Here is a 54725-nt window from a genome sequence, read left to right on the forward strand (position 1 = left end):
AAAAGCAGATCAAGATCAAGAGCGACTCGCTTCGCATCGTGGTTACGGTTGAGCGCTACAGAGTTGTGTAAATACCTATGCCCCGATGAGGAAGAGTCAGTGAGTGCATCCGTAACTGACACACCGCCATCGGGGGCAAGTCGAATCGTCGCACCGCCCCTCCCACATTTGGATCGCGATCGGCACAGAATACCGGTCGGCTCTAAGGCCGCCGCGCTAACGCCCCCGCAACACCCGATCAGGCATCGCAATAGCCGCCGCCAACCCCAACACCGACACCCCCGCACTCACCATCAGCAAATGCCGAAACGTCATCGCCAACTCCCCCCGCAACGCATCCCGTGCCTCACCCGGCGCAGCATTGAGCCCATCGAGCAGCACATTACCGGAGCTGCTCTCGGTCAGCAGCGCGCCACTGGCCAAGTGGGCAAAACTGGCATCGCGCAACAACGCCAACAACAATGCCGACATGCACGCCACCCCCACCGCCCCGCCGAGGGAACGGAACAGGTTGGTGGTGCTGGTCGCCACACCAATATCGCGCTGCTCCACCGAGTTCTGCGTGCCCACCAACGAGGTCGGGAACTGCATGCCCGCCGCGATCCCGCACAACAGCATGAACAGCGAGGTCAGCCCGACGGCCTGGGGCGCGCTGAAGGCCATGCCGAGAATCGCCAGCGGGCTCAACACGGCGCCACTGAGGATCATCGGTTTATATCGGCCGGTCACTGAGGTCATGCGTCCGGCGAAATAAGCGCCCATCGGCAAGCCCATCGCCAGGGGCAGCAGGTGCAAGGCCGCGCTGTCGGCGCCGGCACCGGTCACGGTCTGGTAACGCAGGGGCATCAGCACGGTCAGGGAAATCGCCTGGAAGCTGGTGATGAAAATCGTGCACCAGCACAACACCGCGCTGCGGTTGACGAACAGGTGCATGGGCAACAACGGCTCGCGCGCGCGGCGTTCATGCCAGACGAACACGCTCAACGCCAACAACGCACAGACCAGCAGCCCAAGCACTTGATCGTCACGCCACGCACGACCCTGGCCGATTTGTGTGATGCCGAGCAACAAGGCGCTCAGGCCGATGATCATCAGCACGGTGCCGAGGTAATCGATAACCGGCTTGCGCTGCGGCACCGGCAACCCCACCAGGGTGCGATGGGCCACATACCAGGCGAGCGCGCCCAACGGCAGGTTGATCAAAAATACCCAGCGCCAGGACAGGTACTCGGTCATGTAGCCGCCCAGCACTGGCCCGGCGACGCTGGCCACCGCGTACATGCTGCTGAAGTAGCCCTGGTAACGCCCGCGTTCACGGGGCGCGATGATGTCGCCGATGATCGCCTGGCTCACCGAAATCATGCCGCCGGCACCGATGCCCTGGATAATCCGCGCCAGCACCAGTTGCTCCATGTTCTGCGCCAGGCCGCAGAACAGCGAGGCGACAGTGAACACGCCCATGCCGATCAGCATCATGGGGCGTCGCCCATACAGGTCACCGAGCTTGCCGTAGATCGGCACCGCCACCGTCATCGCCACCATGTAGCCGGAGATCACCCAGGCCAGCAGGTTGACGTCATGGAACTGCGCGGAAATGGCCGGCATCGACACGGCGACAATGGTCTGGTCCAAGGCGCCAAGAAAGATCGCCAGCATCAGCGCGGCAAGAATACTGCGCACGGCGGGAACAGCGGGAGCGGACTGATTGAGAGGGGTCACGGCACAACCTTCGAGCAAGGCACGCAGGCAACGGCAGCCTGCGCAAATGCTGAATACGATAGCAGGCTATTCGATAGCCTCGTAAGGAAGCCCGACGTAATTTTCCGCGATGGTTGTGCGCCCGGCCTCGGAATTCATGAAGTAGTCCAGCTCACTCTCGGCAATGCGTCGGGTGAAGTCATCCGCCTGGGGAAACTGATGCAGCATCGACGTCATCCACCAGGAAAACCGTTCGGCCTTCCACACCCGCCGCAGGCAGATGGCGGAGTAGCGCTCAAGCAATTCCACACGCCCCTCGCCATACACCTTGAGCAGGATGCGAAACAATGTGCTCACATCACTGGCCGCCAGGTTCAAGCCCTTGGCCCCGGTAGGCGGCACGATATGCGCAGCATCGCCGAGCAGGAACAGGCGCCCGTACTGCATCGGCTCCACCACGAAACTGCGCAGCGGCGCGATGCTTTTTTCAATCGACGGGCCGGTGACCAGTTGTTCAGCCAGGTCGACCGGCAGACGGGTTTTGAGCTCGGCCCAGAAGCGCTCGTCCGACCAGTCGGCCAACGGCTCCTGTGCCGGAACCTGCAAGTAGTAACGGCTGCGGGTCTGCGAACGCATGCTGCACAGCGCAAAGCCACGCGGGTGCGTGGCGTACACCAGTTCCGGGTGCACCGGCGGCGTATCGGCAAGCATGCCCAGCCAGCCGAAGGGGTAGACGCGCTCGAACACCTGCAACGCCTCGGGCGGAATCGACTGACGGGCCACACCGTGAAAGCCGTCACAGCCCGCGACGTAATCACACTCCAGGCGAAAGGCCTGGCCCTGATGCTCGAAGGTCAGCCAGGGCTGATCACTTTTGAGGTCATGGGGCTGTACGTTCGAGGCTTCATAGAAGGTCGTAGCGCCGACAGCCGCACGGGCCGCCATCAGGTCGCGTGTGACTTCGGTCTGGCCGTAGATCATCACCGACTGGCCACCGGTCAGGGTCTTGAGGTCGATGTGGGTGAGTCGGCCATCGCGCGCCAGGGCGAAACCGTCATGCACCAGGCCCTCAGTATCCATGCGTCGGCTGACGCCCGCCTCGCGCAGCAGGTCGACCATGCCTGGCTCCAGCACCCCGGCGCGGATGCGGCCCTGCACGTGGTCGGCGGTCTGGCGCTCCAGGACGAGGGTCTGAATGCCAGCGTTGTGCAGCAATTGTCCGAGCAGCAATCCGGAGGGACCGGCGCCAATAATGGCGACTTGGGTTTTCAGCGTTTTCATTATTTTTATGGCCTGCTGGCTTCACCCGAACCGAACGAGTGAAAGAGTTGTCATTGGACGTGTAGCTGACATTTTTCACCTGAGCGAGCAGCATAAGAAGGTGAAAACTGCTTTAAAGCCTGCGCTTTTTGCCAATCGGGGCGATTACCGCACCACTATCCTGAGTATCGGATTGAAAACATGACCAACACCGCGATTCCGGTCTTCAAGCTTTACGGGGAAAGCCAACAGTGGCCGACGCCCGATTTGTTGCACTGTGAAACCATTTCCCGGCGCAGCCGGGAATACCAGTGGGAGATCCAGCCCCACCGGCACGCGGACCTGTGCCAGCTGCTCTACGTGCATAAAGGCCAGGCACACCTGGAAATCGAAGGCCAGCGCACCACGCTCGACGAAGCCAGCCTGCAAGTGCTGCCGCCGCTGTGTGTGCACGGTTTTCGCTTTTGCGAAGATGTCGAAGGTTATGTGGTGACCCTGTCAGCGCCCCTGGTCAGCCATTTACAAGCGCAACTGGGCAGCACGATCGATGGCCTGCACACCCTCGGCAGTTACCCCGCGGGCAAGGACAGCGACTACCTCAATAGCCTGTTCGTGCGTTTGCAGGACGAATACGCCGGCGAACAACCGGCACGGGACATGATGATGCACGCCCTGGTCAGCGTGCTGCTGGTGTGGGTCAGCCGCCAGGCGATCCAGCGCCGCCACCCCAGGACACCGCGCAACCGTGAGTATTTCCGACGTTTCACCCAACTGGTCGAACAGCATTACCGCGAGCACCCCAAGATTGAAGACCTGGCCCACAAACTGGGCATCTCGGTCTCCCATCTCAATGGCACATGTCGGGAGTTGGGCGGGCAGCCGGCCCTGCAGATCATGCATGACCGCCAGTTGCTGGAAGCCAAGCGTTTGCTGACCTACACCAGCATGACCATCAATGAAATGTCCGAGGTGCTGGGGTTTTCCGACCCCACCAACTTCTCACGGCTGTTTCGCCGCCGGGTGGGATTTTCGCCCAAGGCTTTTCGCGAGCAGTTGAAGCAGAGCTGAATGTGCGAGGGGGCAAGCCCTAATACTGTAGGAGCGAGCTTGCTCGCGAAAAACTCACAGGCACCGCGTTCATTCAGGAAGCACGCGTTATCGTTGACGTTTTTCGCGAGCAAGCTCGCTCCTACAGACTGGCATTGGGGCACGCCCACTCCCATAGTGATTTGCAGTGCTTTGAGAATCAACGCAGGGCGCTGAAACTGCCGGTGTGCGGGACGCATTGGTTTTGGTGGCAACTGATGGCGAACGCCGACGGCTGCATTCGCGTCTGCTCTACGCGATAGGCGGCTGTGCCATACAGCGCAGTAGCCAAGGCGCACAGGCTGAAAATCGTCAGGTACTTTCTGGTTTTAATGCTCATGGCACAGACCTCTGCACGGATCTACAAGGTGCTGTTTAGAGCATAGGTCAGTTAGGGCAAGTTGCCATGATTGCAGGCCATTCAGCGCGCTTATGCCGCTTCAGAGACCGACATCCCACTCAGGCTCTTCGGGAAACCGCTGCACCAGGAAATCCAACAGGCTGCGCAACGCCAAGGGCATGTGTTTGCGCGAGGCGTATACCGCGTAGATATTCATCTGCCGTGGCTGCGCATCCGGCAGCAGGCGCACCAGTTTGCCGCTGCGAATCAGCTCACCGGCCTCATAGCTGGGAAGCATCGCCACCCCGGCGCCGGCCAGGGTGATGCGCAATAACGTGCCGGCCTCGTTGGCGGTGATATTGCCGTGCACCGCCACCGACACATGCTCGCCGCGCTCTTCGAAATGCCACAGGCTCTTGCCGAAGTAGGAGTGGGTCAGGCAGTTGTGCCGGGCCAGGTCTTCGACTTTCTGCGGTGCCGCATGCTCGCGCAAATAGGCTGGCGTGGCGCACACCACCGAGCGGCATACGGTCAGGCGTCGGGCGATCAGGTTCGGGTCCAGGTCGTTACTGGTGCGGATCGCCAGGTCGATGCGCTCGTCCACCAGGTTCACCGTGCGGTCGAGCATTTGCAGGTCGACTGTCACCAGCGGGTAGCGTCTGACGTACTCGGCAATCGCAGCGCCCAACTGCGCCTGGCCGAACGAGGTGCTGACACTCAGGCGCAACAGCCCACGCGGGGCATCATCGGGCTCGCTGACGGCGGCCTGCATATCACCACAGAGTTCCAGCAATTGCCGGCAACGCGGCAGGGTTTCACTGCCGGCAGCGGTGAGGCTGAGCTTGCGCGTGGTGCGGTGCAGCAGGCGTGCGCCAACCCAATCCTCCAGCTCGGCCAGGTAACGCGAGACCACTGGACGCGACAGGTCCAGGTGGTCGGCGGCGGCGGATTGGCTGCCCAGGTCCACCACGGTGACAAACACGCGCATTGCTTGAAGACGATCCATGATTTGCCCGATTTCAGAAACAAACTATGTTCCAGCATCGCATTTTTTGTGGTGTTTTATGCAACTAAGCTCTGTTCACCCCTTACCGAAGGCAGGAGCTGCCCCGATGTTCTCGACGTTCAAACGCTTGACCCTAGCGACTGCCGCCCTGGCTTTCACTGCTCATGCCATGGCGGCAGACTTGAAACTTGAGGTGTACAACCCGGGCGAAGCCGCCATCTTCCCGGTCAGCTCGGTACTGGTCAGCGGCGCCCGGGACGCGATCCTGGTGGACGCGCAATTCGGCAAGGGCCAGGCCGAGCAACTGGTGCAGAAAATCCGCGCCAGCGGCAAGCACCTGACCACCATCTACATCAGCCACGGCGACCCGGACTACTACTTCGGCCTCGACACCCTGACCGCCGCCTTTCCCGACGCGAAGGTGCTGGCGCCACAACCGGTGGTCGACCATATCAACGCCACCGTCGCCGGCAAGCTGGCGTTCTGGGGCCCGAAAATGGGCGCCGACAAACCGGCCAGGACCCTCATACCGCAAGTGCTCAAGGGCCACAGCCTGACGCTGGAAGGGCAGCAACTGGACGTCATCGGCCTGGACGGCCCGCAGCCGGACCGCAGTTTTGTGTGGATTCCGTCGATCAAGGCCGTGATTGGTGGCGTGGTGGTCGCGCAAAACATCCACGTCTGGATGGCCGATACCCAGACTGCACAGTCCCACAAGGATTGGCTGGCCACCCTGCAACGCATTGAAGACTTGAAGCCGACCACCGTGATTCCGGGCCACTACCTGGGCACTCCATCGCCCGCTTCGGTCGCGTTCACCGCCGACTACATCAAGGCCTTCGACACCGAAACCGCCCAGGCCAAGGATTCCGCCGCCCTGATCGCGGGCATGAAAAAGCGTTACCCCAACCTCGCCGACGAGAGCTCGCTGGAATTGAGCGCCAAAGTCGCCAAGGGCGAAATGAAGTGGTGACTGGTTTTAAACCCTGACCTTTACTGGAGAACGTCATGAGCAAGATCGCAATCATTGGTGCCACCGGCCGTGCCGGTAGCCAACTGCTGGAAGAAGCGCTGCGCCGTGGGCATACCGTCACCGCCATCGCACGCAATACCGACAAACTGGCCGCACGCCCAGGTGTCACGGTCAAACAAGTGGATGCCCTGGAGGCCGATGCCCTGCAACAGGCCGTGAGCGGCAGCGACGTGGTGATCAGTGCCGCACACTTTGCCACCTTGCCCGCCAGCGCCGTGCTCGGTCCGGTCAAGAAGGCCGGAGTCAAACGCCTGTTGGTGGTGGGTGGCGCCGGTTCGTTGCTGTTGCCGGACGGCAGCCGCGTGATCGACAGCCCGGGCTTCCCGGCGGAATACAAAGCTGAAGCCAGTGCGGGAGCAGCGTTTCTAGACATGCTGCGTCAAGAGCAGGAACTGGATTGGACCTTCCTGTCGCCGTCGGCCCTGTTCGATGGCACCGAGCGCACCGGTCAATTCCGTCTGGGCCAGGATCATTTGCTGGTGAGCGACGACGGTCAAAGCTCGATCAGTTTCGCCGACTTCGCCATCGCCATGATCGATGAAGTGGAAACGCCGAAGCACTCGCGTCAGCGCTTCACGGTGGGCTACTGATACAACCGGGTCTGCAATGTGGGAGCGTACACCGCCGTCTGTAGGAGCGAGCTTGCTCGCGAAAAACTCACAGGCACCGCGTTCATTCAGAAAGTACGCGTTATCGTTGACGTTTTTCGCGAGCAAGCTCGCTCCTACAGAAAGCCTTAAGGCAAGCCCCCTCCTACATTTGAACGGTGGCGTATCCGGCGCCTGCAATTTTTCAATAGGGCTAATGACTTTCTCATTTGCCCAGCCTCCCCCGCCCGTGGCCTGATTCGCCCTTGTTCATCCAAGGCAGGCCCATGCAAAACGTTCAGGCAAAACCCACCACCGCCGTGTGGCTGATGATCAGTGTGGTGCTGGTCGCCCTTAACCTGCGCCCGTCGATGGCGGCCGTGGGGCCCTTGCTGTCGTCGATCCGCGCTGATGTGCCGCTCAATTTCAGCAGCGCCGCATTGCTGACCATGTTGCCCGTGATGAGCATGGGCCTGGCGATGTTCTTTGGCATGGGCCTGGCCCGGCGCTTTGGCGAATACCGCAGTATCGTGGTGTCGCTGCTGGTGATTGGCGCAGCCACCCTGTCGCGGTTGTGGCTGGATTCGGCGTTCGAGCTGATTGTCAGTGCCATGGCGGCAGGCGTCGGGATTGCGCTGATCCAGGCGTTGATGCCGGCGCTGATCAAGTCGCGCCCGGGCGACAACGTTTCAGTGTTCATGGGCCTGTATGTCACCGCGATCATGGGCGGCGCCGCACTGGCCGCGTCGTTTGCGCCGTTTGTGCAAGTGCACACCGGCAGTTGGCGCATCGGCCTGGCGATGTGGGCCGGGCTGGCGCTGCCGGCCCTGGTGTTCTGGTACGCCCAGCGCTCGGCGTTACCCGCCTTGCCTCAGGTCGACAGCGGCCCGCAGGCATCGTTTTTCGGCAATCGCCGGGCCTGGTTGCTCGCCCTGTTCTTCGGCTTCGGCACGGCGTGCTACACCTGCGTGCTGGCGTGGCTGGCGCCGTATTACGTCGAGCAGGGCTTGCGTGAGCAGCATGCCGGTTTGCTGCTGGGTTTGCTCACCGCCATGGAAGTGGTCTCCGGCCTGGTAACGCCCGCCATCGCCAATCGCCGCCGGGACAAGCGCGGCGTGGTGGCGGTATTGCTGGTGCTGATCCTGATCGGCTTCGCGGGCCTGATCCTCAGCCCCCGGCACCTGACTTTGCTGTGGCCGTGCCTGCTCGGCCTGGGTATCGGCGGCTTGTTTCCCATGAGCCTGATCCTGTCCCTGGACCATCTCGATAACCCGCGCCGCGCCGGTGGCCTGACCGCGTTCGTGCAGGGTATCGGCTACCTGATCGCGGGCCTGTCGCCGCTGATCGCCGGAATGATCCGCGACCAGTTGGGCAGCTTCGAGGGGGCCTGGTGGTCATTGGCGGCTGTCGTGGCGGTGATGCTGCTGATGGTCATGCGCTTCAATCCGGCGCATTACGCGCGACATATCCACTGAGGTCGTGTTGTAAACAGTATTTGTCTCACCCAAAACATAGAAGAATCCTACAGAGCTTTCTATTGGTACGAGCGTTCCGTTAACATTTTGCTCAGTCTTGTACTGAATTCGGTACAAAGGGTTTACGGACGAAACCGATGCTAAACAGCAACTTGCTCAGAAAGCTCGATATGCAGGACTTGATGGTGTTTATCGCTGTCTACGACCAGAGCAGCGTTACCGACGTGTCTGAAACGCTGTTCGTCAGTCAGTCCACCGTCAGCTACAGCCTGAAGAAACTGCGCACCAGTTTCGAAGACGAGTTGTTTATCAACACGCGAGCGGGCATGCGTCCGACGTACAAGGCCACCACGATGTACGGCCACGTACAGAAAATCCTCGAAAGCATCAACCTGTGCCACGCCGGAGGCCAGGCCTTCGACCCGACCCGCGAGGCCGTGACTTTCAATGTGTGCGCCCCGGAATACTTCGAACACCTGATCCTGCCGCGCCTGCTGAAAAACTTCGACCGTGCCGACCTGCCGGTGATCGTCAATGTGCAAAAGCTGGAAGCCGACATTCCCGCCGACGATTTGCGCGAAGGCCGCCTGGACCTGGTGATCGGCTTCGGCCCGAACTTTCACCGCGTCCATAAAGACTTCAAGCGCCAAATGCTGCTCGAAGACGACCTGGTGTGCGTCTTCGACAAACGCTCGGCGCCGCGGGAAGCGACGTTCAGCCTGCAAGCCTTCGTCGAGCGGCGCCATGTGTTTCCCACGCCGTGGACCTCCGCCACCAACATGATCGACGGCTGGCTGGCGCGCCAGGCGCACAAACGCCAGGTGATCGCGCGGGCCAACAGCTACAGCGCGGCGTTGAAGATGATCAGCGGCACCGACTTTATCGTGACCCTGCCACGCCGCGTGCAAAAGCTGCTGGCGCCGACCTCGGCGTACGGGTGTTGCGAAGCCCCGCAGGGTTTGCCGGGCTTCACCCTGGACATGCAATGGAACCAGGCCAGCGAACAGGACAGCGCCAATACCTGGTTTCGCGAGCAGGTGGTCAAGGTGTGTGAGGATGAAGCGGCAAGCGGCAAGCTGAAAGCGGCGAGCTGAAAAAGCGGCAAGGGGTGCGGTCGCCTTGACTTGGCGCTTGCAGCTTGCCGCTGCTTCTTTCCTGCACGTTACACCGGGAGCGCAAGCCCACGATCACTCATGAACGCTTCCAGCCGTGAGCGCATCCAGCGTTCCGCCGGGTCGGTGTCGACGTGGCTGAGCCAGACCATCGACAAGTCCAGGGTCGGCGTTTCAAACGGAAACGCCTCGCAGAACAGGTTCCCGCCGGCGGCCATGGCCTGGGCCGCGTAGTCCGGCAGGCTGGCGATCATGTCAGTGCCGGCAAGCAATGCCGGCAGCGAACTGTATTGCGGCACCGACAGCACCACGTGCCGCTTGCGACCGATTTCGGCCAGCCACTCGTCGGCAAACCCGGCCACGTTGGCGGTGTGGGACACCAGCACATGGGGCCGTGCGCAATATTCATCGAGGGTCAGCGGTGTGTCGGACGCATCGGCGCGCAACAGGCACGGGCGGATATGCCGCAGCAGCTTGCGCTTGGCATTCGCCGGCAGGCCGCGGGTCTGGGTGATGCCGACAGTGATATCGCCGGAGGCCAGCAGGTCGGGAATGCGCCAGTAATCCACATGCTGCACCACGAACACCACCTGCGGCGCTTCCTGGCGCAGCGCTCGCAGCAACGGCGGCAACAGGCCGAACTCAACGTCATCGGACAAGCCGATACGAAAGGTCATGGTGCTGATGGACGGGTCGAAATCGTGGGTCAGGCTCAAGGCCGACGACAGCGAGTCCAGGGCCGGCGACAGGTGCTGGATGATTTGCTCGGCCCGCGCGGTGGGCTCCATGCGGTGGCCGACGCGAATGAACAACGGGTCATTGAACAAGGTACGCAGACGGTTCAGGGCCGAACTGATGGTCGGCTGGCCGAGAAACAGCTTCTCCGCCACCCGCGTCACGTTGCGCTCGAGCATCAGCGCTTCGAAGACCACCATCAGGTTGATATCGGCCTTGCGTAATTCATTGCGATTCATCGGCGCCTGCCCCTTCCCCACGACAAGCCGCAGTTTAGAAAGGCAACGGGGCGGCGTCTATGTCGGTCGATGCATCGGTTTCTATGGGGGGGCGTATCGCAGAACAGGACCAACCCTCCAGACGATCCTTTGCATTGATAGCCCGCGCGCATCAATCTATCCAAATTTGTCACTTATCATTTCTAAATGTGTCAGCCACTATCCCAAGTCTTAAGCGAAACAAGCACTTTAAAAAGAACGCTGGAGACACAAAACCATGACTAGCCCTTCCCGGCCTGCGGCTGCCCCTTCGAAAGTAGGCGCCGTACTGCGCGTTACTTCGGGCAACTTCCTCGAACAGTTCGATTTTTTCCTGTTCGGGTTCTATGCCACCTACATCGCTGCCGCCTTCTTCCCTGCCGCCAATGAATTCGCATCATTAATGATGACCTTTGCCGTGTTCGGCGCAGGTTTCCTGATGCGGCCCTTGGGCGCGATCATTCTGGGTGCCTATATCGATGACGTGGGCCGCCGCAAAGGCTTGATCGTGACGCTGTCGATCATGGCCAGCGGCACATTGTTGATCGTGCTGGTGCCCGGTTATCACACCATTGGCCTGTGGGCACCGTTGCTGGTGCTGCTGGGTCGTCTGCTGCAAGGCTTTTCGGCCGGTGCGGAGCTGGGTGGTGTGTCGGTGTACCTTTCCGAGATGGCCACCCCGGGCCGCAAGGGTTTCTACACCAGCTGGCAGTCGGGCAGCCAGCAGATCTCCATCGTGGTTGCCGCCGCGCTGGGCTATGGCTTGAACGTGTGGATGGAGCCGGCGGTGGTTGCAGACTGGGGCTGGCGCATTCCGTTCGCCGTCGGTTGCGTGATCATTCCGTTTATCTTCGTGCTGCGGCGTAACCTGCAGGAAACCGAAGAGTTCGCCAAGCGCAAGCACCGCCCGACCATGCGTGAAGTGATGGCCACCCTGGTGAAAAACTGGACCGTGGTGATTGGCGGCATGCTGATGGTGGCCATGACCACCACCGCGTTCTACCTGATTACCGTGTACGCACCGACCTTCGGCAAGACCGTGCTGCAATTGAGCACCTCCGACGCGCTGCTGGTGACGTTGCTGGTGGCGGTGTCGAACTTCTTCTGGCTACCGATCGGCGGCATCCTGAGCGACCGTTTTGGCCGCAAGCCGGTACTGCTCGCCATGACTGTGCTGACCGTTCTCACGGCTTATCCAGCGCTGTCCTACGTGGTCAACGCACCAAGCTTTGCACACATGCTGGAAACCCTGCTGTGGTTCTCCTTCCTCTACGGCCTGTACAACGGCGCAATGATCCCCGCGCTGACTGAAATCATGCCGGTGGAAGTGCGCGTGGCAGGGTTCTCCCTGGCCTACAGCCTGGCAACCGCCGTCTTCGGCGGCTTCACTCCCGCCATCTCGACCTGGTTCATCCACATCACCGCAGACAAGGCTTCGCCCGCCTACTGGATGATGTTCGCTGCACTGTGCGCCCTGTGTTCCACCCTGGCGCTGTATCGCCGCGCCAACACCCGTGGCCAGGTCATGCAGGGGGCTGCGCAATGAAGCCGCTGTTCAACACCCTCACAGCCCTGGTCCTCGCCGCTCTGGCGCTGTCAGCCCAGGCTGAAGAACTCAAAGTGATGACCTCCGGCGGCTTCACGGCCGCCTATAAACTGCTCGGTCCGCAATACGCCAAGCAAAGCGGTGACACCCTGGACACGGTCCTGGGACCGTCCATGGGCAAGGCGCCGGAAGCGATTCCCAACCGCCTGGCCCGTGGCGAACACGCAGATGTGGTCATCATGGTCGGCTACGCCCTGGATGAGCTGATCAAACAAGGCAAGGTCGACCCCGCCTCCCGCGTGGAACTGGCCGACTCACGGATCGGGTTGGTGGTGAAGGAAGGCGCGGCAAAACCTGCGATCAATACTGACGCCGAGCTCAAGGCCGTGCTGAGCAAGGCCAAATCCGTTGCCTATTCGGACAGCGCCAGCGGCGTGTATGTCGAGAAGGAACTGTTCAAGAAGCTCGGCATGCCGGCGAAGGGCACCATGATCGAACGCGTACCGGTGGGCGAACAGGTGGCCAAGGGTGACTACGAAGTCGGCTTGCAGCAGGTGGCGGAATTGTTGCCGGTCAAGGGCGTGACATTTGTCGGCAAGATCCCGGAAGACGTGCAGTCCGTTACGCGTTTTGCGGCGGGTATCCCGGTCAACGCCGAACACCCGGAAGAGGCCAAGGCATTGCTGCAGTTCATGGCATCACCCGAGGCACAACCGGTGGTGCGATCCACCGGCCTGGACTCGGTGTCACGCTGACCGAAACGGCATCTCCCGCACCAACCGCTCCAACTCCAGCGCCGCCGGCGGCAATGTCCGCCCGCGGCGCTTGATCAAGCCCACATTGCGCATCACCTGCGGTTCCACCAGCGGCACACTCACCAGAATCGGGTGCTCACACGCCGGCATCGCAATCGACGGCACCATCGCCACCCCCAGCCCCGCCTCCACCAGCCCGATCATCGTGGTCACGTGGTGGGTCTCGCAGATACTCGGCTTTTTCACCCGCACACCGCGCAGGGCCTGGTCCAGCAGGAAGCGGTTGCCCGAGGTTTTGTCCACGGTGATGTAGTCATGCTCGTAGGCTTCGGTCCAGGTCACGCTTTCACGCGCGGCCAACGGATGGTCACGACGACAGGCCAGCACATAGCGCTCCTGCAGCAACAGCTCGAACTCCACTTCATCGGCCAGGCTGCCGCTGAAACTCACGCCAAAATCCGCCTCGCCACTTTCCACCGCATTGCACACTTCACCGGCACTGGCATCCAGCACCCGCAGGCGAATCTTCGGATACAGCTTGTGGAATTCGGAGATGACGTGGGGCATGAAGTAATACGCGGTGGACGGCACACAAGCGATGGTGACATTGCCCATGCGCGTGGACGCGACGTTACTGATGCCCATCAAGGCGATGTCCAGGTCGTCGAGCATGCGTTCGACCTGAGGCAGGAATGCACGGCCAACCATGGTCAGGCTGACCCGCCGCGTGGTGCGTTCGAACAGCTTTACATCCAGGGCCGACTCGAGCTTTTCGATGCGCCGGCTGAGCGCGGGTTGCGAGATTCGGATGGCCTCGGCGGCGCCCCGGAAACTGCCCTTGTCTACCACGGCGCGGAAGGCTTGGAGGTCATTGAGGTCGAAGTTGATGATCACGGAAGGCAAGCCAGGATAGACGATGTGGCGGGCATTATCGTATGGGAGCGGGTAGGACGCCATGCGGACCGGGTCGGGTCTGCGGACATATTCCAGTTACACATATGAAGTTATACATATCAGCAGGTTATCGACTGCCTGCCGCCACGCACTTGCCGAAACGGGTCAATACTTGCTGCCTGACCTACACAACGGGAGCGGTAACACCTCATGCAAACCTATCACTTTTGGGCAGACGACGAGTCGCCGGACATCAGCATTGATCTGCTGCTCCTTGCATCGCGCCAATGGTTCAGTAGGATTGAATCCTACTCAACCTCGGCGGACCTCCAGATGCGCTCGACCCAGCAAATGAGCATTACACTGCCAATTGAAATGGCCACCTTGGTCAAAGCTAAAGTCGCCTCCGGCGAATATGCCACCGAAAGTGAAGTGATTCGCGACGGCCTGCGGGCCTTGCTGGCGCGCGACCGTGCCATGGAAGACTGGCTGCGCGACGAGGTGGTGCCTGCGGCTGCTGCCCTTGAGGCAGAGCCTGAGCGGGCCTTGTCCACCGAGCAGGTTCGCCAACACATGGCGGCTAGACGCCAGCGAAAAAACCCAGGTAAACCGTGAGCTACTCGGTGGTTTTCGCACCGCAAGCCCTGGCTCATCTCGATGCTCTTGAAGACTTCATCAGCGATGCAGCCTCTGCTGCAGTGGCTGCACGCTTTGTCGACAGGCTCATCAGCCACTGCGAAAGCTTTTCTCTGTTTCCCTTGCGTGGTACGCGCCGCGACGACCTGCTGGCTGACTTGCGCATCACGCATTACCGACACAGCACCGTCATTGCCTTTACGGTAAACACCGCGAACAAAACAGTGTCGATCCTCGGCGTGTTTTATGGAGGGCAACGCTATGCAGGGTTGCTTTAGCTTCGGCAGGGTTGAAGTCCACGGGTCCAATGCGTTCGGAATAGGCGAAACCTGCGCAACTTCGATACGAAAGCACTCGAAATACTTCTAAATCCTGCGGTTTAGTATAAATTGCGTGCAGCTTATTCAAGGCACTCAAGGAGGTTACCCGTGGCAACTCTGCAAACGAATACAATCCAGGCGCTGCATGAAAACCGTAACGCTCTCCTTGACGAATGGAACACCAGTCTTGAGGCTTCGGGTGCCACGCGTAACGTAAAGGGTGACGATGTCAAACAGCAGACCCGCGAATTCCTCGAACTGCTGAGCGCCGCCTTGCACCAGGGCGGCTCGCAAAATACCAAGCACGAAAACTGGGCGCAAACGCGAGTATTCCTGGAAAAGCTGTCCCACAGCCGTGCCCTGGCCGGGCAGGACTCGCAACAGACCGCCAGCTTCATTTTCGCCCTCAAGGGCCCCCTGTTTGCGTTGCTGCAACGTGAGTACGCCGAACAACCGGCGCAACTGGGCGAACAACTCTGGGAAATGTCCGAGCTGCTCGATGCACTGGGCATGCACACCATCCGCACCTTCCAGAAGTCCCGTGAGTCGGTGATCAAGCGCCAGCAGGAAGAACTGCTGGAACTCTCCACTCCGGTGGTCAAGCTGTGGGATGGCGTACTCGCCCTGCCGATGATCGGCACCCTGGATTCGCAACGCACCCAGGTCGTGATGGAATCGCTGCTGCAGCGGATCGTCGACACCGGCGCGGAGATCGCCATTATCGACATCACCGGCGTGCCAACCGTGGATACCCTGGTAGCCCAGCATCTGTTGAAAACCGTTACCGCCATCCGCTTGATGGGTGCCGATTGCATTATCAGCGGCGTGCGTCCGCAGATCGCCCAGACCATCGTGCACCTGGGCCTGGACCTTCAGGGTGTGGTGACCAAAGCCAACCTCGCCGATGCATTGGCCCTTGCGCTCAAACGCCTGGGTGTCAATATCACCAAGGCTGTTTAAGCATGGAACGCATCCCTATTTTGCAGATGGGCGAGTTTTTGCTCGTGACCATCCAGGTGGACATGCACGACCAACTCGCGCTGACCTTGCAGGACGACCTGTCCGAGCGTATCAGCCGCACCTCGGCGCGCGGCGTGCTTATCGATATCTCGGCGCTGGACATGGTCGACTCCTTCATCGGCCGCATGATCGGCACCATCTCCGGGTTGTCCCGGATCATGGATGCACAAACCGTACTGGTCGGCATGCAGCCTGCGGTCGCCATTACCCTGGTGGAGTTAGGCATGACCCTGCCCGGCGTCGCGACCGCACTCAACGTCGAGCGCGGCATGAAGCTGTTGCGCGACCGGGTAGAACACTCATGAACCAAGCCAGCAGCGGCACACACCCTGTGCTGATAGAACAGGACGTTGTGCTGGCTCGACAATTGGTACGCAGACTGGCCCAGGACTGCGGCATGCGCTTGATCGACCTGACCAAACTGGTCACGGCGGTCAGCGAGTTGGCGCGTAACACCGTGGTCTATGGCGGTGGTGGCTACATGGACTGGGCAGTGCTCGAGAAAGACCACCGCCCCGGCGTACGCCTCACGTTTCGCGACGAAGGGCCGGGCATTCCCGACCTCAAGCTGGCGATGACCGACGGCTGGACCTCCGGCGGTGGCCTGGGCCTTGGGCTCACCGGAGCCAAGCGCCTGGTGGACGAGTTTGAACTGGACACCGAGCCTGGCAAGGGTACCCGCGTGACGATCACCCGATGGGCCTGAATATTCCCAGCGCGCTCACGCACGTGCTGTTGATTGAAGATACCAGCCAGATCGGCCACGCCCGGCGCACGGCCCAGCACTTATCCGAGTCGCTGGGCTTCGATGAGACCGATGCGGGGCGCGTAGCGCTGGTCGCCACCGAGCTTGCCAGCAATATCCTCAAACATGCCACGCACGGTGAGTTGCACCTGCGCGCCACCGGCAACGGCGGCGTCGAAATGATCGCCATCGACCGTGGGCAGGGCTTTGATATCGACAGCGGGCTGGTGGACGGTTTTTCCACCGGGGGCACCCAGGGCATCGGACTGGGGGCAATATCGCGCCTGGCGCAGGTGTTCGATGCCCATGCCGATCAGCGTGGCGCAGCGATACTGGCCAGGCTGACGCCGCGTGCCGCAACGACCCGGGATATTCGCTATGGCGTCAGCCAGCACTCGCTGCATAACGACCCTCACTGCGGTGATGCCTGGCACCTGGCAATCGAGCCTGGGCGGTTCAGCGTAATGATGGCCGACGGGCTTGGCCATGGCGAATACGCCGAGCAGGCAGCCCGCGCGGGAGAGGAGGTGTTTGCACAGAATGCCTTCATGGATTCGACGGTATTGATGAGCGATATGCACATCGGCATGAACGGCACCCGTGGCGCCGCAATGGCGGTGGCCCAGTACGATGCCGTGGCCGAGACGCTCAGGTTTACCGGCATCGGCAATATCGGCGGCAGCCTGATCGGGCCTGGCAAGCCGCGCGGGCTGGCCTCCCACCCGGGTATCATCGGCGTGCAGTTTCGCAAGGCCCAACCCTTCGACTATGCTCAGGTGGCCGATCAGTTGCTGATCCTGTACAGCGACGGCCTGCAATCACGCTGGAATCTTTCGGACTATCCGGGGCTCGTCTACCGCCACCCCGCCCTGATTGCCGCCATCCTGCACCGTGACTTCTGCCGCGGCCGGGACGACGTTACTGTCTTCGTGATTGCCCTGGAGGCCATCGATGGCTGAAACCACCGCCTCGCTCGCCGCTGAAATCCAACGCCTGCGCCAGGAAGCGGATGCCCTGCGCGCGGAACTGGATGAAACCAACCAGGGCGTGCTGGCACTGTATGCCGAACTGGACATGCAAGCCGACCAACTGCGTGAGGCGTCAGACCTCAAGAGCCGTTTCCTGTCGTACATGAGCCATGAGTTCCGCACGCCCCTGGGCTCGATCCTGAGTATCACCAGCCTGCTTGCCGACGAACTGGACGGCCCGTTGAGCCCGGAGCAACACACCCAGGTCGGGTTTATCGCCAGCTCGGCGCGCGAATTGCGCGAGATGGTCGACGACTTGCTCGACCTGGCCAAGATCGAGGCCGGGCGCATCACTATTTCTCCGGCCTGGTTCGATATGTTCGACATGTTTTCGGCGCTGCGCGGAATGTTTCGCCCCATCGTGGACGCATCATCGGTCGACCTGATCTTCGAGAAGCCTTCCGGCCTGCCCAAGCTCTATACCGATGACAAAAAACTCGCGCAAATACTGCGCAATTTCATTTCCAACGCCCTGAAATTCACCCTGCAGGGCGAAGTGCGGGTCTCGGCGAGCATGGAGAGCGAACACGAGATCCGTTTTGCGGTGCAGGACACCGGCCTGGGCATACCCGCCGAGTTGCACAACAACCTGTTCGAAGACTTTTCCCAGATCGACTCGCCGCTGCAGAAACGTCTGCGCGGCACCGGCCTGGGCCTGTCACTGTGCAAGCGTTTTGCCCAGTTGCTGGGCGGCAGGGTCGGTGTTGAAAGCACACCCGGCGTAGGCTCGCTGTTCTTTGTAGTTATCCCTCTCTCCATTGCCAGCGAGAACGTCGATGAAACGTGACATCCAGCTGCTGATCGTCGACGACAATGCCGCCACGCGCTACGCCCTGCGCCGACGCCTCGAGCGCCATCACTACCTGGTGCTCGAAGCCGGCACGGGCCAGGAGGGGCTGGACCTGATCGCCACGGGAAAAATTGATGCGCTGATCCTCGACGTCAACCTGCCGGACATGAGTGGCTTCGACATCGTGCGCCGTTTGCGTACCGACCCGAACACCGCCTTGCTGCCGGTGGTGCACGTGTCGGCGGCGTCAATCGAGACCGGCGATATCATCACCGGCCTCAACGCCGGGGCTGACGCCTACCTGATCCACCCGGTCGACCCCGAGGTCCTGCTGGCGACGCTGCGCACCCTTTTGCGCGTGCGCGACACCGAATACGCGTTAAGGCAAAGCGAGGCACGCTTTCGAGAAATCTTCTTTAATATCAGCGCGCCGATTGCAGTGCTGGATGCGCAACTGAAGGTTCACGAGTGCAACCACGCGTTCGCCCAGTTGATTCACGACAACCTCAACCCCGATGCCCTGCTTGAGTGCTTCGCCGGCGACCAGTATGCAGTGATCCAGGAGCTGTGCCTGCGCCTGGCGGCCGGCGAACGCTGGAAAGGCACGTTGCAGATGAAAGTCGACGGCCAACTGCGCGAAACCGAATGGCAGATCTCGCCCTATGACCGTGCCGAGCTGAGCCTGGTATTTGTCGAGGACGTGACTGAATACCGCCATCGCGAGCGTCATCAACAGGCCGAACTCGCCAACGCGGCGACCCGCCTGGCACGCACTGAGGCGCAGCTGCTCCAGGCCCAGAAAATGGACGCCCTGGGCAAACTCACCGGCGGCATCGCCCACGATTTCAACAACCTGCTCACCGGTATCATCACCAGCCTGGAGCTGATCAAGAAGCGCATCGAAAGCCAGCGCACCGATAAGGTCCTGGGCTATGCGGACGCCGCACTCAGTTCAGCCCTGAGCGCCGCCGGCCTGACCAACCGCTTGCTCGCCTTCGCCCGCCAGCAGCCGTTGGACACGCGGCCCATCGATATCAACGCGCATATCCGCTCCCTGGAAGAGTTGCTGGTGCGCACCATCGGCGAACACATCACCTTGAAACTGGAGCTGACCAACAACGCTGCGGTGGCGATGGTCGACCCGATCCAGTTGGAAAGTGCAGTGCTGAACCTGGTAATCAACGCCCGCGATGCGCTGCCCAAAGGCGGCAACATCTGGGTGACCACCTACCCTGCGTACTCCAACGGCAACCTCAAGCTGGAAGACGGTCCCTACATTGCGCTGTCGGTACGCGATAACGGCGTGGGCATCGAGCACAGCGTCATCGACAAGGTGTTCGATCCCTTCTTCACCACCAAGCCAGTGGGCCAGGGCACCGGCCTGGGCCTGTCGACCATCTACGGTTTCGCCCGTCAGTCCGGCGGCGATGCGCAGATCCGCAGCGTCACCCGCCAGGGCACTGAAGTGACGATCATGCTTCCGGCCGCGGAAGGTCCTGCCTCGGTGACCACCAAGACGTTGGCAAAACCGGGCAAGAGCAACGGGGAACACATACTCATCGTCGAAGACATGCCTTCGGTGCGCAGCTTTGTCGCCGAAGTACTGGCAGACGCCGGTTACCGCTGCAGCCTGGCCGCCGACGGTGACGAAGCAATTGCCTGCTTGGAGACTGACCTGACGATCAATCTGCTGCTCACCGATGTCGGCCTGCCCTACATGACCGGCCGCGAACTGGCGGACTTCGCCCGTGGCCTGCGCAACGATTTGCCGATCCTGTTCATGACGGGCTACGCCGAGAATGCAGCGAATCGGCAAAACTTCCTGGGTGAACGCATGGACCTGATCACCAAGCCGTTCCATATCGATGAACTGCTCGAGAGGATTCGCCAGGGCCTGGAAGCAAAGCCTTAGCGCCGTTGAATGGGCAGACAAGTGGCGAATGTTGACGATGTTGCGGTCGGCACCCTTGAGTTTCCGATAAGCAGGCGCGACCGAGCATTTGAGGAATTGTCTGACGCGGTTAACAGACGCGCCCTTCTATAAGAAGCTTGAAGGTATGATGCCTAACACATACAGTTCTGCGCGTACTCCGACCAAGCTGCAGCTTGATCAGGTATCACTATTCACTTGAGTTGGACGCCATGAACACATTCCCTTCGGAGGCTCCGATGGCCACCATCAAGAAAGTCGATAAGCCGCGCAAAAAAGGTCGTCAGCGAAGACCTGACGTTTCTCGATGTTCGGCAAGCCGCACGCGATGGCCAGAAAATCTTCGACCCCTTTGTGATCAACTGTAATGAGCCCTGACGCTCACAGTCACACTGAATAGAGATCATTTCTTCGCACGCTGCACAGCGATACGTTTGGGCGTGGCATCGATTGCACTGATGATTACTATCGAACCGAGCGCCTGCTCAATTACTACAACTGGTTTCTATAATCGGCTCCAAATTCCCTCCCCCTCGCCTGACTTCAGGCGACGCTCACCCCGGAACTGAACACCATGCCAAATGCCAGCCAGGCCCCTCGCGGCCTTCCCGAACATAATCAACAGAGTGTCAAACAGCAGTGGTTGGCGATTCTTTCGGTCGCCGTGGGCGCGTTCGCCCTGGTGACCAGCGAGTTTCTGCCTGTGGGCGTGCTCAACGACGTCGCCAGCGACCTCGGCATCAGCGCCGGCCACGCGGGCCTGATGGTGACCCTGCCGGGCATCATGGCCGCCCTCGCGGCGCCGCTGCTGTCGGTGATCATTGGCAAGATGGATCGCCGCTACCTGCTGATCGGCCTGACATTGGTCATGATCATCGCCAACCTGGTGGTGTCTTTGGCCAGCGACTTCAGCCTGCTGCTGTTCGGGCGCGTGTTGCTGGGCATCAGCATCGGTGGTTTCTGGGCGACGGCCATCGCCCTCAGCGGCCGCCTGGCCCCCAGGGGAGTGGACGTCGCGAAAGCCACCTCGATCATCATGATGGGCGTGACCCTGGCCACCGTACTGGGCGTGCCGGTCGGTACCTGGTTGAGTGGCCTGATGGGCTGGCGCATGACCTTCCTGGTCACCGCGCTGCTGGGCGTACCGGTACTGCTGGCGCAGGTCTTCCTGTTGCCTCGACTCTACCCGGAGAAGGCCATCCTCGTGCGTGACTTGCCGGCGTTGTTTATCAACCCACGTGCCCGAGTCGGACTGATCGCCGTGTTGCTGATCGGCCTCGCGCACTTTGCCGCCTACACCTACGTCGCGCCGTTCTTCAAGAACAGCGCAGGCTTCGACGGGCCGACGATCGGCTCGCTGTTGCTGATGTTTGGCGTGGCCGGTGTGGCAGGTAACATTTTTGCCGGTTTCGCCGCCAATCGCAGCGTGCGTCACACCCTGCTGCTGGTCGCGCTGATGATTGGCACCAGCACCGCCCTGTTCCCCTACTTCGCCACCGGCATGATCGGCGCCACGATGCTGATCGCGCTGTGGGGCTTCGCCTTCGGCGCCTTCCCGGCGTGCGCCAGCATCTGGATGTTCGTGGTCGCGCCCCAGGACGTGGAACGTGGCATGCCGTTATTCGTTGCGCTGTTCCAGGTGATCATTGCGCTGGGGTCGTTCTTTGGTGGACAGATCGTTGACCACCTGGGCACTTCGGTGCTGTTGAGCCTGGCCACAGCGTTGGTGGGCGTAGGCTTCGTCACCGTGTTGGTGCTGGGTCGTAACATCAGCAATCGCCTGGCGGCGCAGCCAGCCTGACCAGACAACACACTAAAAAGCCTGCCGAGCATTGATCGTTCCCACGCTCCGCGTGGGAATGCATCCCGTGACGCTCCGCGTCACTATTACGCAGGTGCCGGATTTTGCGCTGAAAGCAGGACGCTCCGCGTCCTGGGCGGCATTCCCACGCAGAGCGTGGGAACGATCATGTAAAAAGCCTGCTGAGCATTGAGCTCGGCAGGTTTTTTTTGTTTCAGCGTCCGGTCCTGAATAAGGTGTAAGCCTTATGACCTGTCTTCAGGAGCACTCAACGGATACGGGAAAAGACGTAGTCAGCGTGATTACACGCTCGCTTTTAAAGTCGTAAGCGGCTATTTCGGAAAGGCTTGGTAACGAGAATTCCCGCAGTGAAACTTGAGCATCCAGGCCGCTAAGCTAGCCTCAAAAGAGTCGCCGGTTTGGCGACGTACTTGCCAGGGAGCTTATATGCCAACGAGATATCGCGACGCGGTCACAGGAGAATACGTGACAGAAGGTGAGGCAAAAAAAAGGCCGCGGGAGACGGTCAAGGAAACGGATAAAAAGCCGCCAGCCAAACCGAAGGGTAAAAAGTAGGATCAAAGAATGAAAGCGATTGCCGTATGTCCAGACAGACTTGCCAAAGGGACGCACCTCATCCAATGTAATGACCAACGTCATTACAGGAGGACTTTTCCCATGGCATCTATCAACGTTCGTATTGATGACGACCTGAAAGCGCGCGCCTATCTCGAATTGGAGAAGCTCGGCGTCACGCCCTCCGAGCTGATGCGTCAGGCGCTGCAGTACGTCGCCGAGCGTGGTCAGCTGCCATTCAAGCCCGTGCTGATGACGCAAGAGGATGAGGCCTTGATGGCCACGGTACGTGAACGCTTGGCATCTCCCCAGCGAGTGAAGGTCTCGTTAGATGACCTATAGCCTTGATTTTGATGCACGCGCATTGAAGGAATGGCAAAAACTCGGCGACACTCTCCGCCAGCAGCTCAAGAAGAAGCTGGTGGAGATTCTGAACAACCCCCGCAACGAAGCCAATCGCCTGCATGGACTCCCTGACTGCTACAAGATCAAATTACGCAGTAGCGGCTACAGACTGATCTATCAAGTGATCGATCAGGAAATTACCGTCGTCGTGGTGGCCGTGGATAAGCGGGAGCATGATCAGGCCTATCGCAAGGCGAATGAGCGCTTGAGCTAACCGTGGGTTGATAGCCCAAAAGACGCCCCAAACGGAAAAGCCCCGTAGCTTATGCAGCTACGGGGCTTTTTCATGTAATGGCGGAGAGATAGGGATTCGAACCCGACCTGCACACCCCACACCCCGCTCCAGGCCGCAATTGTATTGTGTTTTGGGTGGACGGCAAGGGCAGAAACGGTCTACAGCGGCCTGAGTTTTGCCCTAAATTTGCCCTAAGACTGAGCGCGCATATGGAAGCCGCATTGCGAGACTCAATGCAAGCGTGTCATCCGCCACAATGCACACAACCGTAGACAGTTCGAGTTCCCATGTCGTCCGATGACGAATCGGACGCAGCCTTAACGCTATCGCTGATCGCAAAAAGCGGAGCGGCCGATCTGCATGCTATTTCCAAGCAATCTGCAATCTGGCGGACCACTGCTATGCTTCGCTATTTTCGACGGAGCAGTGCACATGTCAGGGGAATACTCATTACCGGATTTGCTCGAAAGAATGTACGACGATCAGCTTGCGTTGGAAGCTGCCGTGATGGAATTGGCCCTCCAAAGCGAGAAACAAGGCTTGAGCGAGGTCGGTGATAACGTACGTGGTGCTCTGTTCGTGATCGGTGAAAACGCCGGCTACATCAAACAGGGCTTAGCCAAGCTCAAGGGCTCGAGTTCCGGCCAAGCCTAAGCGATCTCAAGTTTGCAGCCGGTAATCCCAACGCGAGCAGCGCAAGGTGCTCGCAGGCAGCAATCGGCCAATAGCACACACTCAAGTATCGACTATGCTTGGGGCGATTCAGCCCTATACCTGAAGGACCTAAACAATGGGGTACCTTGTCGTTGCTCATGCGATGAATGCGATGCCGGAGCTAGAACCACTTTCTACCTTACCGATGAGCATTGGATGGTCATTGCATCAGGATGAAAGCGCCACGTCGTTCTACTTAGACACGTTCAAAGCTGGCGAAGAGCGGAAATGGCCCTTTACGTCTATGCCACCTATCAAGGATGTACCGCTTGAGCTCCCTCAAGAATTGGCAGCCCTATCGCGGATATACAAAGTGCTTAAGGATGCTCAGCTAGCCGACTACTTCAAGAGAGCTTTCCTGAATGTGAATTTAGCGCTAAGTAAAAGCCTTCAATTACACGTTTGCAGCTTTTGCACGGATGACGACGGGCTGGATTTTGTGTGTGTATCGTCGAATGGTGAACTGCAAAGGCTGCGTTGCGTTTGCGGTGATCTGGATATCACCTACGAGCTTGGGACGGTCATGATCCAGCCGCTTCTGATAGATGGCGTTGAAGGCACCGACGCAAGTGGTCTGCATGACCCAGAGAGCGGCATTCACGTCTTGAGTCGCAATATAACGCCCTCGTCGTTACTGCATGCGGTGGCTTCAGCAGAAATCACTCGCTTTCTACAAGCAGAAAGCCCCCCTCTGGGTCTAGGTAGCTTCGATGGTATGGACGTCGCACCGATAAAGATTGCAGGCTCTGAGATCGCCTCGCTAGCGCCAAAGGTGGTTTCTCAGAAGGCGTGGTGGAGGCGGTGGTAGTCGGATCGACGCCTTCGACCCAAGCCAGGAGGATTTTTCGGCGAAAAGTAGTCAATTATCAGCATCGAAAAATTGGGGCCGATAATGAGTTGTCAATTTTCAAAAAGCTATCCGTCACGATAGGCTGCAATCGGCCCAGAGTGTGTAAAAACACAATGGTGTACTGTCGGTGCGCTGTGACTTCGCAGTTATCAACACTAACAAAGCTGCTTGCAGTCGGATTTGGCGTAGTATCGAGCGCTAACAATATATGAGAACGACGGAGAAGGCCTATGGGAGGAAGTGGTATAGAGTTGCGCATGGGGATCTTACGGGATGCCGCCAATCGACAAATCCTCAAGCCCTTATCGTCTCATGGCTGGATTTCAACGATTGCGGAAGAGTCTGAAGAGGGTGAGTACCTCGTTATCGTTGCTGAGAAAGCCGGCAAAAAGCATGCGGTGGCTCTCATGTACACCTCAGCAACCGATAATCGTCATTACAAAGCCCTTGAAGGTAAAGTCAGCCACATTTTTACGAATGGTCAGCTCTACCACGTTGAAGATTTCGCACGTGGAATATCGATCCCAGTGTCATACGTGGGAGACTTTTTTCCTTTACTGGTCCAGTGGAACAGAGAACTTGATCCTGCAAAAGTAGGTAGAAAAGCTCCGGCTCCGAACAAGGCATTCAAAAGAATAGTGTCAGAGAGTCCGCTGGCAGGCATTTGGTCGCACCTAAATCAATATTCCAGTTTAGAGCTAGCTAGGAAGCTTGTAGTGCGACGATCTGAACGAGATGGGGTCATATTAACTGATTGCCAGGTGCAGTCCAAGGCGTCTGGTATAGCGTTTGCGTTAGGTAACGCCGCTGACTATTACAAAGGTGCGCCGCATGAGAGTCTTAACAAGCGAGTCTTAAGTCTCTATTACGGAACCCTGAGCTTAGCCTTCGCGGAAATCCTAGCAACACCTAGCGGGCCTGCTGATTTGGACGAGCTAGAGGGAATGACTAAGCAGGGACATGGGCTTTTCGCACTTGCATCGGAGACAGGTAGCTTTGGTGACTTAAACGTAGGGGTCCTAGCGACTGGCTTCTTCCCGCAATGGGTCAGCTTTTTAGGTTACGACACCTCTTTTTTTCCTAAAGCAAAGGCTAAAACCTCAAGTGATCTAGAGAATACAACGAAGTATCCTCCGCAATCTTTCGCGTCGTTGTCAGTTCTGCTATCAGCGATACCCGAGCTCGAAGATCTCTTTATGCAAGTTTACGATAATGAGCCGGCGTGGGTTACTCCCTATATAGATATAACAGACCTAGACGCTCAACACGGTTCATCTTCAGCAAGCAGTTACATATCTCTTTTAGATTGTTCTCAGAGACTATCCGAAGCAAGAATCGCTTCTCAGAACTGGCCATTTGCCGAGCTGACCAAGGTTAAGACCTCCGAAGCAGGTAGCGTCTATCGCGTTCGAGTAGATCATCCAGGATTAGATTACTGGCATGAAGCCTTGCTGTTGCACAAGAGTCCTTATCTGAGTAGTCCTGCTTTAATTTTGCCTGTACTAGGAGGTGTACAAGAATACAGAGTGACCTCTCTCGCCATCCTGTATTCGCTGTCCATTTTAGTCAGGTACATGCCTGGATCATGGAGGCGTGTAGAGGGCGGAGATTGGGATCAGCATTTAGGTGTTATGCGCGCGGTACTTGACGTGTTCGAGAGAATTCTACCTCAGGAATTCCTTGAGAGTATTTTGGGAGAGGATGTTTATACCAGTTTGCCAGGTGGCTTCGGCTAATGCACTCACTTTAATGCAACTTCAGTGTGAAAATACTGTTATTAAGATGAATATCACCGCCTGCTTTTGACCGGCTTCTGCCTTTCACTACCGGCAGCTTAGGGTCGATAATGCCGTCCACGAAATATCAGTTCAACATTACCGGCCAGATACATGGTAGGACAACGAAGTTTTGGTGCGAGCTGTGTGAAGTCACTGTCACATCGAAATTACTGATGTCACTTCCACATATCTGAACTTCTTCCTCGCAGCCTTGATAGCCTCCTGCTCTGCCAGGAGCGTGCTCAGCGTATGAGCCTCATGGATTATCTCATACGTTTCACCTTCGAATTCATTTCCTACACGCAGCGTGACTTTCAGCCTAGGGGTGAAGCGTTTTGAGACTTTCTTTTTCGCAGCTTTAATCGGCTCCTCCACCACGACGTCCAGGAAAATGTCATGCTTGTACGATTTGGGTACTGGCGCAGGCGGTTCGGCCTGCCCAAATAACGCCCGGCGCATCTCTTGTTCAGTAAGTTCTGTATTCATCATTTTTCTCAAAAAGCCTGATGTGTCAGGTAACTGATTCTAACCCAGTCCACGGCTATGCTTGAACTTTACCGAAAAAAGTGAAGCAAAATGGCGACGGAACACTCACTGTCAGACCTATTGGAAAGGTTTTATGAAAATCAGTTGGCGCTGGAGGCCGCGCTGCGGAAAGCCGTCGAGAGTCGCAGACGGCCTTCTCTGCCTAAGAATCTAGCTAGCCATCAGCAAGCCGCATGATGGGAAATATTAATTTATTTGATCTCCACCTACCTAGGCTCGAGTAAATTACTTTTTCTCACGTATAGGTTAGCCTTTATCACCGGTATGAATTTTCACTTTCCTTAATGCTGCTAGAGATGTCATTCTGCCTGCACCGAAAACCAATGGAAGAACAGAGAATGCTATTCAGTCACATGAGTGCAGTTGAAGATAAAATACTAGCCAGCTCAAAGATAAGTGCAAACAGTGGTCATAGCTTGCATAAAGGCACTCCACGCGAGGCATTTATTAAAGAATTTCTTGAAGCTCATCTTCCGTCAACGGTCGCAATCGGAACCGGAGAAATCATAGACTCCTCATCTATCCCAAACGAACCTCGAAACCAGTTTGATATAGTTATTTACCGAAAAGACTTTCCTAAGCTGGATCTCGGCGGTGGAATCTGTGCATTCCTTGTTGAGTCAGTTATAGCCACAATAGAAGTCAAGTCCACACTTGACGAGCAAGGGCTTGAGCAAGCAATAAAAGCAGCTCGAAATGCTAAAAAGCTAACTCCTCACGTATTCAAATTCATTCAGATAGGCTATGCACTTCCGGCAATAGTGAATTTCGTAGTCGCTTACGCCGGACCAGCAAAACTCGAAACAACTTACAACTGGATAAAAAACACGCACCAAGCTCTGCACATAGAGTCACCACAAGTTAAGTTTCCTGAGCGATTTGATACACCCTCTCCTTCTATAGACGGAGTGTTTATTCTTAAAAGTGGCTTCTTACACTTCGACAACATACCCGACTCAATGACCCCATCGAATCTCAGAGATTCCCACCCATACTCTAACTGGGTATTAACGAAGTCCGAACAGGGGACTCTTCTATACTTTTTCTTTCTACTGAGTAATTTATGCATCCACAGCGCTAGCTTCGCAATAAACGCTGAGAAGTACCTAACGAGCATCCCTAAAGAGGAATTCCAATTACTCCCCTAAAACGAAAATCTCAAAGCCCTTCGTGCTGACACTCGAGCACGCGAGGGAATGGATTGACCCCAAGGCTTACACCTGCCCAGGCTAACGAAATTCCTAAGGAATGCTGTCAGTCTGCAGATGAATTCGATAGGTAGGCCGTTGCCAACGGCTATTGGAAATGTGAAAGCCAAGGAGCTGATTTATGCTGCCAGTACTGCCCAACTCTATATACTAAGATCAGATCAGCTTCCCTACATAACTGGCCTTCAATTCATGAATTATAAGGAGGTTTCGTGGAGGATATCGCAAAAGCCCTAGCCGACTGGAAAGCAGATCTCTGTTACGAGATTGACGTCGGCGGTCTTTTCTCAAGAAACAAACTAGTACACAAATGGAAGGCCCCGTGGCGCAGCTTACTCCTGCGAGAGTCAGTCGCATGGCGATTACAGGATTTACTTGCGCAATCTTACCACCTTCATAACTCTTCTCATTCGCTGGGCGCACGAATTTTACTTCGAAGCGCATTCGAGACTATTGCAGTCCTTATCCATCTAAATCGAAGTATGCGCCAAGTAGTTGCTGGCAATATGAGTTTCCATGAATTTTCCGATCACTCAACAAAGCTTTTAATGGGGTCACGAGACGATAGCACGCCTCACAAATCCATCAATATTTTAACGATACTTGAAAAGGCTGATAAACGCTATCCCGGCATTTTTAAATGGTACAGCGCACTCTCAGAAAGCGCACACCCCAACTACGAAGGTATGTTATTCGGCTACTCAGAAAAAAGCGATCAGAGCCAAGTTACTATTTTCAGCAATCGATGGATAGCGCTATACGGCAACAGTCACCTCGACGCTATTCGCGCCTGCATAGATGTATTTTACTCGGAGTATAACGTAGAGTCACCGTCAGCTTTCGAATGTCTTGAACATTGGATAGAAAATAACGATTCAAAACTGGAAGCAACAAAACCTTTAGAAAAAAGCAAAACTCAAACTTCGAAACCCAATCAACCCAATTAAACCTCATAGATTTAAAGTGCGATACATAGGAGATAAACTTGAAAACAACGTGGATCAATTCGGCGTACGCACTTGAACTTATAAATATAATTCGTGATAGCTACACCCTTAGACCTGACGGAAATTTAAGCTACAAAATCGAGACCACCTTTTATCTTGACCCCCTCTTCGGCTTAATAAAACACAGTCACGATCTTGATGAAGAAACCCTCTATTCAACATTAAAAGAAGCAATAGAAAAATGTTACAAAAAGGATAAAATCACTAACACTAACAATTTAACTATAGAATTTGACAAGGCATGCCACCTCAAAGCCACAAAGAAAGAAGAATACAGGATAATTACGCAAATCAACATAAAAAACATATACTTACTACCAACAATAACAATTAATAACTGCCGAATAAGCTTCCACAATTCAATACCAAAAAAATACCAGGCCGCCAGAGACAAAACTCTCTTAAGCCATGAAGATCGGAAGCTGAAAAATCAAGAAAACTACACCTTTGTATGTATAACTACTAGCGCCACAAACACGGAGCATGCCGTAAATAACGCGACTGGCGCATTAAGCTGTGCCAGAGCTATATTTCAAATTGGATTTAAAAAAAACAGACAGCTACTTGCTCAGTCAAGCGAATATGAATACCCAACAAATAGCATAATCCAATGCGGACAGGTCCACACCCTACATTATATTAGTGGGAAGAGCGTAAGGGGCGAGTGCTGGATGAACCCCTCCTTTCGTAACGATCAAGCTTTAACCCTTAGGTCACCCCAAAAAACAATCGACAACTTGAAAAGTAAAATCGCACTATTAAAAAAATGCTTATATCTTCCTCATTTATTTTCAGCATTAAACAACTATGTCGACGCAACAGACCGAAAAGATCCCGAGTTACGATTCATGAAACTATGGTCAACACTAGAACGCTTAACAATGACTCATGAATCTGCCACCCTCATAAAGAGAGCTTCATTCTTCTTTCAAGACAGAGCACTCCATCAAGCGATATTAGAATCTCTACGCACATCACGAAACAATCACATTCACGGAGGTCACCCGCCAATAAATATAGAACTTAAAAATTATCACCTCTGCTCATTCATTGAACACCTATTAAATTTTTTCATAATAAACCCTTTCAAATACTCTACAACTGAAGAGTTAAAAAACTTAATCTCCTTACCAACACAATCTAAAAATTTAAAAACCCAAATATCCATGCTTAAAACTGTCCAGAAATTTATTGGAGAATCCAAACACTGAAAAAATAGCTGGCATAGGGCGGAATAAGAATCTGCCCTAATCTGTCACTTTAAAATAGAGATCCTAGTACAGCTGGCTCCCAGTTCATGATTACAAGTTCTCCGCTAACCTCGCCACTCCCTTGTCGCTGGTTGGATGTGGTGTAGCGGATGTCCAAAGTCTCAAAATGAAAACCCTCGAACACTTGCCGAATGTCCGGGTGATCATTGATGCTGACCATGACCTTTCCTTTGCAGCGACGCATGAAGTCAGCCATGCGCTCGTAATTTTCAAAGGAAAAGTCAACGCCATAGCCCGCCGTCTGCCAGTAAGGGGGATCCATGTAGTGGAAGGTATGGGCACGGTCGTAGCGCTCAGCGCAGTCCAACCAAGGAAGGTTCTCAACGTATGTGCCGGACAACCGCTGCCAAGCTGCAGACAAATTTTCCTCGATCCGCAGCAGGTTGATGGCCGGCCCCGTGGTTGCAGTACCGAACGTTTGCCCCTTCACTTTGCCGGCGAAGGCATGGTGCTGCAGGTAAAAGAATCGCGCAGCGCGCTGGATGTCGGTAAGGGTATCCGGGCGGGTCATCTTCTGCCACTCGAACACCTGGCGGGAACTGAGCGCCCATTTGAACTGGCGCACGAATTCTTCCAGGTGGTTCTGCACGACGCGGTACAGCGTCACCAGGTCGCCGTTGATATCGTTAAGAACTTCAACAGGCGCTGCCTGGGGACGCATGAAGTAGAGCGCGGCGCCGCCGGCAAAGACTTCAACGTAGCATTCGTGTGGCGGGAAGAGCGGGATAAGGCGGTCGGCCAGGCGGCGTTTGCCGCCCATCCAAGGAATGATGGGTGTAGACATAAAAAAGCAAGACCTTTGCTGTATGGATAAACAGTGCTAGGCTCGCTCCGCTTTGTGCACGAAGCAGGAGCCTTGGCTGGACTTGCAGGGACGATCTGCGGGGAAGGTGGCCGGATTGGATGTTGACGCATCCTGCCCGGCCGCTCCTTTTATTTCGATGTAGAAACTTCTTTTGCGTAAGCCTGACAGGCCCGCAGGGCGATCAACCCTCGGTCGCCGGCATCGGTGATTCCGATAATTCGTTGAGCATGCGCTGGGTTAAGTTGGGCTCTTGTGGGGCCATGAACCACGCGGCCGGTGGCGGTGGTGGCTGACATTGAACAGCTGCCGGTGGTTTCGGTGGCGGCGAGTACGACTGACAGCCGCAGATCAGCAGTAGCCAAGCGATCACGCAGACGAACCTGCTTGGTTTGCTCATCGGTCAATTCCTTGTAGTGGGTTTCGTCTTTGTTCTGCAGACGCTGCTCAAGAGCCAGGCGCTTGTCCTGCTCGGTACGCTGTACGGCGGCAGACGCTTGGGATAACTCGTTAAGGGTGTCCGCCTGCAGCCGGGCCTGGCGCTCCAGCTCGCGGCCATAACGCCAGTCCTGGGCTGTCCAGGCCAACGCAGCAGATCCGGCAATCACCATCAACAACAGCACGCCGACGGCGGCGAAACGGAACTGCGCGGGGATCAGATCGAAGAAACGCATAACACCGCCCTCGCCCTGGCCCACAGCAGCAGCCGATCCTCCAGGCCATTGAGGCCCCCATTGATCCGGCGGGTGATGGTGTTGAACTGGTCCTGATCCGCGAGCGCATTCAGCCCATTCACGGACCAGAACCACGCCGCCGACTCTGCTGCCCATTGCGGCTGCTCGAGCAGCTCGGGTGTGCGCAGCAATCGCTCATCGCCGAACAGTGCCAGGCTGCAGCGCAGATAGTTGTCGTGGCCGGTGATCTGGATCAACCCTCGGCCACGATAGCGTTGACCATCACCATCTGCAGTTGGCGTATTACCAAGCTTGGCAGCCAGAGTGCCGGTATCGTATTTACTCAGGTATTGATCCCCGCCCAGCTCGCGGACGTACTGCAGTTGACCGGACTCGTGACCAAGCTGCGCCAGGAAGGCGGCCTGGCGTTTCGGTGTATTGATCTGCCGATGCGCCATTGCGGCGTTCAGGGCAGATACAAAAACGCCCGCTTGGCGGCGGGCGTTTGGCATGATGCGTTGTAGCTGTTGTTCAGTGATGGACATAAAAACTCCGGACAAAAAAATACCGCACTCAGGCGGCGGTGGATTGCATTACAGCTTCTCGACGCTCACGACCTTGAGCGGCTTCGTTTCCTTCTTTTTCTTACCCTTGGATTTGCCTTTCTTGCCGGCATTGCACTCGACCGTGGTCGACCAGCCAGATTGGGTGAACACCTGCTCCACCGAATCCGCCAGATATTCGCCATCCAGCCCGACCTTGAAGCCCTGGGCGTTGATCAGTCGCTCGGCAAAAATGTCAGTCCGGCCAGGCATCTCGAAACGCACGTCGGCGGTAGAGCGATTGAATGCCGCTAACCTTGCTTTGGCTGCTGATTCAGCAGCAGTCTTGTTCGGATAGATATGCCGATCCGTGTGCACCGCCGGCAAGCCGTCCGGGGCGTCGTCGTTGTCGATGGTGACCACCGCCAATTTGCCGTCCTTTTTGTTCTGATGCTTAGTCGCCACGGCTTTGTGCGAATTGCGATCCCCTACACGATCCTCTTGAGGTATTTCTGCAACTCATAGTTGAGTTCCTGTTTCAGGATCTCCAGCAAGCGTTCATCGGCCTTTTGTACCCAGCTCTCAAAGTGCGGACGGGCCTGCTCCAGAGACACTTTGGCCTTAGCCAGCGGGAAGCGGCTGCCGTTTTCCGCAACCCACCCTGAACTTGGCCCTCGACCGGGTGACACCGTGCTGTCGGGATAATCGTCTGCGTTGAAATGCTTGCTCGCAGTACGGATCCAGATGTCTGCTTTGTTGCCGTAGACCTTTTTCAGGAACGCGCCCTGGTACCGCCGGCCGGCCACCGAAACACCACTGCCGGTCTGCCGCGCTCGTCCGATTCGGCTGGACTCAATGGCGTTCAAACCAAACCACAGCTTGCCGCTCGCAGCTCCGCCGGACATCGGGTAACTGCGCAACCGCTGACGCACCGCCGCAACAGCAATGCGCTCCTGGCGACTGACTGCCCGGGCGATGTGCGTGCGCAACCACCCCAGAGTCTTGTTGATCGCTCGACGTTGCGCCGTAGCCGCTGCCTTGGGCACCAACTTGGCGAAGTCCTGAAACGCCTGGAGGTCTGCGGCCGAGGACTGGATAGAGATCATCCCGCCGCCAGCGGAGGGCTTGTAGTAGCTACCGACACTCATGGGCGTAACCTCAAGATCAGGGCCACCAGACCGTCGCCGCTCGGCTCCAGCTGCAGCAGGTCGTAATCGCCGCCGCCATCCAAGGCAGGCAGATCGATGCTGACCAACAGCCCACGCACAAGGCCCTCCGAATCGCTGACGCGAATTTCAAACCGAGGCTCGCGCAAGCCGGTATTCAGCTTGCCGAGCTTGGGCTGCAACCAGGGCGCCGCGAACATGCCGAGTACTGGCTCTTCGCGCCCCTCGATCCGTGCGGTATCGCCCAGTGTTTCGAACACCACCGCGTCGACGTCAGCGACCAAGTCGCGAAAGCCCACGGTTAGAGTTCCAGCAGGATCTGCGCCAGGGGCCGCGTGCACAGGTGCAGCGGGTTGGACTGGGCTTCACCGGCCACGCCTTTGTTGAACGGCAGCGGTTCGATCTTGCTGTAGTAGGGGATGCCCTGAGTGTTGACCGTTTCCATATAGTCGGCCGGAGCGAAGGACGAGACGTACAGATCCGGGACGCCTTCAGGGATCAGCAGGGCCTTGTCGTCGTGGACGAACGAAACACCCGCCACCTTACCGCGATAGCGCTCCCAGACGATCCCGCCGAACTCGAAGCTTTCACGGGCATCGCCACGCAGCGACGCGGCCTGCATGGTGTTGAGGTAGGTCTCTTTCACCGACTTGTGGACAATCAGCTTGTTCCAGAAGTTTTTGCCGCAGAAGGCGCGGGAACCGGTGCTGGTGATACTACCCAGCGCTTCCTCTTGCATATCGAGCGCTTCACCGGCACGGACACGCAGCTCGGTGTCCGGGTTGCCCAAGCCCATCGTCAGTTTCTTGCGGACCACGCCGAAAGTCTTATAGATATCCAGCAGCGAAGTCTTGCCGTCCGCATCCAGGATTTGCCCATTCAGGGCGCCCATGCGTTGGAATTCGTGAGTGGCGTCAGCGTCGGATAATGTCGGGCCATTAGATTCCCTTGCCTCCGTGGGTAAGCCGGATCACGCGAGAGCGCGGCCCGGCGGCTTGACTCAGCGACGTGCGGATCTCGTCACGAGCCTTGAGCAGTTCGTCGATGGAGCGGTACTCCACCGTGCGGTCGCTGTAGCGCACGGTCTTTTCACCGCGTGCAATGGCGCGCTCGATGGCTTCGAGGTGCTTCGGGGTAAACGACATATCAGCGTCTCTTCAGGTAACCGCTGGTGGAGCTGCGGCGTTGTGGGGGTGCAGCGGGTCGCGGTTGGGCGACAGGTGCAGCAGGTGGCGGTGCGGGTAGCGACTGACGCGCCGCAACTGGTGCCGGTGCCGGTGTTTCGTCAGCGTCGACGCGCTCGCCCTGCACGGGCTTGACGCCCAACACATCGTCGAACAAACCGGACTGAGCCAGCGCCTGTCGCACCCGCTCCCAGTCGTGTTCCTGGTACCGGTTGATGCCGAGGTAATGCGCCATCGCCAGGCAATACACCATCAGGTCGAGCGCCTCGTTGCGCTCAGCCTTGCCCTTGACCCACTCGATACGCTTGTAGCCTTTGACGTATCGGGCGACCTTGCGCTCGGCAACGCACTGGGCGAAAAACTCATCCGGCAGGTCGTTGGCAAAGTGCAACGAACCGGGGCCGTCCTCGAAGGCGTAGCGGTTGTAGATCCAGTCCTTCGCGGTGTCGGTACCGACAAACCACAGCTCGGCGCCGCCGCGTTCGGTCTGGCCCTTCCAAGTCACGTCGACCATGGATGGCCGCTGAGCAATCACCGGCTTGCCAGGTTTGCTCGCGCCTTTGATGGCGAAGATGTTGCGCCACCCACTGGAGCACATCCGATGCAACAAGCCCTACAGCACCTGGTCACCCTCGCCCAATCCCTCGGCAAGCCCATCGCGGTCGAGGGCATCCCTGCGCCGCTGGCACTCGTACCGAACGGGGTGACCATCGAAAGCCTGGAACACCTGCTGCCCGCACCTTCACGCATCAAGCAGAAGCTCACCGTGCTCGATGCCGAGTCGTTCAAGCGCACAGTGAAGGAAGGTATTGATCGCTGGCTGGAGGTTCAGCGTGCGCTCAAAGCTTCGAGTACCGTCATCAACTACGTGAGCAAGGCTGTACACGTTGAAAAGAAGTTCGGTAAGCGTCGGATCGTTGACATTAGCAAGAGCGACATCGAGTTGTTTCAAGCACAACTGCTTAAGCAAGGCCTGGCCCCGAAGACAGTGAACGACATTTTCACCGTCGTCCGTGGAGTCTGGGCCGATGCCTTCGGCGACGGCATCCTAAAGGCCAACCCGCTCGACAGGATTAGTAACGTCGGGGCGGACGTCGACCTAGAGCATGCCGACCCCTTCAGTCGCACCGAAATCGAGTTGATCGGTAAAGCGGATCCCGACCGACGAGCTGACACCCGGATGATTGAGTTTAACTGCTGGGCAGGACTGTCCCTTTCCGAACTGATCGGGCTCGCCGTTGAAGACGTAGATATTGAAGCCGGCCTGGTATATGTCCGTCGAGCATTGGTTGTTGGCGAGTTTAAAGTACCCAAAGAACGCTCCAGGGTTCGAGTAATCGAACTCATAGACCCTGCCTTGAAACTGATGCGGGAGATAGTTACCGATGCGAAGGAAGCAGTAGCCGAAGAGATTACCGTTATTCAGCGCGACAACATCACATCCAAAAAGGTGAAAGTCAGACTTCTTTTTCACAGCTCTACCAGCGGCCTGCTCTGGAATGGCAAAACTCTGAGCAATTGGTTTACTGCACATCTGAAAAAAGCTGAGGTACGGCATCGGGGTGCTAACCAGTGTCGCCACACCTTTGCCAGTCAGATGCTGTCGAGCTACATACCCATAGAATGGGTTGCCCGCCAACTCGGTCATGCCGATACAACGATGGTGAGAAAGCACTACGGGAGGTGGATACCGAAGGACACCAAGAGCATGGCGGGTATCGTGTCGGAAATGTTAGGGTTTAGAGTAAGATAAAGCAAACCGAACTCAAAAAGATTAGTTATCAATCGGAGTATGTACAGCTTACTGCGGCACAAACTCCGACTCTTTACCAACCGTATAAAACTTGCCAATTAAAACCAAGCAATATGCAATCGAATTTCTTATAAATCACTATACTTCGATATGCTGCGAAGGAATAGCATTGAGAATCCAACACTCCTGATGAACATATAGGAGTGCAAGATGTGAGGCGTAACGCCTGAACTCGGCATTTTCTGCGACACCCGCCGTCATAGATGGCGCTGCCTTGTTAACCGCTCTCGCAGCCATCCACTGCGCTTGAAGGTCTACGGATTTCGCCAAGGCCGCGGCCTTATTATTCTTATTGGCAGCATTAGAAAATACGCCAGCATATTTGTACGAATCTGTAATCGTACACTTACCGTCGCCATCTACATCAACCGGGTTCGAGAACCACTTAAACGCAAATAAGAGAAAAAGATTCGCTGGCCATGCAAAAGGACCAGTCAAAAACGTTTCCTGAGTCGATGAACTTAGACTTTCGTGAAGGTTAGTTGCCCCGATAAAAATTACGTCCGGATCAACCACTCCATTACCTAACTGTTTTCTTCCAGCCCCTATGTAATTGAAAATTCCTGCATAGCATTGCCCAAGATAAACGACTGCTGTTTTAAGACTGGGCGACGACTTCAGGCAATTCAATAATACATATGGTGAAATAGGCTTTACTGCATCAATACCATCGGGACCACCATGCCCCGTAACGAACATTACGAGATTTTCGTGAGTGTTACTCAATTGGTCAACGAAAAAATCCTTAGATTCTTTAACGACGAACGAAGAAGCTGTTCCGCTCCTGATAAAATTAGCGATTGAAACTCGATCTGCCCCATCAATGTAAATGGCAATATTCGCCATACTTACACCAGCACGCTCTAGACATAAAACGCCATACGCAAGATCAAAAATATGTCGCGGTTCAGCGTCCCCATTAGATGATAGAAACAGTACCCACTTCGTGCTCCCACCGATCAGACTCATTATTCTACTTATCCCTAAGCACTGCTTCTATAATTTTAAAGTCGAGTATTACTTAGCGAAGTCGGCTTTAAGATATCCGTAAAATAGAATAGCTCGTCTATCTCAAGCCTATCAGCCCCCTGGGTAACCTCGTGCAGCAACCTACCACTGTCATCAAGCTCAAAAATGCTAGCATCTGTTTTGAGGTAGAACGCAGCTCCATGCTGACCCATTGAGGCTTCAGTCTTGAATAGCAACCACTCTCCCAAATTAACGCACTCCTTTACCGAGTCGTCTATCTCTGGAAGACGCGCTGACAAAATATCGTGAAGCTTCATTTGACTCTCCTGTCCTTAGATAAGGTTTACCTAAAACGTAATATAGCCTTGAGTTTGACCTACGAGAAGGCTAGTGGAATTTTTTTGTGGTGTTTCTGACAAGCGTAGTATCTCACTGTTTTTATTAAGCAAAGAGCGTGCCGAACATGTAAGAAGTCAATGAAACTTACGAATATGTGAGTTAGCCTTATCTGCCTCAGTGCGCTGACTACCGCCAAGTATAGCAAGCCCCCCTTTTCCGCCGTCCGAGAATCCTATGTCAGCCTGAAACCCCAGTACAACCAGCCTCGCAGACGCTGGCTCTCAGCAACATATTTGCCCTAAAAATGCCCTAAAAAAAGCACACGCACGAAAAAGCCCCTGAAATGCTTAATCATTTCAGGGGCTTAGTCGTATTCAATAATGGCGGAGAGATAGGGATTCGAACCCTAGGTACCGGTGAAGGTACAACGGATTTCGAATCCGTCCCATTCGGCCACTCTGGCATCTCTCCAACGGCGCGCATCATAACAGTGTGTATCACGGAAGCAAACCCCAAAGGCGATTTTTTTCCGTGCTATCAGATGCTTGCGTCGATTAAAGCGGTACGCCGAGGCGCTTGGCGACTTCTTCGTAGGCTTCGATGACGTCACCGAGGCCCTGACGGAAGCGGTCTTTGTCCATCTTCTTCTTGGTGTCCTTGTCCCACAGGCGGCAGCCGTCCGGGCTGAACTCGTCGCCCAGGACGATGGAGCCATCGTGGAATACGCCGAATTCGAGCTTGAAATCCACCAGCAGGAGGCCGGCGTCGTCGAACAGCTTGCTCAGCACGTCGTTGACCTTGAGGGACAACTCTTTCATGCGCGCCAGTTGTTCAGCCGTGCCCCAACCAAATGCCACGACGTGGGATTCATTGATGAACGGGTCGCCCTTGGCATCGTCCTTCAGGAACAGCTCGAAGGTGTAAGGGTTGAGCTTGAGGCCCTCCTCCACGCCCAGGCGCTTGACCAGGCTGCCGGCGGCGTAGTTGCGCACAACGCATTCGACCGGAATCATGTCGAGCTTCTTGACCAGGCATTCGTTATCGCCCAGCAGTTTGTCGAATTGGGTCGGAACACCGGCTTCTTCGAGTTTCTGCATGATGAAGGCGTTGAACTTGTTGTTCACCATGCCCTTGCGATCAAGCTGTTCGATGCGCTTGCCGTCGAACGCCGAGGTATCGTTGCGAAACAGCAGGATCAGGCGGTTGGCGTCGTCGGTCTTGTATACCGACTTGGCTTTGCCGCGGTAGAGTTCTTCACGTTTTTCCATGATGGGCTCCGCTTTGAGTGAGGTGGGCTAGGCGATGTGGCGCCAGTCGAGCCCTGAATCTTGATCGGCCAGTTGCAGCCAGTCCGGGTCGCACCCGAGGGTGTCGACAAAACATTGCCGGGCAAGCGTCGGCAGGTTGTTCTTGCTGCTCAGGTGGGCCAGGACCAGGTGTTGCAGGTCTTGCCAGCCCAACTCATACACCAGGTACGCCGCCTGATGGTTGTTCAAATGTCCCAGTTCGCCGCCCACCCGCTGCTTGAGAAAGTAGGGGTAATGACCGCGAGCCAGCAAATCTCGGCAGTGGTTGGACTCGATTATCAAGGCATCGAGGTCGCGGTAACCGTCCAGCACCTTCGCGCAGTAGGAACCCAGGTCTGTGAGCACGCCGAAGCGTCGCTCACCATCACTGAATACATATTGCGTCGGCTCCTGGGCGTCGTGAGCGACGGCGACGACACTGATGCTCAGGGCGCCGATCTGCAGTTGCTCGCCACCGGCCAGGAAACCTGCGGGCTCAATGGGTTTGCGCATCCCGCGCAATGTGCCACGACTCAAATACACCGGAAGATTGTAGCGTCGAGACAGCAAACCCACGCCATGCACGTGGTCGGCATGTTCGTGGGTCACCAGAATCGCGCTCAGCTGCGCGGGGTGAACCCCCAGGCGCAGCAGGCGCCGCTCGGTTTCTCTTAACGAGAAACCACAATCGACCAATATGTATGTGTCGTCATGGGCGACCAGCGTGCCGTTCCCTTGGCTACCGCTACCGAGAACAGCAAAACGCATCGGATCAGCCCAGGTTGTCCTGAATCACACCCAATACTTTGCGCGCTGTTTCAGCTGGCGCGACAGTGTTGATGTTTTTCTCGACGGTGACTTGCACGCTCTCGCCGACCTTGCTCAAACGAACCTGATAACGCTCGGCGCGGGTCTCGACTTCTTCCTTGGTCGGCTGGCTGCCGAACAACTTGCCGAAGAAACCTGGCTCGTCGTCTTTTTTCTCGGCCTTTTCAGCCACGTTGATGTAGTAAAGACCCAGGCTGCGGTTGATGTCCTCAACGCGCCAAGGGCCTTGCTCCAGTGCGCGACCTACGCTGGCCCAGGCACGGTCCAGGTCTTCACCCAGGTTCAGCACCACGTTGCCGCTGCCATCTTCGGTGAGGCTGACGCGGCTGGGCGTGTCGTAATCACGTGCGGCGAGCAGGGAAACCGAGCCGCCCTTCTCGGAGATGCGGCTCATGCTGGCCAGCATCTCGTCGACCAGCGCGGCGTCGACACCGGTATTGACCGAGCGCGGCGTGAAATCGACGCTGGCCGTGCTGCCGGCAGGGCGCTCGGCGCTGACCACATAGACTTCACTGGTGTTGCGCTGTACGCCCGGCTCGATGCGCACACGCACACGGGCCTCGCTGTCGGCGGCTACACCGCCAGCCAACAGGCGCTGGGCCATGTTGGCGGACAACTCACGGCCTTGCTGCCACGCCGTGGTGAACTCACCCGTCTGCGGGCGCTGCTCGTCGATGCGAAAGCCATTGTCCTGGAAGAACTGCACCGCCACCGGCCAGACTTCGGCAGGTGGGCGCTGGGCCACGATCCAGCGGTTGTCGCCACTCTTTTGCAGGCTGTAGTCGCTCGCATCGGCCACTGCCGTGATCGGCTGCGGACGTGGCACTACATATTCGCCCTTGACGGTGTCGTCGGCGACATTGCGCGGAATCGGCAGCAGCGGGTCGAGACGCTTGGCGACGTTCACGTCAGGCGGCAGTTGCATCGGTTTGGTTGCTTGCGCTTCCAGGTAATCGCTGCCACGGTCACGGAAGTAGCCTTCCGGGCCCCATACCCAACCGCAGCCACTGGTGCTGGAGATAATCAAGGCAAGTGCGGAAAGTCCGGCCAATCGCTTCATGCGTAGTGCTTCCTCAATTAAACCAGGACGCCGGACTGGCGCAGGGCCTGTCGCAGCGGTTCGTGAAAGGCTTCGCTGAGACGGGTGAGCGGCAGACGGATACCGTCCGGCATCATGCCCATTTCAGTCAGCGCCCATTTCACGGGAATAGGGTTGGATTCGGTAAACAGTGTCTTGTTGAGCGGCATCAGCTTTTCGTGAATCGCGCGGGCGGTCACGGCATCACCGGCAATGGCGGCGGCGCACAGGTCGCTCATGGCACGCGGGGCGACGTTGGCGGTCACGCTGATGTTGCCTTTGCCGCCCAGCAGCATCAGTTCCACGGCGGTGGCGTCGTCACCGGAGTACAACAGGAAGTCGCTGCTGACGCCGGCCAGGATGTCCTTGGCGCGTTGCAGGTCGCCCGTGGCTTCCTTGATGCCGATGATATTCGGCACCGTGGACAGGCGGATCACGGTCTCGGCCTTCATATCGCACGCGGTACGAGCCGGTACGTTATAGAGGATCTGCGGGATCTGGACGGCTTCGGCGATGGCTTTGAAGTGCTGGTACAAGCCTTCCTGGGTCGGCTTGTTGTAGTACGGCGTCACCAGCAGGCAGGCGTCTGCGCCGGCCTTCTTGGCATTGCGGGTCAATTCGATCGCTTCCCGCGTCGAGTTGGCGCCGGTACCTGCGATCACGGCGATACGGCCCGCAACCCGCTTGACCACGAACTCGATCACCTGGATGTGTTCTTCCACGTCGAGGGTGGCCGACTCACCGGTGGTGCCGACCGCCACGATGGCGTTGGTGCCTTCTTGCAGGTGGAAGTCCACCAGTTTGCCCAGGCTGTCCCAGTCGAGATGACCTTGTGCATCCATGGGTGTGACCAGTGCCACCATACTGCCCGCAATCATGCAACCGCTCCTGCCGGAAAAAGAGAGCCGTAATGGTACTGGCGCCAAGATGCTTGTACAAGCGAAGTACCGTGCGAGGATGCGTTATGGCGCAACTAAACGACGGGCAATGCCATCATTGGGCCAAAGCAGCGCCTGAATCAGGTCGTTCACGCAATGAAAACGCCACCTCCTAGCCCTTGGCGACGCTTTTCGCTACCCTTGATCCTTTGATCGGTACCGCCCTGGCGGTATCGACCGCTCATCGCTTTAGGAAGGCTGCATGTCCACCCCCACAGTTCGCGAACAATTCCTTGTTATCAGTGCCCTCGGCGCCAACCCCATGGAGCTGACCAACGTCCTGTGCCGCGCCAGCCATGAGAACCGCTGCGCCGTGGTGACCTCGCGCCTGACCCGCCATGGCGAGTGCAGCGCTCTGGTGCTGCAGATTTCTGGTAGCTGGGACGCCCTGGCGCGCCTTGAGACCGGCCTGCCGGGCCTGGCCAAGAAGCACGACTTCACCGTCAATGTAGTGCGCAGCGCTGCCCTGGAAAACCGCCCGCAGGCCCTGCCTTATGTGGCGTATGTCAGCTCGGCCTATCGCTCGGACATCGTCAACGAGCTGTGCCAGTTCTTCATTGACCACAACGTCGAACTGGAGAACCTGACCTGCGACACCTATCAGGCGCCGCAAACCGGCGGCACCATGCTCAATGCCACCTTCACTGTGACCTTGCCGGCCGGCGTGCAGATCAGTTGGTTGCGCGACCAGTTCCTGGACTTCGCCGATGCCCTGAACCTTGACGCGCTGATCGAACCATGGCGCCCACAGAACCCAATGTAAGGAAGGACTCATGCCGGTAGCCATCGACACACCTGTAGCCGATTTCCAAGCCCAGTCCACAAGCGGCCAGACCTTCAGCCTCGCAGCCCTCAAGGGCAAGCAAGTGGTGATCTACTTCTACCCCAAGGACAGCACGCCGGGCTGCACCACCGAAGGCCAGGGCTTTCGTGACCAGTACGCAGCGTTCAAGGCCGCCAACACCGAGGTGTTCGGCGTGTCGCGTGACAGCGTGAAGTCTCACGAGAACTTCAAGGCAAAGCAGGCGTTTCCCTTCGAGTTGATCAGCGACAAGGACGAGGCGGTGTGCCAGCTGTTTGATGTAATCAAGCTCAAGAAGCTCTACGGCAAGGAATACCTGGGCGTGGATCGCAGCACCTTTCTGATCGACAGCGAAGGTGTACTGCGTCAGGAATGGCGCGGCGTGAAAGTGCCGGGGCACGTAGACGCGGTGTTGGCGGCGGCGCAGGCGCTGAACGAGGCCTGATTGGCGCTTACAAGGCGATCAGGCCTTGCGCAGCCAGTAACGGTACACACCAGCAGCCTCTTCTTCCTGGACCAGCGTATGCCCCGCCAGCCTGGCAAAGGTGCGAAAGTCCCGCTGGGAACCGGCGTCCGTGGCGGTGACCTTGAGTACGGCACCGCTGGCCAGTCGATTGAGTTCCAGCTTGGCCTTGAGCAAGGGCAACGGGCAATTGAGGCCGCTGGCATCGAGTTCGGCGTCAAAGGCGACAGCGTCGATCATGGTGTTACTCCAGGCAAACATTTGAGCGGCTTAGAATATCTGGTCCGAAGCTCAGTGTCCGGCTACAGTAAGCTCTTTGTCGAAAGGCTTTGTGCATGAATTTTTTGCGCCCTACCCTGCTGACGCTGGCCTGCCTGCTGGCCTCCCCGGCCTTCGCTGATGAGCTGCCGTCACTCGGCGACGCCAGTTCTGCCATTGTCTCGCCGCAACAGGAATATCAACTGGGCCGCGCATGGCTGGCCTATCTGCGCGGCCAGGTCTCGCAGCTCAATGATCCACAGCTCAAGGATTACGTCGAAACCAGCGTGTACAAGCTGGTGGAAACCAGCCAGGTCAACGACCGGCGCCTGGAATTCATCCTGATCAACAGCCCGCAGCTCAACGCCTTCGCCGCACCCGGCGGGATCGTTGGGGTCAATGGCGGCCTGTTCCTCAATGCCCAGACCGAAGGTGAATACGCATCGGTGCTGGCCCACGAATTGGCGCACTTGTCCCAACGCCACTTTGCCCGGGGCGTAGAAGCGCAGTCGCGCATGCAGATCCCGATGATGGCTGCCCTGCTCGGTGGCATCATTGCCGCCGCAGCCGGTGCCGGCGATGCGGGCATTGCCGCGATTGCCGGCTCCCAGGCCGCCGCGATCCAGGAACAGCGTCGATTCTCTCGCCAGAATGAACAGGAAGCCGACCGTATCGGCATCCTCAACCTGGAGAAAGCCGGCTACGACCCGCGCTCCATGCCCACCATGTTCGAGCGCCTGATGCGCCAGTACCGTTTCGATGCCAAGCCACCGGAATTCCTGCTGACGCACCCGGTCACCGAATCGCGGATTGCCGACACCCGCAACCGCGCGGAACAAGCCAAGCCTGGCGGCAAGGAAGACAGCCTGCGCTATCAGTTGATTCGCGCGCGGGTGCAACTGAAGTATGAAGACACGCCGGGCCTGGCCGCCAAGCGTTTCCAGGCACAGCTGGATGAGAACCCGAAAAACGATGTGGCGCGTTATGGCCTGGCCATCGCCCAGATCAAGGGCACCCAGCTTAAGGAAGCACGGGAAAGCCTGGCGCCGCTGCTGGCCAAGGCGCCCAACGACATTACCTACAACCTGGCGCAGATCGAGCTGGACATCACCAGCAATCGCATGCCGGACGCCCAACAACGCACCGACCGCATGCTGACCCAGTACCCCAGCAACTATCCACTGAACCAGGTACGCGTCGATCTGCTGCTCAAACAAAACCGTACCGCCGATGCGGAAAAAGCCCTGGACGGCCTGCTCAAGTCCCGCCCGGATGATCCGGACGTGTGGTATCAGGTCGCCGAAACGCGCGGTCTGTCGGGCAATATCATTGGCCTGCATCAGGCGCGCGCTGAATACTTCGCTCTGGTGGGCGATTTCCAGCAAGCCATCCAGCAACTGGACTTTGCCAAGCGCCGCGCCGGCAACAACTTCCCACTGTCCTCGCGAATCGATGCGCGCCAGCGTGAGTTGATCGAACAGGAACGCCTGGTGAAAGGGATGATGAGCTAAACCCATCGCCCACAAAAAAGCCCCGCCATCCTTCAATGGCGGGGCTTGATCGTTCCCACGCTCTGCGTGGGAATGCCAGCCGGGACGCTCCGCGTCCTGGTTTCAGCGCAAGATCCGACACTTGCGCAATGGTGACGCAGAGCGTCACGGAATGCATTCCCACGCGGAGCGAGGGAACAATCAAAGGGGCACAAAAAAGCCCCGCCATCCTTCGATGGCGGGGCTTTTTATTGGGCTGGACGACTACTCGGCCAGCTTGAAGGTGATGAAGCTGGCACGCCCCTGACGCAACACACGCATCGACACCGAACGATTCTTCGGCAACGCCTTGGCGATGTCGGTGAACTCCTTGGTGTTATCGATTGCCTGGTTGTTCAGGTGGGTGATCACATCGCCCGGCTGCAGGCCGATCAAGGCGGCTGGGCCATCCTGGACCTCCTTGATTACCACACCGCTCTTGAGATCGAATGCCTTCTTCTGCTCAGGCGTCAGCTCAACCACGGCAATGCCCAGGCGATTGCTGCTGCGCTCGGCACCCGGCTTGGCGTTACCCAGGGCATCCAGGGTCGCACCCTCTTCCGGGATTGCGCCAACAGTGAGCTCGACATTCTGGCGCTTGCCGTCCCGAATCACTTCCAACTTGGCTTTGCTGCCCGCTTTCAGCGCGCCTACCAGATGCGGCAAGTCGGCCGACATGATGATCGGCTGGCCGTTCATGCTCAGGATAACGTCGCCGACCTGCAGGCCACCTTTGGCAGCCGGGCCGTCATCCTGGATCTGTGCGACCAGCGCACCCGCCGGCTTGTCGAGACCGAACGACTCTGCGAGATCCTTGTTCACTTCCTGGATCACCACACCCAGCCAACCGCGGCTGACTTTGCCACCGGCCTTCAGCTGATTGGAGACGTCCATGGCCACGTCGATCGGAATCGCGAAAGAAACCCCCATGAACCCACCGGAGCGGGTGTAGATCTGCGAGTTGATCCCTACCACTTCGCCCGCCAGATTGAACAGCGGACCACCGGAGTTGCCCGGGTTGATCGGCACGTCGGTCTGGATGAACGGTACGTAGTTTTCGTTTGGCAGGCTGCGACCGATGGCGCTGACGATGCCCTGGGTGACAGTGTGGTCAAACCCGAAAGGCGAACCGATTGCCACGACCCACTGGCCCGCTTTCAGGTCCTGGGACTTGCCCAGTTTAAGCACCGGTAGGTCCTTGCCTTCGATTTTCAGCAAGGCAACGTCCGAACGTGGGTCGGTGCCGACCAGCTTGGCTTTCAACTCACTGCGATCGGCCAGGCGCACGAGGATCTCGTCAGCATCGGCAATTACGTGGTTGTTGGTCAGGATGTAGCCGTCAGGCGAAATGATGAACCCCGAACCCAGGGACTGCGCTTCACGCTGGCCACTGCCGCCACCGCGCGGGGCGCGGGGTTGCGGCATGCCTCGTTCGAAGAATTCGCGCAGCATCGGCGGCAGGCCTTCCAGGTCCGGCATCTGCTGGTTCGACACCTTGCGATCCGGCAATTTCTGCGTAGTACTGATGTTCACCACCGCAGGCGAGGCCTGCTCCACCAGCTGGGTGAAGTCAGGCAGTTCGACCGCTTGCGCGGGCACGGCCTGACCCAGCACCAGCAGCGTGGCGACTATGGATAGGTAAGACTTCAAACGTGGTATCGACATACAGCTCCCGTTACGACGAGCAGGGTTGAGCGACAGGGTTCAAAAAACGCCGAAAACCGCGACCGACATTTTTTGTTCCGCGAACAAACAAGGCCAGGGCCGAGAAGCCCTGACCTATAAAAAACATAAGGATTTTTTGCAAGTGAAAATGCTGATCCAGACATTTCATGCTCTCGGCAGGCACCCCGGCATGGGGGCAGAGTGAAAGATCAGGATGAACACCGGATTAACGACTCACGGTTTGGCTGCGGTCTTTTCACCGCGAACCGACAATGCGACGCGCTCGGCAGTGCCGATCGGGATTTCCCCCACCACCGTCACCATTATCTCGCCGTCCACCGTATTCAAATGCCGGGATACCGCAACCGTAGGCCCAAGCTGAGTCCGCGTCTGCGACACGCTTGCACCATTGGTGGTTTCGAGAAACACCGAAAAACGTGCAAGCCCATCGTCATACATCAGGCTGTCGATGGTGGATTTTGTCTGAGGGTCTTTGCGCGACGCATTCCGCGTCAGCTCAAAGCCAGCTGGCAACCAATCCAGGTGCCACGCATTCGAGGCAGGCGCTTGCACGGCATTGCTATGGTCAATCGCGACAGGGGTGCATTCGCTGCTGGGCTGCAAATCATGGTCAGTGGGTGGCGCGGAGGTGTTCAATCGCACAAACTGAAAGCGCTCCAGCAGTTGCCCTTGCTCACTGAGCAACAGCGACTTGAGGGGCAATGCAGTTTCACGGTCCAGGTGCAGCTCGAAGCCATAGCGGTCATGGTCACGCGGAGTAATCGACACGATAACCGCATTACGACCGGCCACGCGAGATTTGCCGATTACGGCCAGATCATAGAATTGACTGAGTTTTTGTGGGTCCAGCGAATATGACGCGGCGTCACGGGGACTGCCCAGGCCGGCCACAAGTGTGCCGCTGACGCACTGTGCATGCCCCTCTACCCGTACCACTTCCTGGGCAGAACCATCGAGCTGCAACAGACGCTCCCGGACCTGACCGTTCTGGACGAGATGCCAGATGTCGTGGGTAGAAAAACTGCCGTTACGCTCATAGATGAACGTACCTTGAAAGCTTTGCTGCCGCTCTGCACGCCCAAGTCGAGTCAGCCAGTCTTGGGCTTCATCGGCGTGGGCGGGTAGTGCAAACCAACTACTGAGCAAAAGCGTAAGGAGCGGTATGGCGCGCATAGGGCTCCTTAACGGTTCAGCGGTTTTCCAGGCTTGCTGCGCGAGCGTATGGCAGGGCACTTTCAGCGTTCTTGCCAGCTGCTTCCTGTGCATGTTGGCGCAGGTAGCCTGGTAGGCGCTGATCCTGCCAGCCGGATTGCCCTTGAAGCACACCGTTAGCCATAGGGCCGGCGGTGTCAGAGCTTTCCTTGTAGCCAGCCAGTACAGCCGGGCCTTTGACCTGCGGACCGGCCATAACCGGCTGCTGAGTCTGCTGGGCCAACTCGGCACCTGCGATTTCGTCCTGGTTGTACAGACGAACACCGGCCAGTACGGCGACGGTCACCGAAGCAGCGACTGCCAGACGACCCAGGCTACGCCATGGACCACGAGCAGCTTTTGCCGGAACGGCTTCATCGGCCAACGCGGCAGAAACGGCCGCAGCAATATCCAGACGAGGGATTAGAAGATCCTTGTGCATCACCGCCCGAGCGACTTGGTAACGAGACCAGGTATCACGGGTTTGGGCATCATCAAATGCGTTGAGCACTCGACGAAGTTCCAGTTCATCCGCTTCGTTATCCATCACTGCGGACAGCGATTCCTGCAGGGCATCACGACTCATGGCGGTTCCTCTCTTGGCTGTCGCCGCTGTCTTTAGTTTTCCTGCAACAACGGTTGCAAGGCTTTGTCGATGGCTTCCCGGGCCCGGAAAATCCGTGACCTTACAGTCCCCACCGGACATTGCATGACGCTCGCAATGTCTTCGTAACTCAGACCATCGAATTCACGTAAAGTTAACGCCGTACGCAAATCTTCTGGCAGTTGCTGAATCGTTCGATGAACGGTTCCCTCGATCTCGTCGCGCAGCAAAGCACGCTCCGGCGACTCGAGATCTTTGAGGCCGTGATCACCATCATAGAATTCAGCATCTTCTGAACTGACATCACTGTCTGGTGGGCGGCGACCGCGAGACACCAGATAGTTCTTCGCCGTGTTGATGGCGATGCGGTACAGCCACGTATAAAACGCGCTATCACCGCGAAAATTGCCCAGTGCACGGTATGCCTTGATAAAGGCTTCCTGTGCAACGTCCTGCGCTTCATGGGTGTCGTGCACAAACCGCACGATCAACCCGAGAATTTTGTGCTGATATTTCAGCACCAGCAGATCAAATGCGCGCTTATCGCCGCGTTGTACGCGCTCGACCAGCTGCTGATCCTCTTCCTGGGTTAGCATGAACACTCCTCGTTGTACTCGAAGGAGGCTTGCATAACTAAACGATCAGGCTTGCAAACATAGACTCGGGCTTTTCGCAAAAGTTCTCCCCCTTCAAGCAAGTTTCCGGCACGCACTGATTTGGCACACACGAAAAACGCAGCTCAGGCAACGCCGGCTGCGCGAATAATCTTGTCGTCGGTCTTCTGACGCGTCCAATGCTCCCGACGGGCCAATAAACACAACGTCTTCCCAGCTTTCGGGCAACCTGCTATTGAGTCGGGGCCTATGCAAAAAGTTCCCGCTCGCTGACCGGCTGTGAAACCGAAGCTGTGCACCGTAATCTCACAATGCCACGAATGCCTGGCTATTGTGCCGCTCCACCCCTCTATATACTAGTGGCCTGTGTGCCCCTTTGATTCGCCGATCCAGGCGTCCTGCTTGCGCCTCCTCTCCGGATCGCTTTTTGCGGAATCCATTCAATGAGCCAACAGTTTCAACACGATGTCCTGGTGATCGGCAGCGGTGCCGCCGGCTTGAGCCTGGCGCTGACCCTCCCCGGCCATCTGCGCATTGCCGTCCTGAGCAAGGGCGACCTGGCCAACGGTTCGACATTCTGGGCGCAAGGCGGTGTTGCTGCCGTGCTGGACGACACCGACACCGTCCAATCCCATGTCGAAGACACCCTCAATGCCGGCGGCGGCCTATGCAATGAAGAAGCGGTGCGCTTCACGGTCGAGCATAGCCGCGAAGCCATTCAATGGTTGATCGACCAGGGGGTGCCCTTCACGCGCGATGAGCATGCAGGCAACGACGACGGTGGATTCGAGTTCCACCTGACCCGTGAAGGCGGCCACAGCCACCGCCGCATCATCCACGCCGCCGACGCCACCGGCGCCGCCATCTTCAGGACGCTGCTCGATCAGGCCCGCCAACGGCCCAATATCGAATTGCTGGAGCAGCGCGTCGCCGTCGACCTGATTACCGAAAAACGCCTGGGCCTTGCCGGCGAGCGCTGCCTCGGCGCCTATGTGCTGAACCGCGCCAGCGGTGAAGTCGACACCTATGGCGCACGCTTCACCATCCTTGCCTCGGGCGGCGCAGCCAAGGTCTACCTCTATACCAGCAACCCTGACGGCGCCTGCGGCGACGGTATCGCCATGGCCTGGCGCTCGGGCTGCCGAGTGGCGAACCTGGAATTCAACCAGTTCCACCCCACGTGCCTGTATCACCCCCAGGCCAAGAGTTTCCTGATCACCGAGGCTTTGCGCGGCGAAGGTGCGCACTTGAAGCTGCCCAATGGCGAACGCTTCATGCAGCGCTTCGACCCACGCGCCGAACTGGCGCCGCGCGACATCGTCGCCCGCGCCATTGACCATGAAATGAAGCGCCTGGGTATCGACTGCGTCTACCTGGACATCAGCCACAAACCGGAGGCCTTCATCAAGACGCACTTTCCCACCGTCTATGAACGTTGCCTGACCTTCAACATCGACATCACCAAAGGCCCGATCCCGGTGGTGCCTGCCGCGCATTACACCTGCGGCGGCGTGATGGTCGACCAACACGGCCGCACCGACGTGCCCGGCCTGTACGCCATCGGCGAAACCAGCTTCACCGGCCTGCACGGCGCCAACCGCATGGCCAGCAACTCGCTGCTCGAATGCTTCGTGTACGCGCGCTCGGCAGCGGCGGACATCCTTGAACAACTGCCGCGCATCCCGGTACCGGCCGCCCTGCCCCGCTGGGATGCCAGTCAGGTGACGGATTCGGACGAGGACGTGATCATCGCGCACAACTGGGACGAGCTGCGGCGCTTCATGTGGGACTACGTGGGGATCGTGCGCACCAACAAGCGCCTGCAACGGGCACAGCACCGGGTGCGTTTGCTGCTGGATGAAATCGACGAGTTCTACAGCAACTATAAAGTCAGTCGCGACCTGATCGAACTGCGCAACCTGGCTCAAGTCGCCGAGCTGATGATTCGCTCGGCCATGGAGCGCAAGGAAAGCCGGGGCCTGCATTACACCCTGGACTACCCGCAGATGCTGCCCGAGGCCCGCGACACTATTCTGGTGCCAGCCACCTACGGCGACTGAACTTCAAGCGTACGCGCAGGCGCCGGTGCACATCGGCGCTCTGCGAGTCGCGAGGCACACAAAGGGAGCGCACCCACCGCTCACCCTGCACGCGATAACGCAGCACCACCACCAGCGGCAGCGCCAGGCTGTCGGGCCGCAGTTGCACGCTGTGCCAGCCGCGCTCGGCGCTGAACAATTGCCAGCCCTCTTCATCGCGGCGCAGGCCGCGAATCGACGAGCGATGAGTCAGCAGGATATGTCGCGGCAACACCCACGCGGCGTGGGCCAGGCACACCAGCAGGCCAAGGGAGGCAAAAGGCAGGTCGACCACCAGGCAGGCACCCAGCGCGAGCAGCTGGGCAAGCAGATACGCCGCCAGCAACAGCCGTGAGGCCTGCCAGCGGCATTCAAAACGGTTACTTGGGCTGGACACGGTCCAGGATCATCCGAACCATGCGCTGCAGCTCCGGATCTTCCGATTCGGCGCGCTCCATGAACCAGCCGAACATGTCCTGGTCCTCGCATTCCAGCAATCGGACGTAAAGGTCGCGATCCACCTGGTTGAGCGTTGCATAGACTTCTTTGGTGAAAGGCACCAGCAACACGTCCAATTCCAGCATGCCACGACGGCTGTGCCAGTAGAGGCGATTGATTTCTACATCTTCGACCATGGAACGCTCCTCAAATAGAGCGCAAGTATACAGGCCCGACGGCACCGGACCAGTCGGCTTTGGTCGCGCCCCATGGAAACTATGCATTTGCCGGGCGCCCCTCTATGATGCACCCATGACTTTTTAACCTGCGATGACCCATGGCCGACTCTGCTTTCTTCTGCTCCCTGACCCACGAAGGCGTTCTTGCCGTCCGCGGTGCTGACGCTGCCAAGTTCCTGCAGGGCCAGTTGACCTGCAACCTCAATTACCTGAGTGACACCCAGGCCAGCCTGGGTGCGCGCTGCACGCAAAAAGGCCGGATGCAATCCAGTTTTCGCATCCTGTTACAAGGTGACGGCGTGCTCCTGGCCATGGCCAGCGAACTGCTCGAACCGCAACTGGCGGACCTGAAAAAATACGCGGTGTTCTCCAAATCCAAACTCACCGATGAAAGCGCCGCGTGGGTGCGTTTTGGCCTGGCGCATGCCGATCAAGCCTTATCCGCCCTTGGCCTGACGTTACCGGTCGAGACCGACAGCGTGGTGCGCAGCGAGACGCTGATCGCCATCCGTGTATCGCCGGGCCGCGCGGAACTCTGGGCACCCGCCGAACACACCGAGAGCCTGCTCAGCCAATTGGCGGCCACCCTGCCGCAAGCCGAGCTGAACGAATGGCTGCTGGGCCAGATTCGCGCCGGCATCGGCCAGGTGATGCCGCAGACCCGCGAACTGTTCATCCCGCAGATGCTCAATCTGCAAGCCGTGGGCGGGGTCAGCTTTAAGAAAGGCTGCTATACCGGCCAGGAAATCGTCGCGCGCATGCAGTACCTCGGCAAACTCAAGCGCCGCCTGTACCGCCTGAGCATGGTTGCAGCCCAATTGCCCGAGCCAGGCACCGCACTGTTTGCCCCCAGCCATAACAGTTCGATTGGCGAAGTGGTCATCGCGGCAAAAGCCGACCAGTCAATTGAACTTCTTGCCGTGCTGCAAGCCGAAGCTGCCGACAATGGCGACATCCGTTTAGGCAGCCTGGAAGGCCCCGGCCTGCAGTTGCTCGACCTGCCCTACGCGCTGGATCGCGATCGCGAGATCCAGCGTTGATCGCTGCACCTTTTTTTGCGACACCCTAGAGAGCATGAATGAACCAGCTGGCGGAAAAAGTCCAACAGGCTTTGGTGAAGGCCATCGACAACGATGACCTGGTTCTGCCGACATTACCGGAGGTGGCCATGAAGATTCGTCAGGCCGCCGAAGACCCGGAGATCAGCATCAGCCACTTGAGCAAGGTGATCGGTCGTGATACGGCCCTGTCGGCGCGCCTGATCAAAGTGGTCAACAGCCCGTTGCTGAGGGCGACTCAGGAAGTCACCGACCTGCACACCGCCATCACGCGGCTCGGCACCAATTACAGCAGCAACCTGGCCATCGGCCTGGTCATGGAACAGATCTTCCACGCCCGCTCCGAGGTGGTGGAACAGAAAATGCGCGATGTGTGGCGCCGCAGCCTTGAAGTAGCCGGCGTCAGCTATGCCTTGTGTCGCCGGCACAGCCAGCTCAAGCCGGACCAGGCGGCCCTGGGAGGCCTGGTGCACCAGATTGGCGTGCTGCCGATCCTCACCTACGCCGAAGACCATTACGAGTTGCTGTCCGATCCGGTCAGCCTTAACCACGTGATCGACAGCATCCATCCGATACTGGGCGACAAGTTGCTCAGTGGCTGGGACTTCCCGGAAATGCTGGCAAAACTGCCGGGCCAGTACCTGAACCTGGAACGCGACAGCGGCCCGCTCGATTACATCGACCTGGTGCAGGTCGCCGTGCTGTTCTGTCACCACAACACGGAACACCCATTGGCGAAAGTCGACATGGCGAGCGTGCCGGCGATGAAAAAACTGCGGCTCGACCCCTCCAGCGAGAAACTGCACCTTGAGCTGCATGAAGCACGTTCGATGTTTTATTGATCGCCGGCAATAAAGCTCACTCGCACTTTCAAGCCCGCCGACGCGCCATCATGCAGGCTGATCTGCGCCAGATGCGCACGGCAGATCTCGCCGACAATCGCCAGCCCCAGGCCGGACCCCATCCCCTGCTGACTGCGTCGATAAAATCGCTCGAACACCCGATCCCGCTCCTCCAGCGGGATACCCGGGCCATCGTCCTCGACTTCCAGCACCGCCGGCGCCGTCACCCGTAAAATCACATTGCCACCCGGTGGGGTGTGGGCCAATGCGTTGTCCACCAGGTTGCTCAGCAACTCGTTGAGCAGCGTCGGTTCGCCACGCAGCCACACCGGTTCGTCCGCCTCCAGCGCCAGGGCAACGCCACGCGCATGGGCCAGCGGCGCCATGGCCATGCCCAGCTCCCGCGCCAGTTGACTGAGGTCGAGCAACTGCGCGCCGCCTTCGGCAATGGCCCGGGCACCGTTTTCGATGCGGGCCAGGGACAACAACTGATTAGCCAGGTGAGTGAGACGGTCGGTGCCCTGGGCGGCGGTTTCCAGGGTGCTGCGCCACGTGGCCGGTTCTTCGGCGCGCAGGCCGAGTTCCAGGCGGGCCTTGAGCGCGGCCAGCGGCGTGCGCAACTCGTGGGCGGCGTCGGCAATAAACTGCGCCTGGCGTTCG

General features: G+C 57.9%; 59 protein-coding genes, 1 tRNA gene and 3 pseudogenes (1 of these 63 running past the window's edge). 32 read left to right on the top strand and 31 right to left on the bottom strand.

Translation table 11 applies throughout. The features are described 5' to 3' along the window. Nucleotides 1-216: 216 nt before the first annotated feature. Together BFP90_RS19100 and pobA are read right to left on the bottom strand one after the other, a co-directional pair. Nucleotides 217-1719 carry an MDR family MFS transporter gene (locus tag BFP90_RS19100; protein WP_065897709.1) on the bottom strand — a complete coding sequence of 501 codons (1503 nt, stop codon included), beginning with the start codon at nucleotides 1717-1719 and terminating at the stop codon, nucleotides 217-219. A gap of 66 nt (nucleotides 1720-1785) precedes the next feature. After that, complete coding sequence (gene pobA / locus BFP90_RS19105; protein WP_065893499.1) at nucleotides 1786-2979, bottom strand: 4-hydroxybenzoate 3-monooxygenase; 1194 nt, start codon at nucleotides 2977-2979, stop codon at nucleotides 1786-1788. A 180-nt stretch (nucleotides 2980-3159) separates the two neighbouring features. On the opposite strand from pobA, the gene BFP90_RS19110 reads away from it, so the two are divergent. Next, nucleotides 3160-4026, top strand: coding sequence for a helix-turn-helix domain-containing protein (locus BFP90_RS19110; RefSeq protein ID WP_065897710.1), 867 nt, complete (start codon nucleotides 3160-3162; stop codon nucleotides 4024-4026). Nucleotides 4027-4204: 178 nt separating this feature from the next. Here BFP90_RS19110 and BFP90_RS19115 read toward each other — a convergent pair whose 3' ends face one another. Both BFP90_RS19115 and BFP90_RS19120 read right to left on the bottom strand, forming a co-directional pair. Next, nucleotides 4205-4384 (bottom strand): hypothetical protein, encoded by a 180-nt coding sequence (locus BFP90_RS19115; protein WP_065897711.1) that lies wholly within the window; start codon nucleotides 4382-4384, stop codon nucleotides 4205-4207. A 100-nt stretch (nucleotides 4385-4484) separates the two neighbouring features. After that, nucleotides 4485-5390, bottom strand: coding sequence for a LysR family transcriptional regulator (locus tag BFP90_RS19120; protein ID WP_065897712.1), 906 nt, complete (start codon nucleotides 5388-5390; stop codon nucleotides 4485-4487). A gap of 106 nt (nucleotides 5391-5496) precedes the next feature. Here BFP90_RS19120 and BFP90_RS19125 point away from each other — a divergent pair, with 106 nt between their 5' ends. The 4 genes from BFP90_RS19125 (at nucleotide 5497) to BFP90_RS19140 (ending at nucleotide 9579) form a co-directional block, all read left to right on the top strand. Continuing rightward, entirely contained in the window at nucleotides 5497-6363 is an 867-nt protein-coding gene (locus tag BFP90_RS19125; RefSeq protein WP_065897713.1) for an MBL fold metallo-hydrolase, read from the top strand. 35 nt (nucleotides 6364-6398) lie between these two features. Continuing rightward, a complete protein-coding gene (locus BFP90_RS19130; protein WP_065897714.1) occupies nucleotides 6399-7013 on the top strand; it encodes an NAD(P)-dependent oxidoreductase in 615 nt (204 codons plus the stop codon). Nucleotides 7014-7297: 284 nt separating this feature from the next. Then, complete coding sequence (locus tag BFP90_RS19135; RefSeq protein ID WP_065897715.1) at nucleotides 7298-8485, top strand: cyanate transporter; 1188 nt, start codon at nucleotides 7298-7300, stop codon at nucleotides 8483-8485. Nucleotides 8486-8622: 137 nt separating this feature from the next. Then, nucleotides 8623-9579, top strand: coding sequence for a LysR family transcriptional regulator (locus tag BFP90_RS19140; RefSeq protein ID WP_065886290.1), 957 nt, complete (start codon nucleotides 8623-8625; stop codon nucleotides 9577-9579). 68 nt (nucleotides 9580-9647) lie between these two features. Here the strand turns inward: BFP90_RS19140 and BFP90_RS19145 are convergent, their stop codons facing one another. Then, complete coding sequence (locus BFP90_RS19145) at nucleotides 9648-10571, bottom strand: LysR substrate-binding domain-containing protein (RefSeq protein ID WP_065893493.1); 924 nt, start codon at nucleotides 10569-10571, stop codon at nucleotides 9648-9650. A 256-nt stretch (nucleotides 10572-10827) separates the two neighbouring features. On the opposite strand from BFP90_RS19145, the gene BFP90_RS19150 reads away from it, so the two are divergent. Beyond that, entirely contained in the window at nucleotides 10828-12135 is a 1308-nt protein-coding gene (locus tag BFP90_RS19150; protein WP_065893492.1) for an MFS transporter, read from the top strand. Continuing rightward, nucleotides 12132-12890: a substrate-binding domain-containing protein gene (locus tag BFP90_RS19155; protein WP_065886287.1), complete on the top strand. Its 759-nt coding sequence runs from the start codon at nucleotides 12132-12134 to the stop codon at nucleotides 12888-12890. Before BFP90_RS19150 ends, BFP90_RS19155 begins: the two co-directional genes overlap by 4 nt. On the opposite strand, the gene BFP90_RS19160 is transcribed toward BFP90_RS19155, so the two are convergent. Beyond that, the gene (locus BFP90_RS19160; protein ID WP_065886461.1) at nucleotides 12882-13784 is read right to left on the bottom strand and encodes a LysR family transcriptional regulator; all 903 of its coding nucleotides are present in this window, start codon (nucleotides 13782-13784) and stop codon (nucleotides 12882-12884) included. The genes BFP90_RS19155 and BFP90_RS19160 overlap by 9 nt on opposite strands. 333 nt (nucleotides 13785-14117) lie before the next feature. Here BFP90_RS19160 and BFP90_RS19165 point away from each other — a divergent pair, with 333 nt between their 5' ends. From BFP90_RS19165 to BFP90_RS19230, 14 genes are all read left to right on the top strand, one after another. Next, nucleotides 14118-14399, top strand: coding sequence for a type II toxin-antitoxin system ParD family antitoxin (locus tag BFP90_RS19165; RefSeq protein WP_065897751.1), 282 nt, complete (start codon nucleotides 14118-14120; stop codon nucleotides 14397-14399). Continuing rightward, nucleotides 14396-14698: a type II toxin-antitoxin system RelE/ParE family toxin gene (locus BFP90_RS19170; RefSeq protein WP_065897716.1), complete on the top strand. Its 303-nt coding sequence runs from the start codon at nucleotides 14396-14398 to the stop codon at nucleotides 14696-14698. The genes BFP90_RS19165 and BFP90_RS19170 overlap by 4 nt, the downstream gene beginning before the upstream one ends. 150 nt (nucleotides 14699-14848) lie before the next feature. Continuing rightward, nucleotides 14849-15700, top strand: coding sequence for an STAS domain-containing protein (locus BFP90_RS19175; RefSeq protein ID WP_065897717.1), 852 nt, complete (start codon nucleotides 14849-14851; stop codon nucleotides 15698-15700). 2 nt (nucleotides 15701-15702) lie between these two features. Next, nucleotides 15703-16065, top strand: a complete 363-nt coding sequence (locus tag BFP90_RS19180; protein ID WP_017254285.1) for an STAS domain-containing protein — start codon at nucleotides 15703-15705, stop codon at nucleotides 16063-16065. Further along, complete coding sequence (locus BFP90_RS19185; RefSeq protein WP_065886285.1) at nucleotides 16062-16466, top strand: anti-sigma regulatory factor; 405 nt, start codon at nucleotides 16062-16064, stop codon at nucleotides 16464-16466. Before BFP90_RS19180 ends, BFP90_RS19185 begins: the two co-directional genes overlap by 4 nt. After that, nucleotides 16457-17464 carry an ATP-binding protein gene (locus tag BFP90_RS19190; protein ID WP_083203279.1) on the top strand — a complete coding sequence of 336 codons (1008 nt, stop codon included), beginning with the start codon at nucleotides 16457-16459 and terminating at the stop codon, nucleotides 17462-17464. Before BFP90_RS19185 ends, BFP90_RS19190 begins: the two co-directional genes overlap by 10 nt. After that, entirely contained in the window at nucleotides 17457-18320 is an 864-nt protein-coding gene (locus BFP90_RS19195) for a sensor histidine kinase (protein ID WP_065897718.1), read from the top strand. Before BFP90_RS19190 ends, BFP90_RS19195 begins: the two co-directional genes overlap by 8 nt. After that, nucleotides 18310-20235: a response regulator gene (locus BFP90_RS19200; RefSeq protein WP_065893491.1), complete on the top strand. Its 1926-nt coding sequence runs from the start codon at nucleotides 18310-18312 to the stop codon at nucleotides 20233-20235. Before BFP90_RS19195 ends, BFP90_RS19200 begins: the two co-directional genes overlap by 11 nt. Nucleotides 20236-20827: 592 nt before the next feature. After that, the gene (locus tag BFP90_RS19205) at nucleotides 20828-22054 is read left to right on the top strand and encodes an MFS transporter (RefSeq protein ID WP_065893490.1); all 1227 of its coding nucleotides are present in this window, start codon (nucleotides 20828-20830) and stop codon (nucleotides 22052-22054) included. Nucleotides 22055-22732: 678 nt separating this feature from the next. Continuing rightward, on the top strand, nucleotides 22733-22972 hold the full coding sequence (locus BFP90_RS19210) for a type II toxin-antitoxin system RelB/DinJ family antitoxin (protein WP_065886281.1): 240 nt from the start codon (nucleotides 22733-22735) through the stop codon (nucleotides 22970-22972). Then, the gene (locus BFP90_RS19215; protein ID WP_065893489.1) at nucleotides 22962-23249 is read left to right on the top strand and encodes a type II toxin-antitoxin system RelE family toxin; all 288 of its coding nucleotides are present in this window, start codon (nucleotides 22962-22964) and stop codon (nucleotides 23247-23249) included. Before BFP90_RS19210 ends, BFP90_RS19215 begins: the two co-directional genes overlap by 11 nt. A gap of 453 nt (nucleotides 23250-23702) precedes the next feature. After that, nucleotides 23703-23924 (top strand): hypothetical protein, encoded by a 222-nt coding sequence (locus BFP90_RS19220; RefSeq protein ID WP_065897719.1) that lies wholly within the window; start codon nucleotides 23703-23705, stop codon nucleotides 23922-23924. Nucleotides 23925-24060: 136 nt separating this feature from the next. Then, nucleotides 24061-24792, top strand: a complete 732-nt coding sequence (locus BFP90_RS19225; protein WP_065897720.1) for a hypothetical protein — start codon at nucleotides 24061-24063, stop codon at nucleotides 24790-24792. Nucleotides 24793-25064: 272 nt separating this feature from the next. After that, entirely contained in the window at nucleotides 25065-26570 is a 1506-nt protein-coding gene (locus tag BFP90_RS19230; RefSeq protein ID WP_065897721.1) for a YaaC family protein, read from the top strand. A gap of 198 nt (nucleotides 26571-26768) precedes the next feature. Here BFP90_RS19230 and BFP90_RS19235 read toward each other — a convergent pair whose 3' ends face one another. Next, nucleotides 26769-27098: a hypothetical protein gene (locus tag BFP90_RS19235; RefSeq protein ID WP_065897722.1), complete on the bottom strand. Its 330-nt coding sequence runs from the start codon at nucleotides 27096-27098 to the stop codon at nucleotides 26769-26771. Between the two features lie 413 nt (nucleotides 27099-27511). Between BFP90_RS19235 and BFP90_RS19240 the strand changes: the two genes are divergently transcribed. The 3 genes from BFP90_RS19240 (at nucleotide 27512) to BFP90_RS28460 (ending at nucleotide 30584) form a co-directional block, all read left to right on the top strand. Further along, a complete protein-coding gene (locus BFP90_RS19240) occupies nucleotides 27512-28306 on the top strand; it encodes a DUF6602 domain-containing protein (protein ID WP_176718058.1) in 795 nt (264 codons plus the stop codon). Between the two features lie 272 nt (nucleotides 28307-28578). Next, nucleotides 28579-29313 (top strand): hypothetical protein, encoded by a 735-nt coding sequence (locus tag BFP90_RS27620; RefSeq protein ID WP_083203281.1) that lies wholly within the window; start codon nucleotides 28579-28581, stop codon nucleotides 29311-29313. Between the two features lie 38 nt (nucleotides 29314-29351). Further along, nucleotides 29352-30584: a hypothetical protein gene (locus BFP90_RS28460; RefSeq protein ID WP_141688988.1), complete on the top strand. Its 1233-nt coding sequence runs from the start codon at nucleotides 29352-29354 to the stop codon at nucleotides 30582-30584. A 49-nt stretch (nucleotides 30585-30633) separates the two neighbouring features. Here the strand turns inward: BFP90_RS28460 and BFP90_RS19245 are convergent, their stop codons facing one another. The 9 genes and pseudogenes from BFP90_RS19245 to BFP90_RS19285 all read right to left on the bottom strand — a co-directional run. Beyond that, nucleotides 30634-31428, bottom strand: coding sequence for a DNA adenine methylase (locus tag BFP90_RS19245; protein ID WP_065897724.1), 795 nt, complete (start codon nucleotides 31426-31428; stop codon nucleotides 30634-30636). 149 nt (nucleotides 31429-31577) lie between these two features. Next, a complete protein-coding gene (locus BFP90_RS19250; RefSeq protein WP_065897725.1) occupies nucleotides 31578-32120 on the bottom strand; it encodes a lysis system i-spanin subunit Rz in 543 nt (180 codons plus the stop codon). After that, nucleotides 32102-32665: a glycoside hydrolase family 19 protein gene (locus BFP90_RS19255; RefSeq protein ID WP_065897726.1), complete on the bottom strand. Its 564-nt coding sequence runs from the start codon at nucleotides 32663-32665 to the stop codon at nucleotides 32102-32104. The genes BFP90_RS19250 and BFP90_RS19255 overlap by 19 nt, the downstream gene beginning before the upstream one ends. Before the next feature lie 48 nt (nucleotides 32666-32713). Next, a pseudogene (locus BFP90_RS19260) lies at nucleotides 32714-33157 on the bottom strand (late control protein); the annotation flags it as partial. After that, on the bottom strand, nucleotides 33151-33810 hold the full coding sequence (locus BFP90_RS19265; RefSeq protein WP_065897727.1) for a hypothetical protein: 660 nt from the start codon (nucleotides 33808-33810) through the stop codon (nucleotides 33151-33153). The gene BFP90_RS19265 and the pseudogene BFP90_RS19260, both read right to left, overlap by 7 nt. Next, nucleotides 33807-34127 carry a head-tail joining protein gene (locus tag BFP90_RS19270; RefSeq protein WP_065897728.1) on the bottom strand — a complete coding sequence of 107 codons (321 nt, stop codon included), beginning with the start codon at nucleotides 34125-34127 and terminating at the stop codon, nucleotides 33807-33809. The genes BFP90_RS19265 and BFP90_RS19270 overlap by 4 nt, the downstream gene beginning before the upstream one ends. A 2-nt stretch (nucleotides 34128-34129) precedes the next feature. After that, a pseudogene (locus tag BFP90_RS19275) lies at nucleotides 34130-34744 on the bottom strand (major capsid protein); the annotation flags it as partial. 22 nt (nucleotides 34745-34766) lie between these two features. Beyond that, complete coding sequence (locus BFP90_RS19280; protein WP_032889620.1) at nucleotides 34767-34973, bottom strand: phage head-tail joining protein; 207 nt, start codon at nucleotides 34971-34973, stop codon at nucleotides 34767-34769. A 1-nt stretch (nucleotide 34974) separates the two neighbouring features. Further along, nucleotides 34975-35595 (bottom strand): annotated as a pseudogene (locus BFP90_RS19285) (terminase gpA endonuclease subunit); the annotation flags it as partial. 18 nt (nucleotides 35596-35613) lie between these two features. Here BFP90_RS19285 and BFP90_RS19290 point away from each other — a divergent pair. Then, nucleotides 35614-36765, top strand: a complete 1152-nt coding sequence (locus tag BFP90_RS19290; RefSeq protein ID WP_256097486.1) for a tyrosine-type recombinase/integrase — start codon at nucleotides 35614-35616, stop codon at nucleotides 36763-36765. 138 nt (nucleotides 36766-36903) lie between these two features. Here BFP90_RS19290 and BFP90_RS27625 read toward each other — a convergent pair whose 3' ends face one another. The 7 genes from BFP90_RS27625 to dapA form a co-directional block, all read right to left on the bottom strand. Continuing rightward, the gene (locus BFP90_RS27625; RefSeq protein WP_083203283.1) at nucleotides 36904-37794 is read right to left on the bottom strand and encodes a hypothetical protein; all 891 of its coding nucleotides are present in this window, start codon (nucleotides 37792-37794) and stop codon (nucleotides 36904-36906) included. 35 nt (nucleotides 37795-37829) lie between these two features. Continuing rightward, entirely contained in the window at nucleotides 37830-38111 is a 282-nt protein-coding gene (locus BFP90_RS19295) for a hypothetical protein (RefSeq protein ID WP_065897730.1), read from the bottom strand. A 403-nt stretch (nucleotides 38112-38514) separates the two neighbouring features. After that, nucleotides 38515-38604 (bottom strand) — tRNA-Ser (locus BFP90_RS19300). Nucleotides 38605-38687: 83 nt separating this feature from the next. Then, complete coding sequence (purC, locus tag BFP90_RS19305) at nucleotides 38688-39401, bottom strand: phosphoribosylaminoimidazolesuccinocarboxamide synthase (RefSeq protein WP_065886242.1); 714 nt, start codon at nucleotides 39399-39401, stop codon at nucleotides 38688-38690. Nucleotides 39402-39428: 27 nt separating this feature from the next. Beyond that, nucleotides 39429-40187: an MBL fold metallo-hydrolase gene (locus BFP90_RS19310; RefSeq protein ID WP_065897731.1), complete on the bottom strand. Its 759-nt coding sequence runs from the start codon at nucleotides 40185-40187 to the stop codon at nucleotides 39429-39431. A 4-nt stretch (nucleotides 40188-40191) separates the two neighbouring features. Beyond that, nucleotides 40192-41307 (bottom strand): outer membrane protein assembly factor BamC, encoded by a 1116-nt coding sequence (gene bamC / locus BFP90_RS19315; RefSeq protein ID WP_065886240.1) that lies wholly within the window; start codon nucleotides 41305-41307, stop codon nucleotides 40192-40194. A gap of 17 nt (nucleotides 41308-41324) precedes the next feature. Then, nucleotides 41325-42203 carry a 4-hydroxy-tetrahydrodipicolinate synthase gene (gene dapA, locus BFP90_RS19320; RefSeq protein WP_065886239.1) on the bottom strand — a complete coding sequence of 293 codons (879 nt, stop codon included), beginning with the start codon at nucleotides 42201-42203 and terminating at the stop codon, nucleotides 41325-41327. Nucleotides 42204-42465: 262 nt separating this feature from the next. Here dapA and BFP90_RS19325 point away from each other — a divergent pair, with 262 nt between their 5' ends. Together BFP90_RS19325 and BFP90_RS19330 are read left to right on the top strand one after the other, a co-directional pair. Next, nucleotides 42466-43026: a glycine cleavage system protein R gene (locus BFP90_RS19325; protein ID WP_003189463.1), complete on the top strand. Its 561-nt coding sequence runs from the start codon at nucleotides 42466-42468 to the stop codon at nucleotides 43024-43026. Between the two features lie 10 nt (nucleotides 43027-43036). After that, nucleotides 43037-43510 carry a peroxiredoxin gene (locus BFP90_RS19330; protein WP_065893474.1) on the top strand — a complete coding sequence of 158 codons (474 nt, stop codon included), beginning with the start codon at nucleotides 43037-43039 and terminating at the stop codon, nucleotides 43508-43510. A gap of 18 nt (nucleotides 43511-43528) precedes the next feature. On the opposite strand, the gene BFP90_RS19335 is transcribed toward BFP90_RS19330, so the two are convergent. Further along, entirely contained in the window at nucleotides 43529-43768 is a 240-nt protein-coding gene (locus BFP90_RS19335) for a sulfurtransferase TusA family protein (protein ID WP_065886237.1), read from the bottom strand. 95 nt (nucleotides 43769-43863) lie between these two features. Between BFP90_RS19335 and BFP90_RS19340 the strand changes: the two genes are divergently transcribed. Beyond that, nucleotides 43864-45297: a M48 family metalloprotease gene (locus BFP90_RS19340; protein WP_065886236.1), complete on the top strand. Its 1434-nt coding sequence runs from the start codon at nucleotides 43864-43866 to the stop codon at nucleotides 45295-45297. A 243-nt stretch (nucleotides 45298-45540) separates the two neighbouring features. Here BFP90_RS19340 and BFP90_RS19345 read toward each other — a convergent pair whose 3' ends face one another. Further along, a complete protein-coding gene (locus BFP90_RS19345) occupies nucleotides 45541-46980 on the bottom strand; it encodes a DegQ family serine endoprotease (protein WP_065897732.1) in 1440 nt (479 codons plus the stop codon). 25 nt (nucleotides 46981-47005) lie between these two features. On the opposite strand from BFP90_RS19345, the gene BFP90_RS28465 reads away from it, so the two are divergent. After that, nucleotides 47006-47185 (top strand): hypothetical protein, encoded by a 180-nt coding sequence (locus tag BFP90_RS28465; protein WP_122461895.1) that lies wholly within the window; start codon nucleotides 47006-47008, stop codon nucleotides 47183-47185. Between the two features lie 29 nt (nucleotides 47186-47214). Here BFP90_RS28465 and BFP90_RS19350 read toward each other — a convergent pair whose 3' ends face one another. From BFP90_RS19350 to rpoE, 3 genes are read right to left on the bottom strand one after another with little or no spacing between them, the layout of a single operon-like run. Then, on the bottom strand, nucleotides 47215-48174 hold the full coding sequence (locus BFP90_RS19350; protein ID WP_065893472.1) for a MucB/RseB C-terminal domain-containing protein: 960 nt from the start codon (nucleotides 48172-48174) through the stop codon (nucleotides 47215-47217). A 16-nt stretch (nucleotides 48175-48190) separates the two neighbouring features. Beyond that, nucleotides 48191-48778: a sigma-E factor negative regulatory protein gene (locus BFP90_RS19355; protein WP_057723059.1), complete on the bottom strand. Its 588-nt coding sequence runs from the start codon at nucleotides 48776-48778 to the stop codon at nucleotides 48191-48193. A 32-nt stretch (nucleotides 48779-48810) separates the two neighbouring features. Continuing rightward, nucleotides 48811-49392, bottom strand: a complete 582-nt coding sequence (gene rpoE / locus BFP90_RS19360; RefSeq protein ID WP_003172477.1) for an RNA polymerase sigma factor RpoE — start codon at nucleotides 49390-49392, stop codon at nucleotides 48811-48813. A 461-nt stretch (nucleotides 49393-49853) separates the two neighbouring features. On the opposite strand from rpoE, the gene nadB reads away from it, so the two are divergent. Continuing rightward, nucleotides 49854-51470, top strand: a complete 1617-nt coding sequence (gene nadB / locus BFP90_RS19365) for an L-aspartate oxidase (RefSeq protein WP_065897733.1) — start codon at nucleotides 49854-49856, stop codon at nucleotides 51468-51470. Here the strand turns inward: nadB and BFP90_RS19370 are convergent. Both BFP90_RS19370 and BFP90_RS19375 read right to left on the bottom strand, forming a co-directional pair. Then, on the bottom strand, nucleotides 51439-51885 hold the full coding sequence (locus BFP90_RS19370; RefSeq protein ID WP_065893470.1) for a protein YgfX: 447 nt from the start codon (nucleotides 51883-51885) through the stop codon (nucleotides 51439-51441). The genes nadB and BFP90_RS19370 overlap by 32 nt on opposite strands. After that, nucleotides 51869-52123 (bottom strand): FAD assembly factor SdhE, encoded by a 255-nt coding sequence (locus tag BFP90_RS19375; protein ID WP_003189444.1) that lies wholly within the window; start codon nucleotides 52121-52123, stop codon nucleotides 51869-51871. The genes BFP90_RS19370 and BFP90_RS19375 overlap by 17 nt, the downstream gene beginning before the upstream one ends. Nucleotides 52124-52263: 140 nt before the next feature. On the opposite strand from BFP90_RS19375, the gene BFP90_RS19380 reads away from it, so the two are divergent. After that, nucleotides 52264-53205, top strand: a complete 942-nt coding sequence (locus tag BFP90_RS19380) for a CAF17-like 4Fe-4S cluster assembly/insertion protein YgfZ (RefSeq protein WP_065897734.1) — start codon at nucleotides 52264-52266, stop codon at nucleotides 53203-53205. A gap of 38 nt (nucleotides 53206-53243) precedes the next feature. Next, nucleotides 53244-54065, top strand: a complete 822-nt coding sequence (locus tag BFP90_RS19385) for an HDOD domain-containing protein (protein WP_065897735.1) — start codon at nucleotides 53244-53246, stop codon at nucleotides 54063-54065. Here BFP90_RS19385 and BFP90_RS19390 read toward each other — a convergent pair. Further along, nucleotides 54059-54725, bottom strand: partial view of a sensor histidine kinase gene (locus BFP90_RS19390; RefSeq protein ID WP_065897736.1) — the 3' end only. It continues 725 nt past the right edge of the window; 667 of the gene's 1392 nt are visible here — the last part of the coding sequence; its start codon lies beyond the right edge, outside the window; it ends in the stop codon at nucleotides 54059-54061. The two genes, BFP90_RS19385 and BFP90_RS19390, sit on opposite strands and share 7 nt — an antisense overlap.

It is taken from the genome of Pseudomonas sp. 24 E 13 (assembly GCF_900004715.1).
Taxonomy (GTDB): domain Bacteria; phylum Pseudomonadota; class Gammaproteobacteria; order Pseudomonadales; family Pseudomonadaceae; genus Aquipseudomonas; species Aquipseudomonas orientalis_A.

What these genes read in the sequence shown, in the direction of transcription:
- pobA (WP_065893499.1), bottom strand. Translation starts at nt 2,979, where the DNA reads ATGAAAACGCTGAAAACCCAAGTCGCCATTATTGGCGCCGGTCCCTCC.
- BFP90_RS19110 (WP_065897710.1), top strand. Translation starts at nt 3,160, where the DNA reads ATGACCAACACCGCGATTCCGGTCTTCAAGCTTTACGGGGAAAGCCAA.
- BFP90_RS19115 (WP_065897711.1), bottom strand. Translation starts at nt 4,384, where the DNA reads ATGAGCATTAAAACCAGAAAGTACCTGACGATTTTCAGCCTGTGCGCC.
- BFP90_RS19120 (WP_065897712.1), bottom strand. Translation starts at nt 5,390, where the DNA reads ATGGATCGTCTTCAAGCAATGCGCGTGTTTGTCACCGTGGTGGACCTG.
- BFP90_RS19125 (WP_065897713.1), top strand. Translation starts at nt 5,497, where the DNA reads ATGTTCTCGACGTTCAAACGCTTGACCCTAGCGACTGCCGCCCTGGCT.
- BFP90_RS19130 (WP_065897714.1), top strand. Translation starts at nt 6,399, where the DNA reads ATGAGCAAGATCGCAATCATTGGTGCCACCGGCCGTGCCGGTAGCCAA.
- BFP90_RS19135 (WP_065897715.1), top strand. Translation starts at nt 7,298, where the DNA reads ATGCAAAACGTTCAGGCAAAACCCACCACCGCCGTGTGGCTGATGATC.
- BFP90_RS19140 (WP_065886290.1), top strand. Translation starts at nt 8,623, where the DNA reads ATGCTAAACAGCAACTTGCTCAGAAAGCTCGATATGCAGGACTTGATG.
- BFP90_RS19145 (WP_065893493.1), bottom strand. Translation starts at nt 10,571, where the DNA reads ATGAATCGCAATGAATTACGCAAGGCCGATATCAACCTGATGGTGGTC.
- BFP90_RS19150 (WP_065893492.1), top strand. Translation starts at nt 10,828, where the DNA reads ATGACTAGCCCTTCCCGGCCTGCGGCTGCCCCTTCGAAAGTAGGCGCC.
- BFP90_RS19155 (WP_065886287.1), top strand. Translation starts at nt 12,132, where the DNA reads ATGAAGCCGCTGTTCAACACCCTCACAGCCCTGGTCCTCGCCGCTCTG.
- BFP90_RS19165 (WP_065897751.1), top strand. Translation starts at nt 14,118, where the DNA reads ATGCGCTCGACCCAGCAAATGAGCATTACACTGCCAATTGAAATGGCC.
- BFP90_RS19180 (WP_017254285.1), top strand. Translation starts at nt 15,703, where the DNA reads ATGGAACGCATCCCTATTTTGCAGATGGGCGAGTTTTTGCTCGTGACC.
- BFP90_RS19185 (WP_065886285.1), top strand. Translation starts at nt 16,062, where the DNA reads ATGAACCAAGCCAGCAGCGGCACACACCCTGTGCTGATAGAACAGGAC.
- BFP90_RS19190 (WP_083203279.1), top strand. Translation starts at nt 16,457, where the DNA reads ATGGGCCTGAATATTCCCAGCGCGCTCACGCACGTGCTGTTGATTGAA.
- BFP90_RS19195 (WP_065897718.1), top strand. Translation starts at nt 17,457, where the DNA reads ATGGCTGAAACCACCGCCTCGCTCGCCGCTGAAATCCAACGCCTGCGC.
- BFP90_RS19200 (WP_065893491.1), top strand. Translation starts at nt 18,310, where the DNA reads ATGAAACGTGACATCCAGCTGCTGATCGTCGACGACAATGCCGCCACG.
- BFP90_RS19205 (WP_065893490.1), top strand. Translation starts at nt 20,828, where the DNA reads ATGCCAAATGCCAGCCAGGCCCCTCGCGGCCTTCCCGAACATAATCAA.
- BFP90_RS19210 (WP_065886281.1), top strand. Translation starts at nt 22,733, where the DNA reads ATGGCATCTATCAACGTTCGTATTGATGACGACCTGAAAGCGCGCGCC.
- BFP90_RS19215 (WP_065893489.1), top strand. Translation starts at nt 22,962, where the DNA reads ATGACCTATAGCCTTGATTTTGATGCACGCGCATTGAAGGAATGGCAA.
- BFP90_RS19220 (WP_065897719.1), top strand. Translation starts at nt 23,703, where the DNA reads ATGTCAGGGGAATACTCATTACCGGATTTGCTCGAAAGAATGTACGAC.
- BFP90_RS19225 (WP_065897720.1), top strand. Translation starts at nt 24,061, where the DNA reads ATGGGGTACCTTGTCGTTGCTCATGCGATGAATGCGATGCCGGAGCTA.
- BFP90_RS19230 (WP_065897721.1), top strand. Translation starts at nt 25,065, where the DNA reads ATGGGAGGAAGTGGTATAGAGTTGCGCATGGGGATCTTACGGGATGCC.
- BFP90_RS19235 (WP_065897722.1), bottom strand. Translation starts at nt 27,098, where the DNA reads ATGAATACAGAACTTACTGAACAAGAGATGCGCCGGGCGTTATTTGGG.
- BFP90_RS19240 (WP_176718058.1), top strand. Translation starts at nt 27,512, where the DNA reads ATGAGTGCAGTTGAAGATAAAATACTAGCCAGCTCAAAGATAAGTGCA.
- BFP90_RS19245 (WP_065897724.1), bottom strand. Translation starts at nt 31,428, where the DNA reads ATGTCTACACCCATCATTCCTTGGATGGGCGGCAAACGCCGCCTGGCC.
- BFP90_RS19250 (WP_065897725.1), bottom strand. Translation starts at nt 32,120, where the DNA reads ATGCGTTTCTTCGATCTGATCCCCGCGCAGTTCCGTTTCGCCGCCGTC.
- BFP90_RS19255 (WP_065897726.1), bottom strand. Translation starts at nt 32,665, where the DNA reads ATGTCCATCACTGAACAACAGCTACAACGCATCATGCCAAACGCCCGC.
- BFP90_RS19265 (WP_065897727.1), bottom strand. Translation starts at nt 33,810, where the DNA reads ATGAGTGTCGGTAGCTACTACAAGCCCTCCGCTGGCGGCGGGATGATC.
- BFP90_RS19280 (WP_032889620.1), bottom strand. Translation starts at nt 34,973, where the DNA reads ATGTCGTTTACCCCGAAGCACCTCGAAGCCATCGAGCGCGCCATTGCA.
- BFP90_RS19290 (WP_256097486.1), top strand. Translation starts at nt 35,614, where the DNA reads ATGCAACAAGCCCTACAGCACCTGGTCACCCTCGCCCAATCCCTCGGC.
- BFP90_RS27625 (WP_083203283.1), bottom strand. Translation starts at nt 37,794, where the DNA reads ATGAGTCTGATCGGTGGGAGCACGAAGTGGGTACTGTTTCTATCATCT.
- BFP90_RS19295 (WP_065897730.1), bottom strand. Translation starts at nt 38,111, where the DNA reads ATGAAGCTTCACGATATTTTGTCAGCGCGTCTTCCAGAGATAGACGAC.
- purC (WP_065886242.1), bottom strand. Translation starts at nt 39,401, where the DNA reads ATGGAAAAACGTGAAGAACTCTACCGCGGCAAAGCCAAGTCGGTATAC.
- BFP90_RS19310 (WP_065897731.1), bottom strand. Translation starts at nt 40,187, where the DNA reads ATGCGTTTTGCTGTTCTCGGTAGCGGTAGCCAAGGGAACGGCACGCTG.
- bamC (WP_065886240.1), bottom strand. Translation starts at nt 41,307, where the DNA reads ATGAAGCGATTGGCCGGACTTTCCGCACTTGCCTTGATTATCTCCAGC.
- dapA (WP_065886239.1), bottom strand. Translation starts at nt 42,203, where the DNA reads ATGATTGCGGGCAGTATGGTGGCACTGGTCACACCCATGGATGCACAA.
- BFP90_RS19325 (WP_003189463.1), top strand. Translation starts at nt 42,466, where the DNA reads ATGTCCACCCCCACAGTTCGCGAACAATTCCTTGTTATCAGTGCCCTC.
- BFP90_RS19330 (WP_065893474.1), top strand. Translation starts at nt 43,037, where the DNA reads ATGCCGGTAGCCATCGACACACCTGTAGCCGATTTCCAAGCCCAGTCC.
- BFP90_RS19335 (WP_065886237.1), bottom strand. Translation starts at nt 43,768, where the DNA reads ATGATCGACGCTGTCGCCTTTGACGCCGAACTCGATGCCAGCGGCCTC.
- BFP90_RS19340 (WP_065886236.1), top strand. Translation starts at nt 43,864, where the DNA reads ATGAATTTTTTGCGCCCTACCCTGCTGACGCTGGCCTGCCTGCTGGCC.
- BFP90_RS19345 (WP_065897732.1), bottom strand. Translation starts at nt 46,980, where the DNA reads ATGTCGATACCACGTTTGAAGTCTTACCTATCCATAGTCGCCACGCTG.
- BFP90_RS19350 (WP_065893472.1), bottom strand. Translation starts at nt 48,174, where the DNA reads ATGCGCGCCATACCGCTCCTTACGCTTTTGCTCAGTAGTTGGTTTGCA.
- BFP90_RS19355 (WP_057723059.1), bottom strand. Translation starts at nt 48,778, where the DNA reads ATGAGTCGTGATGCCCTGCAGGAATCGCTGTCCGCAGTGATGGATAAC.
- rpoE (WP_003172477.1), bottom strand. Translation starts at nt 49,392, where the DNA reads ATGCTAACCCAGGAAGAGGATCAGCAGCTGGTCGAGCGCGTACAACGC.
- nadB (WP_065897733.1), top strand. Translation starts at nt 49,854, where the DNA reads ATGAGCCAACAGTTTCAACACGATGTCCTGGTGATCGGCAGCGGTGCC.
- BFP90_RS19375 (WP_003189444.1), bottom strand. Translation starts at nt 52,123, where the DNA reads ATGGTCGAAGATGTAGAAATCAATCGCCTCTACTGGCACAGCCGTCGT.
- BFP90_RS19380 (WP_065897734.1), top strand. Translation starts at nt 52,264, where the DNA reads ATGGCCGACTCTGCTTTCTTCTGCTCCCTGACCCACGAAGGCGTTCTT.
- BFP90_RS19385 (WP_065897735.1), top strand. Translation starts at nt 53,244, where the DNA reads ATGAACCAGCTGGCGGAAAAAGTCCAACAGGCTTTGGTGAAGGCCATC.